Annotated in this window: 52 protein-coding genes and 2 tRNA genes (2 of these 54 only partly in view); 33 read left to right on the plus strand and 21 right to left on the minus strand. The window is 71.7% G+C overall.

Translation table 11 applies throughout. From position 1 onward, the window contains the following. Positions 1–197: the final stretch of a response regulator transcription factor gene (locus DEI97_RS05145; protein ID WP_111075961.1), read on the plus strand. Its footprint begins 481 nt before the window's first position; the window shows 197 of its 678 coding nt (coding positions 482–678); its start codon lies beyond the left edge, outside the window; its stop codon occupies positions 195–197. After that, positions 194–1,045, plus strand: a complete 852-nt coding sequence (locus DEI97_RS05150) for an EamA family transporter (RefSeq protein WP_111075962.1) — start codon at positions 194–196, stop codon at positions 1,043–1,045. The genes DEI97_RS05145 and DEI97_RS05150 overlap by 4 nt, the downstream gene beginning before the upstream one ends. A 51-nt stretch (positions 1,046–1,096) precedes the next feature. Here DEI97_RS05150 and DEI97_RS05155 read toward each other — a convergent pair whose 3' ends face one another. The 3 genes from DEI97_RS05155 to DEI97_RS05165 all read right to left on the minus strand — a co-directional run bounded on the left by DEI97_RS05155 (position 1,097) and on the right by DEI97_RS05165 (position 2,848). After that, positions 1,097–1,249, minus strand: a complete 153-nt coding sequence (locus DEI97_RS05155; protein WP_181439339.1) for a hypothetical protein — start codon at positions 1,247–1,249, stop codon at positions 1,097–1,099. 108 nt (positions 1,250–1,357) lie between these two features. Further along, positions 1,358–1,729, minus strand: a complete 372-nt coding sequence (locus DEI97_RS05160) for a hypothetical protein (RefSeq protein WP_146248227.1) — start codon at positions 1,727–1,729, stop codon at positions 1,358–1,360. An 81-nt stretch (positions 1,730–1,810) separates the two neighbouring features. Further along, on the minus strand, positions 1,811–2,848 hold the full coding sequence (locus DEI97_RS05165; RefSeq protein ID WP_111075964.1) for a LacI family DNA-binding transcriptional regulator: 1,038 nt from the start codon (positions 2,846–2,848) through the stop codon (positions 1,811–1,813). Positions 2,849–2,950: 102 nt separating this feature from the next. On the opposite strand from DEI97_RS05165, the gene DEI97_RS05170 reads away from it, so the two are divergent. From DEI97_RS05170 to DEI97_RS05210, 9 genes are all read left to right on the plus strand, one after another. After that, positions 2,951–4,246, plus strand: coding sequence for an ABC transporter substrate-binding protein (locus DEI97_RS05170; RefSeq protein ID WP_111075965.1), 1,296 nt, complete (start codon positions 2,951–2,953; stop codon positions 4,244–4,246). A 37-nt stretch (positions 4,247–4,283) separates the two neighbouring features. Then, entirely contained in the window at positions 4,284–5,162 is an 879-nt protein-coding gene (locus DEI97_RS05175; RefSeq protein ID WP_110904020.1) for a carbohydrate ABC transporter permease, read from the plus strand. Next, on the plus strand, positions 5,159–6,127 hold the full coding sequence (locus DEI97_RS05180; RefSeq protein WP_220039238.1) for a carbohydrate ABC transporter permease: 969 nt from the start codon (positions 5,159–5,161) through the stop codon (positions 6,125–6,127). Before DEI97_RS05175 ends, DEI97_RS05180 begins: the two co-directional genes overlap by 4 nt. Beyond that, positions 6,127–7,491, plus strand: coding sequence for a glycoside hydrolase 5 family protein (locus DEI97_RS05185; RefSeq protein WP_111075966.1), 1,365 nt, complete (start codon positions 6,127–6,129; stop codon positions 7,489–7,491). The genes DEI97_RS05180 and DEI97_RS05185 overlap by 1 nt, the downstream gene beginning before the upstream one ends. Positions 7,492–7,528: 37 nt before the next feature. Continuing rightward, complete coding sequence (locus DEI97_RS05190) at positions 7,529–10,558, plus strand: alpha-mannosidase (RefSeq protein ID WP_111075967.1); 3,030 nt, start codon at positions 7,529–7,531, stop codon at positions 10,556–10,558. A gap of 124 nt (positions 10,559–10,682) precedes the next feature. Further along, complete coding sequence (locus DEI97_RS05195) at positions 10,683–11,642, plus strand: endo-beta-N-acetylglucosaminidase H (RefSeq protein ID WP_284158329.1); 960 nt, start codon at positions 10,683–10,685, stop codon at positions 11,640–11,642. 13 nt (positions 11,643–11,655) lie between these two features. Continuing rightward, on the plus strand, positions 11,656–15,006 hold the full coding sequence (locus tag DEI97_RS05200) for a GH92 family glycosyl hydrolase (protein ID WP_111075969.1): 3,351 nt from the start codon (positions 11,656–11,658) through the stop codon (positions 15,004–15,006). Between the two features lie 66 nt (positions 15,007–15,072). Then, on the plus strand, positions 15,073–15,933 hold the full coding sequence (locus tag DEI97_RS05205) for an alpha/beta fold hydrolase (RefSeq protein WP_111075970.1): 861 nt from the start codon (positions 15,073–15,075) through the stop codon (positions 15,931–15,933). Beyond that, entirely contained in the window at positions 15,926–16,552 is a 627-nt protein-coding gene (locus DEI97_RS05210) for a TetR-like C-terminal domain-containing protein (protein ID WP_111075971.1), read from the plus strand. The genes DEI97_RS05205 and DEI97_RS05210 overlap by 8 nt, the downstream gene beginning before the upstream one ends. On the opposite strand, the gene DEI97_RS05215 is transcribed toward DEI97_RS05210, so the two are convergent. Then, complete coding sequence (locus DEI97_RS05215; protein ID WP_111075972.1) at positions 16,527–17,840, minus strand: nucleotide disphospho-sugar-binding domain-containing protein; 1,314 nt, start codon at positions 17,838–17,840, stop codon at positions 16,527–16,529. The genes DEI97_RS05210 and DEI97_RS05215 overlap by 26 nt on opposite strands. Before the next feature lie 169 nt (positions 17,841–18,009). Here DEI97_RS05215 and DEI97_RS05220 point away from each other — a divergent pair, with 169 nt between their 5' ends. Next, entirely contained in the window at positions 18,010–18,591 is a 582-nt protein-coding gene (locus tag DEI97_RS05220) for a GNAT family N-acetyltransferase (protein WP_258376775.1), read from the plus strand. 89 nt (positions 18,592–18,680) lie between these two features. Here the strand turns inward: DEI97_RS05220 and catA are convergent, their stop codons facing one another. Then, positions 18,681–19,346, minus strand: coding sequence for a type A chloramphenicol O-acetyltransferase (catA, locus tag DEI97_RS05225; RefSeq protein WP_111075973.1), 666 nt, complete (start codon positions 19,344–19,346; stop codon positions 18,681–18,683). A 27-nt stretch (positions 19,347–19,373) separates the two neighbouring features. After that, the gene (locus DEI97_RS05230; RefSeq protein ID WP_111075974.1) at positions 19,374–20,000 is read right to left on the minus strand and encodes an HAD family hydrolase; all 627 of its coding nucleotides are present in this window, start codon (positions 19,998–20,000) and stop codon (positions 19,374–19,376) included. A 53-nt stretch (positions 20,001–20,053) separates the two neighbouring features. On the opposite strand from DEI97_RS05230, the gene DEI97_RS05235 reads away from it, so the two are divergent. Genes DEI97_RS05235 through DEI97_RS05250 form a run of 4 tightly spaced genes read left to right on the plus strand, consistent with a single transcriptional unit; the run spans position 20,054 to position 21,953 of the window. Next, complete coding sequence (locus DEI97_RS05235) at positions 20,054–20,581, plus strand: GNAT family N-acetyltransferase (protein ID WP_111075975.1); 528 nt, start codon at positions 20,054–20,056, stop codon at positions 20,579–20,581. Then, positions 20,578–21,117: a GNAT family N-acetyltransferase gene (locus DEI97_RS05240; RefSeq protein ID WP_111075976.1), complete on the plus strand. Its 540-nt coding sequence runs from the start codon at positions 20,578–20,580 to the stop codon at positions 21,115–21,117. Before DEI97_RS05235 ends, DEI97_RS05240 begins: the two co-directional genes overlap by 4 nt. Positions 21,118–21,150: 33 nt before the next feature. After that, entirely contained in the window at positions 21,151–21,639 is a 489-nt protein-coding gene (locus tag DEI97_RS05245) for a hypothetical protein (RefSeq protein WP_111075977.1), read from the plus strand. Next, positions 21,636–21,953 carry a transcriptional regulator gene (locus DEI97_RS05250; RefSeq protein WP_111075978.1) on the plus strand — a complete coding sequence of 106 codons (318 nt, stop codon included), beginning with the start codon at positions 21,636–21,638 and terminating at the stop codon, positions 21,951–21,953. The genes DEI97_RS05245 and DEI97_RS05250 overlap by 4 nt, the downstream gene beginning before the upstream one ends. Before the next feature lie 31 nt (positions 21,954–21,984). Here DEI97_RS05250 and DEI97_RS05255 read toward each other — a convergent pair whose 3' ends face one another. Together DEI97_RS05255 and DEI97_RS05260 are read right to left on the minus strand one after the other, a co-directional pair. Beyond that, positions 21,985–23,073 carry a sensor histidine kinase gene (locus DEI97_RS05255; RefSeq protein WP_111075979.1) on the minus strand — a complete coding sequence of 363 codons (1,089 nt, stop codon included), beginning with the start codon at positions 23,071–23,073 and terminating at the stop codon, positions 21,985–21,987. Positions 23,074–23,087: 14 nt separating this feature from the next. Continuing rightward, positions 23,088–23,762 carry a response regulator transcription factor gene (locus tag DEI97_RS05260; RefSeq protein WP_111075980.1) on the minus strand — a complete coding sequence of 225 codons (675 nt, stop codon included), beginning with the start codon at positions 23,760–23,762 and terminating at the stop codon, positions 23,088–23,090. 87 nt (positions 23,763–23,849) lie between these two features. On the opposite strand from DEI97_RS05260, the gene DEI97_RS05265 reads away from it, so the two are divergent. Genes DEI97_RS05265 through DEI97_RS05275 form a run of 3 tightly spaced genes read left to right on the plus strand, consistent with a single transcriptional unit; the run spans position 23,850 to position 26,634 of the window. Further along, complete coding sequence (locus DEI97_RS05265) at positions 23,850–24,485, plus strand: M15 family metallopeptidase (RefSeq protein ID WP_111075981.1); 636 nt, start codon at positions 23,850–23,852, stop codon at positions 24,483–24,485. Beyond that, the gene (gene alr / locus DEI97_RS05270; protein ID WP_111075982.1) at positions 24,482–25,627 is read left to right on the plus strand and encodes an alanine racemase; all 1,146 of its coding nucleotides are present in this window, start codon (positions 24,482–24,484) and stop codon (positions 25,625–25,627) included. Before DEI97_RS05265 ends, alr begins: the two co-directional genes overlap by 4 nt. Continuing rightward, entirely contained in the window at positions 25,615–26,634 is a 1,020-nt protein-coding gene (locus DEI97_RS05275) for a D-alanine--D-alanine ligase family protein (RefSeq protein WP_111075983.1), read from the plus strand. The genes alr and DEI97_RS05275 overlap by 13 nt, the downstream gene beginning before the upstream one ends. Before the next feature lie 93 nt (positions 26,635–26,727). Here DEI97_RS05275 and DEI97_RS05280 read toward each other — a convergent pair. Continuing rightward, a tRNA-Gly gene (locus DEI97_RS05280) sits at positions 26,728–26,801 on the minus strand. 53 nt (positions 26,802–26,854) lie between these two features. Here DEI97_RS05280 and DEI97_RS05285 point away from each other — a divergent pair. The 5 genes from DEI97_RS05285 to DEI97_RS05305 all read left to right on the plus strand — a co-directional run bounded on the left by DEI97_RS05285 (position 26,855) and on the right by DEI97_RS05305 (position 30,198). Then, positions 26,855–27,118, plus strand: a complete 264-nt coding sequence (locus DEI97_RS05285; RefSeq protein WP_111075984.1) for a hypothetical protein — start codon at positions 26,855–26,857, stop codon at positions 27,116–27,118. Positions 27,119–27,245: 127 nt separating this feature from the next. Beyond that, positions 27,246–27,322, plus strand: a tRNA-Pro gene (locus DEI97_RS05290). A 36-nt stretch (positions 27,323–27,358) separates the two neighbouring features. After that, a complete protein-coding gene (tig, locus tag DEI97_RS05295) occupies positions 27,359–28,702 on the plus strand; it encodes a trigger factor (protein WP_111075985.1) in 1,344 nt (447 codons plus the stop codon). 180 nt (positions 28,703–28,882) lie between these two features. After that, a complete protein-coding gene (locus DEI97_RS05300) occupies positions 28,883–29,512 on the plus strand; it encodes an ATP-dependent Clp protease proteolytic subunit (protein WP_111075986.1) in 630 nt (209 codons plus the stop codon). Positions 29,513–29,538: 26 nt separating this feature from the next. Continuing rightward, a complete protein-coding gene (locus DEI97_RS05305; RefSeq protein ID WP_111075987.1) occupies positions 29,539–30,198 on the plus strand; it encodes an ATP-dependent Clp protease proteolytic subunit in 660 nt (219 codons plus the stop codon). Between the two features lie 232 nt (positions 30,199–30,430). On the opposite strand, the gene DEI97_RS05310 is transcribed toward DEI97_RS05305, so the two are convergent. After that, a complete protein-coding gene (locus DEI97_RS05310; protein ID WP_111075988.1) occupies positions 30,431–31,108 on the minus strand; it encodes a copper resistance CopC family protein in 678 nt (225 codons plus the stop codon). Continuing rightward, a complete protein-coding gene (locus tag DEI97_RS05315; protein ID WP_111075989.1) occupies positions 31,105–31,857 on the minus strand; it encodes a YcnI family copper-binding membrane protein in 753 nt (250 codons plus the stop codon). Before DEI97_RS05315 ends, DEI97_RS05310 begins: the two co-directional genes overlap by 4 nt. A 185-nt stretch (positions 31,858–32,042) precedes the next feature. On the opposite strand from DEI97_RS05315, the gene clpX reads away from it, so the two are divergent. Further along, the gene (clpX, locus tag DEI97_RS05320) at positions 32,043–33,323 is read left to right on the plus strand and encodes an ATP-dependent Clp protease ATP-binding subunit ClpX (protein WP_110903996.1); all 1,281 of its coding nucleotides are present in this window, start codon (positions 32,043–32,045) and stop codon (positions 33,321–33,323) included. Between the two features lie 99 nt (positions 33,324–33,422). Here the strand turns inward: clpX and DEI97_RS05325 are convergent, their stop codons facing one another. Next, positions 33,423–35,450, minus strand: a complete 2,028-nt coding sequence (locus tag DEI97_RS05325) for a M3 family metallopeptidase (protein ID WP_111075990.1) — start codon at positions 35,448–35,450, stop codon at positions 33,423–33,425. Between the two features lie 101 nt (positions 35,451–35,551). Then, positions 35,552–36,133: a TetR/AcrR family transcriptional regulator gene (locus tag DEI97_RS05330; protein ID WP_111076004.1), complete on the minus strand. Its 582-nt coding sequence runs from the start codon at positions 36,131–36,133 to the stop codon at positions 35,552–35,554. 133 nt (positions 36,134–36,266) lie between these two features. Between DEI97_RS05330 and DEI97_RS05335 the strand changes: the two genes are divergently transcribed. Beyond that, on the plus strand, positions 36,267–37,106 hold the full coding sequence (locus DEI97_RS05335) for an alpha/beta fold hydrolase (protein WP_111075991.1): 840 nt from the start codon (positions 36,267–36,269) through the stop codon (positions 37,104–37,106). Between the two features lie 173 nt (positions 37,107–37,279). Here DEI97_RS05335 and DEI97_RS05340 read toward each other — a convergent pair whose 3' ends face one another. Further along, positions 37,280–38,308, minus strand: a complete 1,029-nt coding sequence (locus tag DEI97_RS05340) for a fibronectin type III domain-containing protein (RefSeq protein ID WP_181439340.1) — start codon at positions 38,306–38,308, stop codon at positions 37,280–37,282. A 147-nt stretch (positions 38,309–38,455) separates the two neighbouring features. On the opposite strand from DEI97_RS05340, the gene DEI97_RS05345 reads away from it, so the two are divergent. The 3 genes from DEI97_RS05345 (at position 38,456) to DEI97_RS05355 (ending at position 43,169) form a co-directional block, all read left to right on the plus strand. Beyond that, positions 38,456–39,712 carry a sensor histidine kinase gene (locus DEI97_RS05345; RefSeq protein ID WP_146248228.1) on the plus strand — a complete coding sequence of 419 codons (1,257 nt, stop codon included), beginning with the start codon at positions 38,456–38,458 and terminating at the stop codon, positions 39,710–39,712. Further along, positions 39,709–40,356, plus strand: coding sequence for a response regulator (locus DEI97_RS05350; RefSeq protein WP_111075994.1), 648 nt, complete (start codon positions 39,709–39,711; stop codon positions 40,354–40,356). The genes DEI97_RS05345 and DEI97_RS05350 overlap by 4 nt, the downstream gene beginning before the upstream one ends. Positions 40,357–40,445: 89 nt before the next feature. Further along, positions 40,446–43,169 (plus strand): M60 family metallopeptidase, encoded by a 2,724-nt coding sequence (locus DEI97_RS05355; protein ID WP_111075995.1) that lies wholly within the window; start codon positions 40,446–40,448, stop codon positions 43,167–43,169. A 106-nt stretch (positions 43,170–43,275) separates the two neighbouring features. Here the strand turns inward: DEI97_RS05355 and DEI97_RS05360 are convergent, their stop codons facing one another. After that, on the minus strand, positions 43,276–43,503 hold the full coding sequence (locus DEI97_RS05360; protein WP_284158330.1) for a hypothetical protein: 228 nt from the start codon (positions 43,501–43,503) through the stop codon (positions 43,276–43,278). Positions 43,504–43,642: 139 nt separating this feature from the next. Further along, complete coding sequence (gene valS / locus DEI97_RS05365; protein WP_258376776.1) at positions 43,643–46,240, minus strand: valine--tRNA ligase; 2,598 nt, start codon at positions 46,238–46,240, stop codon at positions 43,643–43,645. 239 nt (positions 46,241–46,479) lie between these two features. Here valS and proP point away from each other — a divergent pair, with 239 nt between their 5' ends. Beyond that, entirely contained in the window at positions 46,480–48,066 is a 1,587-nt protein-coding gene (gene proP, locus DEI97_RS05370; protein ID WP_258376777.1) for a glycine betaine/L-proline transporter ProP, read from the plus strand. Between the two features lie 256 nt (positions 48,067–48,322). On the opposite strand, the gene DEI97_RS05375 is transcribed toward proP, so the two are convergent. From DEI97_RS05375 to DEI97_RS05390, 4 genes are read right to left on the minus strand one after another with little or no spacing between them, the layout of a single operon-like run. Beyond that, positions 48,323–49,945 carry an ATP-binding cassette domain-containing protein gene (locus DEI97_RS05375; protein WP_111075997.1) on the minus strand — a complete coding sequence of 541 codons (1,623 nt, stop codon included), beginning with the start codon at positions 49,943–49,945 and terminating at the stop codon, positions 48,323–48,325. Further along, complete coding sequence (locus DEI97_RS05380; protein ID WP_258376778.1) at positions 49,942–50,868, minus strand: ABC transporter permease; 927 nt, start codon at positions 50,866–50,868, stop codon at positions 49,942–49,944. Before DEI97_RS05380 ends, DEI97_RS05375 begins: the two co-directional genes overlap by 4 nt. Next, positions 50,865–51,989: an ABC transporter permease gene (locus DEI97_RS05385; RefSeq protein ID WP_349814969.1), complete on the minus strand. Its 1,125-nt coding sequence runs from the start codon at positions 51,987–51,989 to the stop codon at positions 50,865–50,867. The genes DEI97_RS05380 and DEI97_RS05385 overlap by 4 nt, the downstream gene beginning before the upstream one ends. A gap of 10 nt (positions 51,990–51,999) precedes the next feature. Continuing rightward, positions 52,000–53,649 carry an ABC transporter substrate-binding protein gene (locus DEI97_RS05390; protein WP_111076199.1) on the minus strand — a complete coding sequence of 550 codons (1,650 nt, stop codon included), beginning with the start codon at positions 53,647–53,649 and terminating at the stop codon, positions 52,000–52,002. Positions 53,650–53,681: 32 nt separating this feature from the next. Between DEI97_RS05390 and DEI97_RS05395 the strand changes: the two genes are divergently transcribed. Continuing rightward, positions 53,682–54,281 (plus strand): TetR/AcrR family transcriptional regulator, encoded by a 600-nt coding sequence (locus DEI97_RS05395; protein WP_181439361.1) that lies wholly within the window; start codon positions 53,682–53,684, stop codon positions 54,279–54,281. A 72-nt stretch (positions 54,282–54,353) separates the two neighbouring features. After that, positions 54,354–55,247 carry a hypothetical protein gene (locus DEI97_RS05400; protein ID WP_111076200.1) on the plus strand — a complete coding sequence of 298 codons (894 nt, stop codon included), beginning with the start codon at positions 54,354–54,356 and terminating at the stop codon, positions 55,245–55,247. 18 nt (positions 55,248–55,265) lie between these two features. Here DEI97_RS05400 and DEI97_RS05405 read toward each other — a convergent pair whose 3' ends face one another. Further along, on the minus strand, positions 55,266–56,339 hold the full coding sequence (locus DEI97_RS05405) for a cation diffusion facilitator family transporter (RefSeq protein WP_111076201.1): 1,074 nt from the start codon (positions 56,337–56,339) through the stop codon (positions 55,266–55,268). A 254-nt stretch (positions 56,340–56,593) separates the two neighbouring features. On the opposite strand from DEI97_RS05405, the gene ileS reads away from it, so the two are divergent. Beyond that, positions 56,594–57,671: the beginning of an isoleucine--tRNA ligase gene (gene ileS, locus DEI97_RS05410; protein WP_181439362.1), read on the plus strand. Its footprint extends 2,204 nt past the window's final position; only the first 1,078 of its 3,282 coding nucleotides appear in the window; the start codon lies at positions 56,594–56,596; the stop codon falls past the right edge of the window.

Consider the following 57,671-nt stretch of genomic DNA (forward strand, 5'->3'; position numbering starts at 1 on the left):
CGGCGCTGACACCCCGCGAGCGCGAGGTGCTCGGCCTGATGGCGGAGGGCCGCACCAACGCCGCCATCGCGCGGGCACTCGTGATCGGCACCGGTGCGGTCGAGAAGCACGTCACGAGCATCTTCGGCAAGCTCGCGCTCGAGGACACCGGTGAGGACCACCGCCGTGTCCTGGCGGTCCTGGCCTACCTCGGATGAACCGGGTCCCCGCACCGCTGCTGGCCCTCACCGCGATGCTGTCCGTGCAGATCGGCGCCGCGGTCGCGAAGACCCGCTTCGACGAGGTCGGCTCGGTCGGGGCCGCCACACTCCGGCTCGTCATCGGTGCGGTCGTCCTGGCGCTCGTCGTCCGCCCGCGCGTCCGACACTGGACGCGTGCCCAGTGGCTCGCTGCGGTCCTGCTCGGTCTCGCCCTCGGTGGCATGAACCTGTTCATCTACGTGGCCTTCGCGACGATCCCGATCGGCGTCGCCGTGACGATCGAGTTCCTCGGCCCGCTGACCCTGTCCCTCGCCCACACCCGGCGCTGGCGCGACGCGGTCTGGGCGGTACTGGCGCTCGCCGGCGTGGTGCTGCTCGGCGTCGGACCGTCCGCGATCGGTGACGTCGGGGGAGTCCTGGCCGCCGTCCTCGCCGCCGGGTGCTGGGCCGCCTACATCGTGATGAACCGCCGGGTCGGCGCGGCGATCCCCGGCATCGACGGGCTGGCGGTGTCGATGCTCGTCGCGATGGTGGTGGCGCTGCCGTTCGGACTGCGGTCAGCCGTCGCCGGGGTCGCCGGTGACCCGACGCTGCTCGTCGTGTTCGCCGTCGTCGGACTGCTGTCGAGCGTGCTGCCCTACGCCCTCGAGATGTCCGCGCTCCGCCGGATGCCGACGCGGGTGTTCGGCGTGCTGCAGAGCCTCGGCCCGGCGATCGCGGCGCTCGCCGGCCTGGTGGTCCTGCGGGAGGCCCTGTCGGTGCTCGAGGTCGTCGCCCTGGTCTGTGTCACCGCGGCGAGCGCCGGGGTCACGCTGACGGCACGACGAGGCGTCGCGGCGGTCTGACGGGGCATCGCGTCGACCTGACCGGGCGTCGCGGTACCGGTGACTCGGCGCCTACTCGGCGCGGAGGAAGTCCGCGTACGTGGGCTCCGCCTGCACGCCGGACAGCAGCGACGGGTCGTTGACCCGGCGGTCGACGTAGGCGGCGATGACCTCGGGCGGGGTGAGCACGTGGGCGACCCAGGAGGGCACGTCGGTCTTCTTCACGGCGCCTCCTTCCTGCGGTCCGACCGGATGTCTCGATGATCGAGTAGTTCCACGAACCGGCGTGTCACGAACGATCCTCGTCGGCGGTCGGGAAGTCAACGCAGTGCGTCATGCGGACTCCGGAGAACGCGATCGCACGGGCCGTGGGTCGGACCGGCTGCCGTTCGTGGGCGCGTGCCCGGTCCGGGGATCGACCGGGCGCAGGGTGCGGTGCTTGACCGCCGAGCGCCAGATCCACGCGTCCGCCTGCTGCCCGAACTGCGCCCACTCGACCAGGACGGCGTCGCGGGTCCAGCTGCGGGCGAAGGCCTTCACGCGGACGTGGAAGGTCGGGAACTGCACCCACGCCCAGACCGGGATCGGGGTGACCGCGTGGCAGACGTCGCCACCCCGGGCCTCCTCCGACAGGGTGAAGGCGCTCGGGCGTTCCACCTCCGGGTGTTCCGGGGGCTGCCACCGGTTCTCGCGACGCCTTCCCACCGTCGTATTCGAACATGTGTTCGAACGCGGCATCAAGTCCCGCCTGCGCTCCGGCGTGTCCGGGACGACCCGGCGACCAGATCAGGGGGTGCTGCGTGCGGTGGACTCGCGGACGCTCAGGGTCAGTTCGGGGCCCGGGCGCGACGGCAGGGGAGCGTCGGACTCGATCTGCTCCCGGAGCAGGACGGCGGCCCGCTGCCCGAGCTCGACGGTGTCACGCGTCAGCGAGGTGATCGCGGGTCGGACGAGCCGGATCATCGCCGAGTCGTCGAACGACACGATCGAGACGTCCTGCGGCACCCGCACGCCCATCTCGCTGGCGACGCCGAGCCCGGCGACGGCGAGCACGTCGTTGTCGAACACGATCGCGGTCGGTCGGGTCGCCGCCGAGAGCAGGCGTCGGGTGGCTGCGGCGCCGGCTTCGGCGGAGTAGTCGGTCGGCACGGACTCGGTCCGGTCGTCGGGGTCGTCGCCCGCGTCGGCGAACGCCCGCACCCGGTCGATCCGCAGAGCGGTGTGCTCGAACTCGGGTGGCCCGGATACGTGCGCGATCCGCCGGTGTCCGAGGGCACGCAGGTAGCGCAGGACCGTGTCGGTGGCGTCGGAGTCGTCGATCCAGACGCTCGGGGCCGCGCCGGCGGGCGAGGGGTGGGAGCCGACGACGACCGACGGCATGCCGAGTTCGGCGAGCAGGCGCAGCCGGTCGTCGTCCCGTCGCGGGTCGATCACGATCACGCCGTCGACACGGTGTCCGCGCCACCAGTCGCGGTAGGTCTCGAGTTCTTCCTCGGCATCACGGGCGACGAGCAGCGTCATGCCGATGTGGGTGCCGGTCAGACCGAGCTGGATGCCGGAGATCAGGTCGCCGAAGAACGACTCGGTGCCCAGGGTGCGGGCCGGCCGGTTGAGGACGAAGCCGATCGACCCGGCCTTCGCGCCGCCCAGGGCCCGCGCGGCGGTGTGCGGCTGCCAGTCGAGGTCCCGGGCCACCTGGCGCACCCGTTCCCGTGTCGCCTCGGAGACGCCAGGGCGCCCGTTCAGTGCGAACGAGACGGCGCTGATGGACACGCCAGCCCGGGCTGCGATGTCCGCGATCGTCGTTCGACGTCCTGTGGCCACGGGGTTGACTATAGCGCTTTAGTCAGGCATCGTCGCCGTCACGCAGGGGTTCGGCGCACATCGCTGAACCGGTTCAGCAGCTCGACGAAGGAGTCAGCAACGATGAGAAGCACCCACCGCACCACGTCGGGCCGAGTGGCCGCGATCCTGGCAGGCGCCGCAGCGACCGCCCTCGTCCTCACCGGCTGCTCGAGCGGCGGCACCGCCAGCACCGGCGGCGGTGACGGGAAGGTCAGCGGGTCGATCACCCTGCAGACCTGGGCCCTCACGCCGACCTACACGGACTACCTCAACGGGGTCGTGAAGGCGTTCGAGAAGAAGTACCCGGACGCGCAGGTCAAGCTCGTCGACCAGCCCGGCGACGGGTACGCCGACAAGGTGCTCAGCCAGGCCTCGTCGAACTCGTTGCCCGACGTCATCAACCTGCCGCCGGACATCGCCCTGCCCCTCGCCAAGCGCGGGTTCCTGCAGGACGTCGCGAAGGACGACACCACACTCTCGAGCACCTACGTGAAGGGCTCGCTCACCGCTTACAACTACAAGGGCGTCGACGGCACCTTCGGCTACCCCTGGTACCTCAACACCGACATCGACTACTGGAACAAGACGATGTTCACGAAGTGCGGTCTCGACCCGGCCAGCCCGCCGAAGACCACCGACGAGCTGTTCTCGCAGGCCGAGACCATGCACCAGAAGTGCCCGGACGACTACCTGATGAGCCGCAAGCCCGGCCTGAGCGACTTCTCGCTCGCCGGCGTCAAGATCCTCAACGCCGACGGCACGAAGTTCACCTTCGCGAACTCGTCGAAGGCCGCCGACCTCATCACGAAGTACGCGAAGGCCTACAAGGAGGGCCTGATGCCGTCGTCGGTCCTCAACACCGACTACCTCGGCAACTCCACTCTGTTCACCCAGGGCAAGGTCGCCTGGACCACCGGTGGCGCGACCGCGATCAGCGACTTCGAGAAGAACAACCCGTCGCTCAAGGGCAACATCATCGTCTCCCCGGCGCTGGACAACCCGCCGCTCTACGTCCAGGGCCTCAGCGTCTCGGCGAAGAGCAAGCACATCGCCACCGCCGAAGCGCTTGCCAAGTTCATGACGAACGCGGAGAACCAGGAGGCGTTCGCGCACCTGGTGAACATCTTCCCCTCGACGAAGTCGTCGCAGTCCGACCCGTTCTTCTCGAAGGACGACGGCACCGTGCAGGCCAAGGCGCGTGTGCTCGCGAACGAGGCGCTGAAGACCGCGAAGAACCTCAACCCGGTCGAGGCCAACTCGGCCATGACCGACTTCCTCGACCAGCAGATCGCGCTGGCGATGAAGGGCGGCGTGAGCCCCGAGAAGGCGCTGCAGACCGCCCAGGACAAGATGAACACCCTGCTCGCCAACGGCTGATCCAGCCCCGTCACGTCAAGGAAGAGGGAGGATCGTCATGCGTGCGAACCGCTGGTTCACGCCCTGGCTGCTGGTGCTGCCCGCACTGGTCTGGCTGCTCGCGTTCAGTCTCTGGCCGTCGATCAACACCGTGCGGCTGTCGTTCACGAACGCCAGCCCACTCGGCGGGGTCAGCGCCTGGGTCGGGACGGCGAACTTCCGGACCCTGCTCGCGGACCCGCAGGTGTGGGAGGCGCTGCTCAACAGCGTCATCTACATGGCGGTGTGCCTGCCGCTGCTGACGGTCCTCCCGCTCCTGATGGCGGTGCTCGTCCAGCACAAGATGCCCGGCATCGCGTTCTTCCGCACCGCGTACTACACGCCGGTGATCGCGAGCGCGGTCGTCGTCGGGCTGATCTGGAACTGGATCCTCGACGACCGTGGCGTCGTCAACGAGATGGCCCAGTCGCTCGGCATCGTGCAGGGGGCGATCCCGTTCCTCACCGACCGGTGGCTCCTGCTGTTCAGCGCCATCAGCCTGACCGTGTGGAAGGGCCTCGGCTACTACATGATCATCTTCCTGGCGGCCCTCGGGAACGTCGGCAAGGACCTGCACGAGGCCGCCGCCCTCGACGGCGCCGGCTCGGTCCGACGCTTCTGGTCGGTCACCATGCCCGGCGTCCGCGGCACGATGACCCTCGTCGGCATCCTGGTCTGCGTCTCCGCACTCCGGGTGTTCAGCGAGCTCTACATCCTGACGAACGGGACGGGTGGCCCCGGCGGCCAGGACAACTCCCTCGTCATGCTCATCCAGCAGTACGCCCGCGGCTTCACCGGCAACCTCGGCTACGCGTCCGCCCTGAGCCTCCTGCTCTTCGCCGTGACGCTCATCCCGATGCTCGCCCTCGCCCGGATGAACAGCAAGGCGGACAAGTGACGAACACGACCGACACCAGCGAACCCGTCATCGGCGGCAACGCCGGCCTGGCCGCACCGACGCCCGACGTGGCCGGCGCGACGGGCGGGAGGGGAGCCTCCAGGCCGCCCGGCAAGCGGCGCCGCCGCGCCGTGTGGGGCGTGATGTCCACCCGCGAGAAGGTGGTCCGCTACGTCCTGCTCGTCGTCGTGCTGTTCATCACGATCGGCCCGTTCGTCTGGCAGCTCTCGACGTCGCTCAAGGGCACCGGCGAGGACATCTACACCGCGAACCCGTCGTTCATCCCGTCGCAGCCGACGATCGGCAACTACCTGCGGGTGGCCGACGCGATCCCGGTCTTCGGGTACATCGGCAACTCGCTCATCGTCGCCGCGATCGACGTGCTCGGGAACATCGTCTTCGCGACCCTCGCCGGCTTCGCCCTGGCACGGCTGCAGTGGCGGTTCCGCAAGCTCGTCCTCGGCCTGTTCCTCGCCACCCTGGTGCTGCCCGGCGAGGCGACGATCATCTCCCAGTTCGTCACCGTCAAGGACCTCGGCCTCGCCGACTCCCTGGTCGGGGTCGCGCTGCCCGGCATGATCGCGGCGCTCAACGTGCTGCTCATGTTCAACGCGTTCCGGCAGGTGCCCGAGGAGATCGACCAGGCCGCCGTGATGGACGGCGCGAACGCCCTGCAGCGGCTCCGGTACATCTCGTTCCCGGCCGTGCAGGGGACCATCGCCGTCATCGCGATCTTCTCGTTCATCGGCGCCTGGGACGACTTCCTCTGGCCGCTCATCGTCCTGCAGTCGCCGGACAAGCTCACCCTGACCGTCGGCCTGCAGTACCTGCAGGGCACGTTCGCCACCGACCAGCGGATGATCGCCGCCGGCACGATGATCGCCTTCATCCCGATCGCGGTGATCTTCGCGCTCCTGCAGCGCTTCTTCTTCAAGGGCGTGGAAGAGGGCGGGGTGAAGGGCTGATGCGCTTCGGCGTCAACCACACCCCGTCGAACGGGTGGTTCCACTCGTGGCTGGACTTCTCACCCTCGGACACCGCGCGGGACCTCGAGGCCATCGCCGGCCTCGGCGCCGACCACGTGCGGATCTTCCCGCTCTGGCCGGTCGTGCAGCCGAACCGGACGCTGATCCGGCCCGCGGCGCTGCAGGACATCGCCACCGTCGTCGACATCGCCGGCTCGTTCGGACTCGACGTCAACGTCGACGCGCTGCAGGGGCACCTGTCGAGCTTCGACTTCGTGCCGTCGTGGCTGGACAGCTGGCACCGCCGGAACATGTTCACCGACCCCGACGTCGTCGCGTCGACCGCCGACTACGTCCGGGCGCTCGCCGACGCGGTGGCCGACCGGCCGAACCTGCTCGGGGTCACCATCGGCAACGAGGTGAACCAGTTCGCGCACGCCCCGCACCCGGCACCGTTCCCGACGACGCCGGCCCAGGGGCACGCGTGGGCCGGGGCGATGGTCGACGCGGCACGCGCGGGGCTGGTCAGCAGCACCGGCGCCGCTGCGTCCGGCACCGGCCGGGAGGCCCGTGGCACGTCCGCCCCGCCGCCCCGGCGACCGCTGGTCACCCTGGCCCAGTACGACGCCGCCTGGTACGACGACGCTCAGCCGTTCGGCCCCGAGCACGCCGCCGAGCACGGCGACGCCACCGTCACGCACTCGTGGGTGTTCAACGGCGCCGCCCGCCTGCACGGAGCCATGGGCGCCGGGTCCGTCCGACACGGCGAGTACCTGCTCCAGCTCGCCGCCGCCTGGAACGACCGCGCCGACCGGCCGAACTGGTTGCAGGAGGTCGGCGCACCGACCAACGTGGTGGAGGTGGCCGACGCCCCGGACTTCACCGAGCAGACGATCCGGCACGCCCTCGACGTGCAGCACCTCGCCGGCATCACGTGGTGGTGCTCGCACGACGTGTCCCGGTCGCTCGCGGACTTCCCGGAGCTCGAGTACGACCTCGGGCTCCTGACGAACGACGGCCGGGTGAAGCCGACGGGGGAGCGGTTCCGCGAGATGGCGCTGGCGTTCGGCGACGGTCGCTCCGAGGCACCCACCCCGCCGTCGACCGCACTCGTGCTCGACGACGTCGCACCCGACGGAGCGCCGCGCTCCGGCACCCGCGCCGACTCGGCCCCCGGCGGCCGGTTCGCCGCCGCCTGGCTCAGCCTCGCCGAGCAGGACGGACGCGGCCCGCAGGTGGTCCTGCGCTCCCGCCTCGGCGACACCGCGCTGCTGGCCGCGCGCGGCATCCGCACCTGCGTCGACGTCCCCGCCGACACCACGACGACCACGCTGTCGGTCGCGCACCCCGCGACCATGCCCTGACCGAACCGCACGACCACCGCCGTCCCCGGAAGGACCCATGCACGACGACATCCCGCTCACCATCGGCCGCGCCCGCCGCGTGCTCGACGAGCGCATCCTGCCCGAGGTGCACGCCACCGCCGTCCCGCTCGACACCGCCTGGCACGAACTGCCCGGCGAGCCGATCGCCCCCGCCGAGGGGCTCGCGCTCACCTTCGAGCCGTACGAGGTCGGCACCCCCTGGGGCGCCGCGTGGGGCACCACCTGGTTCCGGCTGAGCGGCACCGTCCCCACCGAGTGGGCCGGGCAGCGCGTCGAGGCCATCGTCGACCTCGGGTTCGACAAGAACATGCCGGGCTTCCAGTGCGAAGGACTCGTGTACCTGTCCGACGGCACCCCGGTGAAGTCGATCAACCCCCGCAACCAGTGGGTGCTCCTCGCCGAAGAGGCCGTCGGTGGCGAGACCGTCGAGTTCTTCGTCGAGGCAGCGTCCAACCCGGTCTTGCTCGACTACCACCCCTTCCTCGTGACGCAGGAGGGCGACATCCGGACCTCGTCCCCGAAGCGGCTGTACACGTCGCGTCGGATGGACCTGGCCGTGTTCGCGTCCGAGGTGCACGAACTCGCGCTCGACATCGACGTCCTGCTCGAACTGCAGGAGGAACTGCCGCAGGGCCCGCGCCGGATGCGGATCCTGCAGGCGCTCGACGACGCCCTGGACGCCCTCGACCTGCAGCACATCCCGGAGACGGCGTCCGATGCCCGCGCCGCGCTCGCCGAGGTGCTCGCCGCCCCCGCCGAGGCCTCCGCGCACCGGATCTCGGCCGTCGGCCACGCGCACATCGACTCCGCCTGGCTCTGGCCCGTGCGCGAGACGATCCGGAAGGTCGCCCGCACCACGTCGAGCATGACGGAGCTGATCGGGCAGACCGACGACTTCCTCTACGGCATGTCCAGCGCCCAGCAGTACGCCTGGATCAAGGAGCACCGCCCCGAGGTCTACGCGAAGGTCAAGGAGGCCGTCGCCGCCGGCCGGTTCCTGCCGCTCGGCGGGATGTGGGTCGAGTCCGACACGGTGATGCCGACCGGCGAGAGCATCGTCCGGCAGTTCTCGCAGGGCCAGCGGTTCTTCGAGCGCGAGTTCGGCATCCGGCCGAAGGGCGTGTGGCTGCCGGACAGCTTCGGGTACTCGCCGGCGCTGCCGCAGCTGATGCGCCGCGCGGGGTTCGAGTGGTTCTTCACGCAGAAGATCTCGTGGAACCAGGTCAACAAGTTCCCGCACCACACGTTCCTCTGGGAGGGCATCGACGGCTCGCGGGTGTTCTCGCACTTCCCGTCGATGGACACGTACAACTCGCGCCTGTCCGGGTCCGAGGTGGCGAAGGCCTCGCGCCAGTTCCGTGAGAACCGCCTGGCCTCCGGCTCGATCGCCCCCGTCGGCTGGGGCGACGGCGGCGGTGGCACCACCCGCGAGATGACCGGCACCGCCGCACGGCTGGCGGACCTGGAGGGCAGCGCCCGCGTCACGTGGGAACACCCCGACGCGTTCTTCGACCGTGCGAAGTCCGAGCTCGAGAACCCGCCGGTGTGGGTCGGCGAGCTCTACCTCGAGCTGCACCGCGCGACCCTGACCAGCCAGCACCAGACCAAGCAGGGCAACCGTCGCAGCGAGCACCTGCTCGTCGAGGCGGAGCTGTGGTGCGCGACGGCCGCCGCCCGCACCGACTTCGCGTACCCGTACGACGAACTCGACGCGCTGTGGCAGCAGGTCCTGCTCCAGCAGTTCCACGACATCCTGCCGGGCACCTCGATCGCGTGGGTGCACCGCGAGGCCGTCGAGCGGTACGCCGAGATCGCGGACCGTCTGGAGGCCCTCATCGCCGCCGCCCTGTCGGCCCTCGCCGGGAGCGGGGACCGGACGGTCGTCGTCAACCCGGCCCCGGTCCTCCAGGCCGGCACCGGAGCGCTCAGCGCGGTCGTCGCGACCGACGTCCCGGCGACCACCGCCGTGTCGCTCACCGAGGCCGACGGCGGGTTCGTGCTCACCAACGAGCTGGTCCGCGTCGTCGTCGACGGCCGGGGACTCGTCACGAGTGCCGTCGACCTGACCACCGGACGCGACGCGATCGCCCCCGGGCAGGTCGCGAACCTGCTGCAGCTGCACCAGGACTTCCCGAACATGTGGGACGCGTGGGACGTCGACCGGTACTACCGGAACCGGGTCGACGACCTGGTCGACGTCACCGCCCTGCGCGGCTCGGTCGACGCGGACGGCGCCGCACGCGTCACCGTCTCGCGGGCGTTCAGCGAGTCGACCGTGACGCAGGAGATCACCCTCGCACCGGACACCCGCACCCTGGAGTTCGCGCAGGTCACGGACTGGCACGAGACCGAGAAGTTCCTCAAGGTGGCGTTCCCGCTCGACGTCCGCGCCGAGCACACCATCGCGGAGACCCAGTTCGGCGCGCAGAAGCGGGTGACCCACACGAACACCTCGTGGGAGGCGGCGAAGTTCGAGACGTCGATGCACCGCTACGTGCTCGCCGAGGAGCCCGGGTTCGGCGTCGCGCTGGTGAACGACTCGATCCACGGGTTCGACGTCACCCGCGACGCGGTCGCCGGGCACGTCACGACGACGCTCCGGCTCTCGCTGTTGCGGGCGCCGCGGTTCCCGGACCCGGAGACCGACCAGGGCGTCCAGACCCACCGGTACGGCCTGGTCATCGGCACCGACGTGATCGGGGCGACCGCGGCCGGCACGGCGATGAACAGCGCCGCCCGGACCGTCACCGGCGACCACGGCTTCGGGCCGCTCGTCCAGGCTTCCGGTGACGTGGTGGTGTCGGCCGTGAAGCTCGCCGACGACCGCTCCGGCGACCTGGTCGTCCGCGTGTACGAGCCGGCGGGACGACGGGGCATCGGCGGACTGGGCGTCGACGGGCCCTTCGGGGAGCCGGTCGAGGTCACGCTGCTCGAAGAGGTCGACCCGGCACTGCCCGGCGTCGCGGCGGTCACCGACGGTGTGGCGGCCTTCGCGGTCGACGCCTTCGAGGTCCGCACCTTCCGCTTCCCGCGGAGCGGCCGCTGACCGGCGCCTGCTGAGACCCCCGCCGTCGGGACTTCGGGTGTCCCGGCGGCGGGTCCCACGGCCGGTCGGTCGTGGACCCGCGGCGGCACCTCGTCGCCGCGGACACCACTCGAAGAGGAGTGTCATGCAGAAGTCCATGAAGATCGGGATCGTGGCGGCGCTGGTCGCCATGGTGGCGGCGCCGATGGTGCCCGCCGCCGCATCGGCAGCACCGGGCGGGCCGGCAGCGGCATCGCACGGGCACGGCCAGGGGCAGGGGCACGGGCGGCCGGGCCACGGCGCCCCGACGAAGACCGGGCCGACGAGCATCGCGTACGTCGAGGTGAACAACGACGAACTGCGGAACGTCGGGCGGTACACGCTCGAGAACGGGGCGAACGCGTTCGACGTGGCGATCATCTTCGCCGCGAACATCAACCGCGACGCCGACGGCGATGCGGTGCTCTACGCCAACGAGAACGTGCAGCGCACCCTCGACCAGGCGGCGACGCAGATCCGTCCGCTGCAGGCCAAGGGCATCAAGGTGACGCTCTCGGTGCTCGGGAACCACCAGGGCACGGGGCTCGCGAACTTCACCTCGAAGGCCGAGGCGCGGGACTTCGCCGCGCAGGTCGCCGCCACCGTGAAGCAGTACGGCCTGGACGGCGTCGACCTGGACGACGAGTACTCGGACTACGGCGTGGACGGCACCCCGCAGCCGAACGAGCAGTCGATCGGGTGGTTGATCTCGGCGCTCCGGGCGGACATGCCGGGCAAGATCATCTCGTTCTACGACATCGGCCCGTCGTCCGACGCCCTGAAGACCGCGAACCCGTCCATCGGCAAGAAGCTCGACTACGCCTGGAACCCCTACTACGGCACCTACACGGCGCCGACGATCCCCGGGGTCGGGAAGTCGAAGCTGTCCGCCGCCGCGATCGACATCCAGAACACCCCGGCAGCGACCGCAGTGAGCCTGGCGCAGCGCAGCAAGGCCGACGGGTACGGCGTCTTCATGACGTACAACCTGCCGGACGGCGACGTCAGCCCGTACGTGTCCGGGTTCACGAAGGTGCTGTACGGCCAGTCGGCCGTCTACAAGTAGGGACGACTGATCGATGAGTGTTGAACGCCGTGGCGGCTCGGCTGCCAGCCTGACGACCGCTGGCCCGTCGACCGCCGTCGCGGCCCGGAACGGGGTCGGGTTCGTCTCGCACGAGGCGACCCTGGTCGAACGGACCGGCCCGGGGACGACCGTCGTGGTCGTCCCCGGGCTCGACGGTCACGAGGTCGGGCCCACCGACGTCCTGACCTGGGTCTGGTTCCCGGAACGGTCCCTGCCCGCGGGGCAGACCGAACCGGCCGAACGGGACCTGGACGGGTTCTGGGCCGCCACGGCGTTCGCACTCGACATCGTCTTCACCGACGGCACCCGGCTGAGCGACGGAGCGTCGGGCGCGCACCCCTTCGACCAGACGGGCGCCGTCGACCAGGCTCGCGCCGTCGACCAGTACGGCGACGCGGTCACCCCCGAGGCGCAGGACGACGCCCGCAAGCAGTGGGTCGACCAGTGGAACCGGCGGACCGTCGACCTGTCGGCGCACGTCGGCCGGGTGGTGGACCGCCTGGAGGCCCGCCTCGGCCGCGCAGACCAGCCCGCCCCCGCCACCGGCGTGGCTTCCACCGGCATGGTCTCCGCCGGCGCGGTCGCCACCGGTACGGACGACGGCGCCGCTGCCGCGGACCGCCCGGTCCGCGGCTGGCTCGACGACGTCCGCATCGAGCCCGCTGGCCGGGCGGCCGGCGCCCTGCCCGCCGACGCCCGCCCCCTCGACCACGTCCGCACCACCCGCGGCACGCACTCGTCCGGCACGTTCTCGCGCGGCAACAACGCCCCGCTCGTCGGCCTGCCGCACGGTGGGGTGTTCGGGCTGCCGATGACGAACGCCGCCGACAGCCGGTGGCCGTACGCCTACCAGGAGCACAACCGGCCGAGCGACAACCGGCCGACGATCCAGGCCTTCGCGACGAGTCACCTGCCTTCGCCGTGGATGGCCGACCGCGGGGTGTTCCAGGTGATGCCGTCCCCGCTCACCGACCCCGACGTCGACCGCACCGCCCGCGCGCTCGGGTTCGACCACGTCGACGAACTCGACGGCCCGCACCGCTACCGGGTCGCCCTCGACCAGGACGTCACCGCCGAGATGACCGCCGGGGAGTTCGCCCTGGCGTGGCGCTTCACCGGCGTCCGGAGCATCGTCCTCGACCACCACGGCGTCCTCCGCTCGTGCACCGTCCGGCTCGAGGACGGCACGGCGGTCGTCGACGCCCTGCTCGACGACCGGGCCGAGACGCCGCCACACCACGTGCACCTCCGGATCGCCGACGCCGTCGCCGACCACACCACGTTCGTCGACGGGCTGCTCCGCGGCCGGGTCGAGGTCTCCGGCGACACCGACGTCCTGCTCGGCATCTCGACCGTCTCCGCCGAGGACGCGGCCGCGAACCTCCGCGCCGCGGGGGACTTCGACGCGATGCGCCACCACGCCGAGCGCCGCTGGACCGCCGAACTCGACACGCTGCAGGTCCAGGGCGCCACCCCGGACCAGCTCGTCTCGCTGTACTCCGGGCTGTACCGGGCGTTCCTCTACCCGACCCGGGCGGGGGAGACCGCCCTCGTCCGCGAGACCGACCCCGCCGGACGCCCTCGACACCGGTCCCCGTACGGCGACGTCCTGTCCGAGCCGATCCGCGACGAGCCCGGCCCCGAGGTCGTCGACGGACCGCTCACCACCACGAACGGGTTCTGGGACACCTACCGGACCGCCTGGCCGCTGCTCGCGCTCCTCACCCCGGACACCGCGGCCGACCTGGCCGAGGGTGTCGTCGGACACTTCACCGACGGCGGCTGGACCCCGCGCTGGAGTGCCCCCGGCGCCGAGGACGTGATGACCGGCACCACGAGCGACACCGTGTTCGCCGACCTCGTCGCGAAGGGCGTCGACGGGTTCGACGTCGCGCAGGCGTACCGGTCCGCGGTGCGCAACGCGACCGTCCCGGCACGGGACCGGCGGGTCGGGCGGAAGGGGAGCCTCCCGGGCCTGTTCCGCGGGTACGTCGACACGGCGACCGGCGAGGGCATGTCGTGGACGCTCGACGCGGCCATCAACGACTGGGGTGTCGCGGTGCTGGCGAACGCGATGGCGGACCGGGCCGTCGCGGCCGGCGATGACAGCGGCGCTGCCCGGTACCGGGCCGAACACGAGTGGTTCGCACGGCGGTCGCTGCAGTACCGGAACGTCTTCGACCGTGAGCGCGGGTTCTTCATCGGCCGGACGCCCGACGGCGGCTGGCGTGGCGCCGGTCCCGACGGCGGTGTCGGCCCGGACGGCGGCTTCGACCCCGACGTGTGGGGGAGCGACTACACCGAGACGAACGCGTGGGGCACGATGTTCACCGCCCCGCACGACGGCGCCGGGGTCGTCGACCTGCACGGCGGACCGGCCGCCTTCGACCAGGCGTTCGCCCGCTTCTGGGCGCGCCGCGAGACCGGCGGCACCGACCGCTCCGGCTCCTACGGCTTCGCGATCCACGAGATGACCGAGGCCCGCGACATCAGGATGGGCATGCTCGGGCTGTCCAACCAGCCGGCGCACCACATCCCCTTCTTCCCGATGTCCACCGGCCGCCACGACGACGCCCACCGTGTCGTCCGCGCGTGCCTGGAGCGGCTGTTCGTCGGCTCCGACCTCGGCCAGGGGTACCCGGGCGACGAGGACAACGGCGAGATGAGCGCGTGGTACGTCTTCGCCACGATCGGGCTCTACCCGCTGGCACCGTCGACCGGCACCTACGTGATCGTGCCGCCGTCGGTCCGCCGGACGGTGCTGCACCGGGCGGGAGGCGCGTCCACCGTCATCGAGACCACCGGCAGCGGGGCGTACATCGCCTCGGTCACGGTCGACGGCGAGCCCTGGGAGTCGGTGAGCATCCCGCACGCGGTCGTGGTCGGCGCCTCGCACGTCGAGGTGGCTCTCGCCGAGACGCCCCAGGGCTGGGCGGCGGACACTCGCCCCGCGTCGGCCTCCGCGCTGCACGGGTACCGGGACACACCCGACGACGTGCTGCCGGTCGGGGTGTCGCCACTCACCGACGACACCGGTGTGAGCGTCGTGTCGCTCGGGGCCGGTGAGTCGGTCGTCGTGCCGGTCACGGTGCCGGCGGCCTCGCTCGTCACGGTGACCGTCGCCGCAGCGGGGACCGGGTCGTGGCGGATCGTGCTGCGGGACGCCGACGGTGCGGCGGTGCACGTGCTCGACGGACCGGACGAGGTGTTCGAGTGGGACGGCCAGACCCGGGTGTTCCCGTTCGCCGGCGGGGTCGACGGCGGGACGCTGACGTTCGAGGCGCTGACGCCGATCGCGCTGACGCAGCTGCAGCTCGTCGCGGCGGACGGGTCTGCTCCCTGACCGGGTGTTGACGCCCCTGGCTATGGGTGTTAGCTTTTGGCTAACACTCGTAGCCAGGAGGCACCCATGCTCGAACACATCGAACGCGACGGCGGCACGATCGCCGTCGACCTCAGCGGCACCGGACCCCTCGTCGTCCTCGCCCACGGCATGGGGGACAGCCGACACTCGTACCGGTTCCTCGTGCCGGAACTCGTCGCCGCCGGGTACCGGGTCGCGAACGTCGACATCCGCGGCTGCGGCGACTCGAGCACCGGGTGGGCCGGGTACTCCCGCACCGACATCGCCGGAGACCTCGTCGCCGTCGTCCGACACCTCGGCGGTCCGGCCGTCGTCGTCGGCCAGTCCATCAGCGGCGGGGCCGCGACCATCGCCGCCGCCGACGCTCCGGACGTCATCACCGGCGTCGTCGAACTCGCTCCCTTCACCCGGGCGCAGTCGTTCGACATCGGCGGGTTCCTCCGCAACCGGAACCACCACCGCTCCGGCACGGTCCAACTCCTCCGCGTCATGGCCGCCGGCAGCCTGCCCGGCTGGCTCGCCTACCTCGACCTCGCCGTCCCCACCAAGCCCGCCGACTGGGCCGTCGAACGCAGCCGCATCGAGGACGCACTGCGACGACCCGGACGGATGGCGGTCCTCCAGGCCATGACCAAGACGACCCCCGCCGACGCCGGAGCCCGACTGGCCGACGTCCGCTGCCCCGTCCTCGTCGTCCAGGGTGGCGCCGACCCGGACTGGGCTGACCCCGCCGCCGAGGGCCGCCGCATCCTCGCCGACCTGCCGACCGGACTCGGCGACCTCGCCGTCATCGACAGTGCCGGCCACTACCCGCACACCGAGACGCCCGCCGAGGTCCTGGCGCTCGTGCTGCCGTTCCTCGGCCGCACCCTCACCGCGACCACCACCGGCGGCGACCGTGCCTAGGGCCGGACTCGACGCAGCGGTCGTCACCGCGGCCGCCGCCGGCCTGGCCGACGAGAACGGCCTCGCGCAGCTGAGCATGAGCACCGTCGCGGACCGGCTCGGCGTGAAGCCGCCGTCCCTCTACAAGCACGTGGCGGGCCTCCCGGACCTGACCCGGCGGATCGCCGCGCTCGCCGCCGCCGAGCTGACCGAGGAACTGGCCGACGCGACGCGCGGACACACCGGACGGGAGGCCCTGGTCGCCGCCGCGCGCACCGTCCGCCGGTACGTGCAACGGCACCCCGGCCGCTACGCGGCCACCACCGGCAGCCGGCCGGCGGACGCCGACGACCCGCTCGCCACTGCCCTCGACCGGTCACTGTCGGCGTTCGTCACCGTCCTGCGGGACTACGGACTGGATCCGGCCGACGAGGTGCACGCGCTCCGGATGCTCCGCAGCATGCTGCACGGGTTCGCCACGCTCGAGGTGTCCGGCGGGTTCCAGCTCGGCACCGACGTGGACGAGAGCTTCACGTGGATGATCGACTTCCTCGACCAGGGGCTTCGGGCGCGGGCGTCGGGCGGGGGCGACGCCGGCGTCCCACACCGCGGTGTCAGCGGTGCGCGACCGCCGCGGTGAGGGCGGCCTCGATGACGTCCACCGGATCGGGCAGTCGGGCGATGGCCGCTGCGAGCTCCCGGCTCCGCGCCGCGAACGTCGGTGACGTCAGCACCTCGGTGACCGCACGGCCGACGGCCTGTTCCCGGGGCGTGCCGGTCCGAAGATCGCGCCCGCAGCCGGCCCAGGCGACCCGGGCGGCGACCTCGGGCTTGTCCTCGGTCGAGCCCGCGACCACGAGGGGGACGCCGTGGGCCAGGGCTCGCTGCACCCCGCCGAACCCGCCGTTCGTCACGACGACGTCGCACAGCGGCAGCAGGCGGTCGTAGGGCAGGTGGGTCGCGACCCGTGCGTTCCCGGGCAACGCGCCGCCGAACGCACGTTCCACCTCGTCGACCGGCCGTCCGCCGGTGCTCACGACGACCAGCACGTGTTCCGCGGCGAGGGCGCGCAGGGTGGGGACCACCAGTCGACCGAAGTCGACGTTGTCGATCGTGCCCTGCGTCACGTGCACGACGGGGCGGCCGAGGCGGAGGTCCGACCACCAGTCCGGCAGGTCCTCGGCCTGCCGCGGGTCGTCGGTCGAGCGCAGCGGTCCGACGAAGTGCACGGAGGTGGGCAGCTCGCGCCGCGGGTACTCGAGTTCCGCCACACCCAGCTGGAACAGCTGGTCGAAGCACCGGTAGGCGAAGTCGAAGGTGTCGATCGGAGACGGAGGCGCGCCCACCTGCGCCAGCATCGTGTCGGCCGCGCGACGGAGCGGCTGGGTGAGCGCCGGTCGCAGCGCAGCGGTGAGCAGCCGGTTGCGCAGGGCGCCGATCGGTCCCCGTCCGGGCTGCAGGCCGGCGCCGAACGGAGCCGTGTCGACGCTCCCCATCGTCACCGGTGTCGTCCCCACGCCGAGGACGGGCAGGCGGTCCTCCGGCGGCAGGGCGAGGTACGGCGCGAGGCCGGTGAAGGCCGCCTCGCCGAGGACCGCATCGAACCCACCCCGGTCCAGCAGTGCACGCATCGCCCGGTACTGGCCCGGGATGACTCGGACGAAGACGGCGAGCATGCCCTCGCGGACACGGGCGATGCCACGGGCGCTGCCGGCGTCGGCGAGCACCTCCTCCAGGTGTCCGTCGTCGAAGTCGACGCTCGCGGGCAGCGGCACGTGTCGGATCCCCGCCGCCGTGACGAGGTCGCGGTACTTCGCGCCCGTCAGCATCGTGACCTCGTGTCCTCGGACGACGAGACCCCGTCCGACGGCGACGAGCGGTGCCAGGTGACCGTAGACGGGTGGGGCGCAGAGCAGGTACGACGACATGGTCCTCGGTCGGTTCGGGGGCGGGTGCAGGAGAGCGGCCGATGGCGTCGACCACCCCGGCCGTCGTCGGGCAGGACGGCGTTCGACAGACGATCGTATGGCGGAGCCGCGGGTCGACTCCATGAGCATGACCACAGTCCCGGCGTCGCCCGCATGCGACCATCGAGTCATGGGGGAGACCATCGTGCTGCCGGCGCAATCACCGCGGCGAACAGAACTCGAAGCGCTCGGCTGGGCCGTCATCGCCCGATCGTTCGGCGCCCAACTGGATGCGGAACGGATCGACGAGCAGCGGTTGCGGGCGCTCGTCGTCGGCGCTCCCGGATCGGTACGGGCTCTGGCGGCCGCCGACGTCGACGCCGTGCTCGCGCTCGACCGGGCGACGATCGGGGACTACCCGGGGAGCGTCGCGACGCAGCACGAGCCGCTCGACCGCGACGGTGCGACGCCGTCGGCTGCTCGCCGGGCGTTCGGCGCCTTCCGGACGGACGCCGGACTCGTCGCGATGACGTTCGTCAGCGTCGACGGAGCCGAGGCCGAGACGGACTTCACGGTCGTCGACCGTGCGCAACGTGGGCGTGGCCTCGGTGTCGCCGTCAAGGCCGCGTCGGTCCTCGAGCTGTCTGCGGCGGGTGTCACGCGCTTCCGCACCGGCGGGTCGGCGGACAACGCCGCGATCCAGCGGGCGAACGACGCGCTCGGCTACGTCCGTGACGAGGAGTGGGTCACGCTCGGGCGGGTCGGGGGCTGACGGTCTGCACGGCGGGTCAGGGGCCCTGTCGTCCTGTTCGTCCTGCACACCGAGGAGTGTCCGGTCACGGCTCCGGCGTTACAAACTCGTCAGGGTCGAGCAGCCAGCGCCCACTCCGGCGCCGCCAGCAACTCCTGCAGCTCGTTCACGAGTCGTGCCGTGTGGAACCCGTCCGCTGCCGCGTGGTGCACCTGGACCGCGACGGGCATCAGCGTCCGGTCCGCTGACTGGCGGTAGCGACCGAGCGTGATGATCGGGAGCAGGTGGTCCCACCCGTCCCCGATCTGCAGCGTGAACCCCGTGAACGACGCCCACGGGATGCTCGACACGTCGAAGGTGTTCGCCGGGGTGTCGGCCTGCGGGAAGAGCGTCGTCGCCGTGCGGTAGCGGTCGACGACCTCGGCCGCCTCGTCGTGGAAGGTCGCGAAGTCGTCCCGGTGCGGCGTCCAGACGCCCGCGAACGTCTCCCGCTCGGGGTTGAACACGGTGAAGGCCGGGTGCACGACGTCCCAGACCGCGGCAGCGCCGCTCGTATCGAGCGCCATCCGGAACTCCTGGTGCCGGTTCACGATCGTCGACAGGGCCCAGATGACCGCGATCGAGCTCTTCACCGCGGTTCCGCTGAGGGCCAACCGGAGTTCGGTGACATCGACGTCGATCGTCATCGCGTAGGTGCAGGGGACGCGGTCCCGGTAGTGCGCGAAGTGCTCACGCCGCGGCCAGGTGGACAGGTCGATCGGTCGAAGGGTCCCCATGGTCTCGAGCGTAGAGCCGTGGCGTCATCAGGGGAGCGCGCGGACCAGGTCGTCCAGGGAGTCCAGGCGCAGGTCGGCCCGGCCGGCCTCGGCTCGCTCGGCGTGCACGTGCCCCCACGGTCCGCGACGGAGGAACGCGGTCCGCATCCCGGCCGCCTGCGCCGGCAGTACGTCGTTGTCCAGGCGGTCACCGACGTACAGCACCTCGCCGGCCCGGCAGCCGGACGCCGCGACGACGCGGTCGAAGAACTCTGGCGACGGCTTCGCCACGCCCCAGGACGTCGACGACGCGATGAAGTCCGGCGCGCAACCGGCCGCGCGCAGCTGTTGCTCGACCCCGGCCGGCTGGTTCCCCGCGATGCCGACCAGGAGGCCGTGGGCTCGCACCGCCTCCAGCGTCGCGACCGCGTCCGGGTAAAGGTCGACCGACTCGATCGGCGGCGCAACGGGCGGGTGCGGGACCCCGAGGATACGCCACACCTCGCGGTGGTCCTCGCCCCGCTCGATCAGCGCGCCGAGGAGCGCCATCAGCGTGAACGGTGGGACGCCCGCGAGCTCGGCGGTGCGCCACCAGATCCGGGACTCGTCCACGAGCGTCTCGCCCACGTCGAAGACGACCGCCCGGAGGCCCGCGGGGACTCGTCCGTTCTGCACACGCCGATCCTCGCACCCCGGCCGTGAGCGCACAGCCCGGTACGGTCGCTGACATGGCCGTCTCGTTCTCCGTCCGCCGAACCGTCGAGGACGACTGGCCGCTGGTGCGTGGCCTGCGGATCGAGAACGCGACCGACAACCCGATCTCCTACGGGGCGACGCTCGAGACGACGCTCGCGATGACCGAGGACGACTGGCGGCTCCGAGCCCGGCGTGGCCAGGCCGAGGACGCGACCAGCCTCGCTGCCGTCGAGACCGACACCGGCCGGTGGATCGGCATGATGAGCGCGCAGAGCCACGACGACGACGGCCCCGACCCGGTCCTCACCGGCGTCTTCGTGTCCCCGGACCGCCGCGGGCGCGAGAACGGGGTGGCTGACGCGCTGCTGGACGGCATCCTCCGGTGGGCGCACGGACGAGGTGCCACGCGCCTCCGGTTGTACGTGGACGAGCACGCCGAGCCCGCGCGCCGCTTCTACACGCGGCACGGGTTCGTCCCCACCGGGCGGACACGGCCCATCGGGTTCACGGCGGGCGACACGCTCGAACTCGTCCGGGTGCTCGACGGACGCTCGCGATGACCGTGATCCGTCTGGTCGAACCGGACGACGGCGCGGCGCTCGCCGACCTGCTCGTCCGCAATCGGGAGTTCCTCGCCCCCTGGAGCCCGATCCGCGCCGACGACCACGAGACCATCGACGGGCAACGGCGGGACATCGACCTGGTCCTGGAGCGCCACCGTCGTGGCGAGAGCGTCCCGTTCGTGGTCCTCGACGCCGCCGGTGAGGTGGCCGGACGTCTGACGCTCAGCGGCGTCGTGCGCGGTCCGTTCCGGTCGTGCGCGATGGGGTACTGGCTGTCAGAGGACCGCACCGGCCGCGGTCTCGCCACCCGGGCGGTCGCCGCTGCGCTCGGGCACGCGTTCGACGACCTCGGCCTGCACCGGGTCCAGGCGGAGACCCTCGTCCACAACACCGCGTCCCAGCGGGTCCTGGCCCGGAACGGCTTCCTCCAGTACGGGCTTGCTCCGCGGTACCTGGAGATCGCGGGCCGGTGGCAGGACCACCGCATGTTCCAGCGGCTGCGCGACGACCCCCCGGTGTCATCCGGCCATTGACTTTCCGCAACGGCAAGTGATTGACTTGCCGACATGGAAAACGAATCGGCGCACGTCGACCACGAGGACCCGACCGACGCCCGACAGGCGCTCGCCGCGGTCGACGCGACCCGGGCCTCCGTCGCCGATCGTCTGGTGACACCGTGGTGGTACCACCCCGTCCTCGGCCTGCTCGGAGGCGGGTACCTGGTCGGCTACGTTCTCGGCGACGCCCTCGTCCGCGTGGTCGTGCTCCTCGTCTTCTTCGCCGGGATCATCACGCTCGTCTCGGCCTACCGACGACTCACCGGTGTGTGGGTCTCCGGGCTCCGCGCCGGGTCCGCGACGTGGTGGGCTGTGGCCGTGGGGGTCTTCGACATGGTCGCCGTGCTCGCCGCCTTCGTCCTGCACGAGTCCACGGGCCTCCGGTGGCCGGTGTGGGTCCTGGCCGTGGTCGTCGCCCTGGCGATGGTCGTGGCCGGCAGCCGGTTCGACCGTCGGCTCCGGTCCGAGCTGCGTCGCGGCCGGGTCCGGGTCTCGTGACCACCACGCCGACGACGGGCCGGGGGAGCGGCGGGGGCGGGGCGTTCGACGAGGTCGTCCACGCGCCGAACCGCCTGCAGATCTGCGCGTTCCTCGAGCCGCTCGACCAGGCCGAGTTCTCGGTCGTGCGCGACGTGCTCGGCGCGAGCGACTCAGTGACGAGCAAGCACGTCAAGGTGCTGCAGGACGCCGGGTACCTGACGGTGCGCAAGCCGACCGGCAAGGGGCGCGTCAAGACGTGGCTGGCACTCACCCCGGAGGGACGAACCGCCTACCGCGGACACGTCGCGGCCCTGCGCGCACTGCTGGGCTGACGCCCGCCAGTCGCGGTCTGGTCAGGAGCGGTCAGTCCGCCGCGCGCGGCAGCGTCACAGTCACGACGAGGCCACCGCCTGCGCGGGGTCGGAGGTGCAGGACGCCTTCGTGGGCGCGGACGACTGCCTCGACGATGGCGAGTCCGAGGCCGACACCGGCCGCGTCCTGGTGGATCCGGGTGACGCCGCGTTGGAACGGCTCGGTGAGGACGGCGACCAGCTCGGGGCTCAGCTGCGGGCCGGTGTTCTCGACCACCAGGCAGGCGTGGGCCCCGGCAGCCTCGACCACCTCGGACGTCGAGACGCGGACGAACCGGTCCTCGCTCCGGGGATCGTGGTCGTTGTGGACGACGGCGTTGTGCACGAGGTTGACGACGAGCTGGAGCAGGAGCGCCGGGACTCCGGGGACGACGACGGGAGCGCCGCCGACGTCGAGCCTGATGCCGCCCGCCTCGGCGAGCGGGAGCAGCGTCTCGGTCGCCTCCTCGGCTGCGAGCGACAGGTCCACCGGCACGAGCGCGGCCGGCCGCTGACCCGCGCGGCTCAGGAGCAGCAACGCCTCGGTCAGGTCGACCGCCCGTTCGTTCACGACCAGCAGCCGGCGGACGAGAGCGGCCTGGTCGTGCTCGGGGTCGTCACGCGCGACCTCGAGCATCGTGCGCGTGATGGCGAGCGGTGTCCGGAGTTCGTGGGAGGCGTTGGCGGCGAACCGCTCCTGCTGCGCGACGTGCTCGGCCAACTGGTCGAGCATCGCGTCGAACGAGTCGGCCAGCTGCCGGAACTCGTCGTCGCGGCCGGGCAGGCGGACGCGGTACGAGAAGGACCCCCTCCCGACGAGCCCGGTTGCGGCCTGCAGGCGCCTGAGCGGCGCGAGCACCCGCCCGGCCAGCAACCAGCCGCCGCCCAGGCCCGCCGCCAGCAGCACGACGAGGGCTCCGACGGTCGGCGGGACGAACGCCCGCACCAGATCGTGTCGGTTCGGCACCGAACCGTTCTGCAGCGAGATCTGCTCCGTCGGCACGTACCGGAGCAGGAAGAGCCACACGACGCTGAGGAGCAGCGCACCGGTCACCAGGACGACGCCCGCGTAGCTCAGTGTGAGACGGAGGCGCACGCTCACGCCCGGCGGCCTGCTCACGTTGGTCGCGCCTCCTGGCCGATCCGGTACCCGACGCCGGGGACCGTCACGATGACCTCCGGCTCTCCGAGCCGTTTCCGGAGGGTCGACACCGTGATGCGGACGGCGTTCGTGAACGGATCCGCGTTCTCGTCCCAGGCGCGTTCGAGCAGTTCCTCGGCGCTCACGACACCGCCGGCGGCGGCGACCAGGACCTCCAGCACGGCGAACTGCTTGCGCGTGAGGGCGACGTAGCGGCCGTCACGGTGCACCTCGCGACGGAAAGGGTCGATGCGGAGTCCGCCGTACTCCAGGAGCGGCGGCCGGTGGTGCGCGCGCCGGCGGGCGAGCGCGCGGAGGCGCAGGACGAGCTCGCGGAGCTCGAACGGCTTCGTCAGGTAGTCGTCCGCTCCTGCGCCGAACCCGGACGCCAGGTCGTCGAGCCGGTCCGCCGCGGTCAGCATGAGGACCGGGGTACCGACGCCTGAGGCGACCAGGTGAGCGGCGACCTCGTCACCGGACGGCCCGGGGACGTCACGGTCGAGCACGGCGACGTCGTACTGCGTGAGCCGCAGCAGCTCGATGGCGGTGTCGCCGTCGAGCGCGACGTCGCTCGCGATCGCCTCGAGCCGGAGACCGTCACGGAGCGCCTCGGCCAGCAACGGCTCGTCCTCCAAGATCAACACCCGCACACGCCGATGGTACGAGCCGGGACATGTCGGGAGCGTATGCGGGAACGCATACGCTCCCACAACACGCCGCCCCGGAGCATCGTCGTCATGACCGTCCACGACCAGCAGCCGCGTCCACCTCGACCACACCGCCCCCGTTCCCGCGTCCTGGTCCCCGCGGTGACCCTCGTCGTCCTGCTCGTGTCGACCGTGCTGCTGGCCGGGTGCGCGGTCCGGTCCACGGCGCACGGTGGGATCGACCGCGGGGGGAGGACGGCGGCGTCGGCGACGGGACGGGCCGGCGGCGAGACCCCGCGCGACGCATCGGTGTTCGACGACTCCCTGCCCGCCGTGAACCGACTCGACCCCGGCCTCCTGTCCGCCGTGCGCCACGCTGCCGAGGACGCCGCCGACGACGACGTCGACTTCGTGCTCAACAGTGGCTGGCGGTCGGCCGCGTACCAGGACCAGCTGCTGCGTGACGCCGTCGACGAGTACGGCTCGATCGGCGAGGCCGCCCGGTGGGTGGCGACGTCGGAGACCTCGGCCCACGTCCGCGGAGACGCGGTCGACATCGGCTCGTGGGACGCGGCGACCTGGCTCTCGGACAACGGGGCCGCCTACGGGCTCTGCCAGGTCTACGGCAACGAGGGCTGGCACTTCGAGCTGCGACCGGAGGCCGTCGACGAGGGTTGTCCCCGGATGTTCGTGGACCCGACGCAGGACCCGAGGATGCAGCGGTGACCGCTCGCTCGGTGTCGGAACTCGTGGTCCACGACGACGCGGTCCGTGCGAACACCGCGTTCTTCGCCGAACACATCAGCGGGCGCCTCATGGCGGTGCTCAAGGCCGATGCGTTCGGGCACGGGGCCGTCGCCCGGACGGTCGTCGCGGCCGGCGCCCGGTCGATCGGGGTCACGTCGATCGCCGAGGCGCTCGCGGTCCGCGCCGAGGGCGTCGTGGTCCCGGTGTTGAGTTGGCTGAACCCCGTCGACGCCGACTTCGGCGCCGCTGTACTCGCGGACGTCGACCTGGCCGTGCCGAGCACGGCGGTCCTTGCCGCGGTCGCGCACGCCGGTCGTGTCGTCGGTCGTCGGGCGCGGGTGCACCTGCACGTCGACGTGGGCATGGCGCGCGACGGTTGTCCTCCCGGGGCCTGGGCAGCGCTGTGTGCCCTGGCGTGTGAGTTCGAGGCCGCCGGGGACATCCGCGTGGTCGGCGTCATGGGGCACATGTCGAGCGCCGACCTGCCCGAGGACCCGCAGAACGACCGGGAGCGCCTGGTCTTCCGGAACGCCGTCCGGACTGCACGGCGACGGTCGCTGCGGCCCGCCGTCACCCACCTGGCCGCGACCGCCGCCACCCTGACTGGCGTCGGCGACGGCCACGACCTGCACCGCATCGGTGCCGGGCTCTTCGGCATCGACCCTTCCGGGACCACCGACGTCCTCCGCCCCGCCCTGACCCTGCGCACGCGGGTCGTCGCGACCCGCACCGTCCCTGCCGGTACCGGAGTCGGCTACGGACACGACCACACGGCAGCCGACTGCACGACCCTCGCGCTGTTGCCGCTCGGGTACGGCGACGGGTTGCCTCGCGCGGCCGCGCACCGTGCGGAGGTGCTGCTCGCAGGGCGCCGACGCCCGGTCGTCGGCCGCTTCTCGATGGACATGCTCGTCGTCGACACGGGCGGGGACGACGTCCTGCCGGGCTCCGTCGCCACCGTGTTCGGTCCTGGCGGCGACGGTGAACCCACCGTGGCCGAATGGGCTGGCTGGGCCTCGACGATCCCGCACGAGATCGTCGTCGCTGTCGGTGCCCGCAGCGCTCGGGTGCTCCGGACCACGACCACCACGACGACAGGAGGCACGGCATGGACGGCGTGAACGAGGACCACCGGCGGCGGATCGCGGTCATCGGCGGTGGTCGGAGCGACGAACACGAGGTGTCGCTGGCGTCGGCCGCGTCGGCCGTCGGTGTGATCCGTCAGCGTGGGGAGGAGGTGCTGGAGCTGCGGATCGACCGCGACGGCACCTGGCGCGACGCGGCGGGGACGCGACTCACCGCGGCAGAGGCGGTCACCCGGATGGCCACCTGCGACGTCGCCTTCCCCCTGCTGCACGGGGTGCACGGCGAGGACGGCGCCATCGCCGGACTGCTCACCCTGATCGGCATGCCGTTCGTGGGCTCCCCGGTCCGGGCGGGTGCCCTGGCGATGGACAAGTGGGCGACGAAGCTGCTCGCCGAGGCCGCGGGCATCGCCACCGCTCCGGCGGTGCTGGTCCGGCCCGGCGACCGTGTGGACACGTTGCCCCTCCCGGTGCCGCTGGTCGTGAAGCCGACGACCGGTGGTTCGAGCAACGGGGTGTCACGAGTGACCACCGCCGACACCTACCGCCAGGCCGTGGCGAAGGCCCGGGCGGCGGGCGAAGACGTGCTCGTCGAGTCGTTCGTCGCCGGACGCGAGGTCGACATCGCGCTCTTCCGGGACGGCAACGGTGTCCTCCGCGCGGGCGCCTCGCTCGAGGTCGGCGTCGAGCGAGGCGGCCTGTTCGACCGGCACCGGAAGTACGACGGCACCGCCGAGTTCACCCTGCCCGCGCGGATCACGCCTGTCGAGCACGCCACGGTCGATCGGGCAGCGCGGGACCTCTACGCGGTGCTCGGTTGCTCAGGGGTAGTCCGGTTCGACTTCTTCGTCACGGACACCACTGTCGTCCTCAACGAGGTGAACACCACGCCCGGGTTCACCGAGCGGTCACAGGTCCCGATGATGTACGCGGCGGTCGGCCTGCCCTACGCGGACCTGGTGGGGGAGTTGGTCGAGGAGGCGCTGGCCACCGCACACGGACGAGGCCACCCGCCGGATCCGCGATCGGCGACCTCTGCATGAGCCGGCGGAGTGCCCGCTCGGCGATGGAGGGGAAGGCGGGGATCGTGGATCGGCGCGATGCCAGATCGACAGCTGGCAGCGCAGTTCAGAACGTGGAGGGGATGACGGGAATCGAACCCGCGTAGCCAGTTTGGAAGACTGGGGCTCTACCATTGAGCTACATCCCCGCGCCTGCGCACGTGTCGCAGCCCCACCACCATACCGGACGATCGACACCCCCATGATCCTGCCGCCGCCGGACGAGTCGTCGCAGCGCACGATCAAGCGTTCCCGGGTGCTGTCCTACGTGCTGGTGGCCCTGGCAGCGGTGGTGCTCTCGCTGCGCCCGGACCTGTTCGGCGACCCGCAGACCCAGCCCTGGCACGCACTGCTGCACGTGTGGCGCATCGTCGCCGGGCTGCTCCTCGGGGTGGCTGCCCTGGCGGTCCAGGTCGTCGTCGGGGTGCAGTGGCGACGGGGTCTGCGACGGGCCGCGGACGACTGACTTCCCACAACCGGGAGTCCTACCGGGGATCGTGCACCTGGAGCCCGCTAGACTCGTCGAGGTCGCTGGGCTGGACTCGTCCTGCCCGCGCGCTGAACGGCGCACGCGACGATCCTGGCCCTCGTACCGGGGCGTAGCTCAGCTTGGTAGAGCGCCCGCTTTGGGAGCGGGAGGTCGCAGGTTCAAATCCTGTCGCCCCGACCAGGTCACATCGAACGTCAACCAACAGGAGAACATCCCTTGGCCACCAGCACCGTCGACAAGGTGAGCGACACCCGCGTCAAGCTCACCGTGAACGTGACGCCGGACGATCTCAAGCCGAGCATCGACCACGCGTACAAGCACATCGCAGAGCAGATCAACATCCCCGGCTTCCGCAAGGGCAAGGTCCCGCCGGCGATCGTCGACCAGCGCGTCGGTCGTGGCGAGGTCCTGAACCACGCCGTCGGCGACGCCATCGACACCTTCTACCGCCAGGCGGTGGACGAGCAGGAACTGCGCATCCTCGGCCGTGCCGAGGCGGACGTCGCCGAGCTCCCGAACGTCAAGGACTTCTCCGGCGACCTCGTCCTCACCTTCGAGGTCGACGTCCGTCCGGAGTTCGACCTGCCCGACTACAGCTCGTTCGAGCTGACGGTCGACGCGGTCGAGGTCTCCGACGACGAGATCGACGAAGAGCTGCAGAACCTCCGCACGCGCTTCGGCACCCTCGTCACCGTGGACCGTCCGGCCACCTCGGGCGACTTCGCCCAGCTCGACCTGACCGCCACCATCGGTGACGACGAGGTCGACTCGGCCACCGGCGTCTCCTACGAGATCGGTTCGGGCGACCTGCTCGAGGGCATCGACGAGGCGCTCGAGTCCCTCACCGCCGGCGAGTCCACCACCTTCGAGTCGAAGCTCGTCGGTGGCGACCGCGAGGGCGAGACCGCCCAGATCGCCGTGACCGTCACCGCCGTCAAGGAGCGCGAGCTCCCCGAGGCCGACGACGAGTTCGCCCAGATCGCGAGCCAGTTCGACACGCTCGACGAGCTCAAGGCGGACCTCAAGGAGCAGATCGCCAAGTCGAAGACCTTCGGCCAGGGCGCTGCCGCTCGCGACAAGCTCGTCGAGCAGCTCCTCGAGTCGGTGGAGATCCCGATCTCCGAGAAGCTCATCGAGGACGAGGTCCACCGTCACCTCGAGCAGGAGAACCGTCTGGAGGACGACGAGCACCGCAAGGAGGTCGCCGAGTCCAGCGAGAAGGCCTTCCGCTCGCAGATCCTCCTCGACTCCATCGCCGAGAAGGAGCAGATCCAGGTCTCGCAGGAAGAGCTCACGCAGTACCTGATCCAGGCCGCTGCGCAGTACGGCATGGAGCCGGCCGAGTTCATCAAGGTCATCGACCAGAACGGCCAGATCCCCGGCATGGTCGGCGAGGTCGCTCGCTCGAAGGCCGTCGCCACGGTCCTGTCGAAGGTCACCGTGAAGGACACCGACGGCAAGCCGGTCGACCTCTCCGCGTTCACCGCGGGTGTCGCCGAGGACGCCGACGACGAGTCGACCGACACGGACGACGAGTCGGCCGAGGCCGACGCGAAGTAGTCGCGACCATCCGCACGAACGGGAGGCACGGTGCCAGCTGGCACCGTGCCTCCCGTTCGTTCCCCCGCACGTCTCGACCGCGTTCCCTGACCTGCTGACCGCCGACAGCGAACACACGCGACCACGTGCGTTGCAACCGATAAGTTCGACAACAAGCGACAACTGAACGGGAGCTTTTCCATGGCCGAAGCAACACTGAACCCCAGTGTTTTTGACCGCCTTCTGAGAGACCGGATCGTGTGGCTCGGCTCCGAGGTCCGCGACGACAACTCGAACGAGATCGCAGCCAAGCTGCTGCTGCTCGCCGCCGAGGACCCTGAGAAGGACATCTACCTCTACATCAACTCGCCCGGTGGCTCGATCACCGCCGGCATGGCGATCTACGACACGATGCAGTTCGTGCCGAACGACATCGTCACGGTGGGCATCGGCCTCGCCGCCTCGATGGGGCAGTTCCTGCTCTCGTCCGGCACGCCCGGCAAGCGCTACATCACGCCGAACGCACGCGTGCTCCTGCACCAGCCGTCCGGTGGGTTCGGTGGCACCGCTGCCGACATCCAGACGCAGGCGAAGGTCATCCTCGACATGAAGCAGCGCATGGCGGAGCTGACTGCCGAGCAGACCGGCAAGTCCATCGAGCAGGTCCTCAAGGACAACGACCGCGACAACTGGTTCTCGGCGCAGGAAGCCCTGGAGTACGGCTTCGTCGACCACCTCCGCGCCTCGTCCGCCGAGGTCGTCGGTGGTGGCGGAACCGTCAACGACGGCGAGACGCAGACCCCTGCGGCCGAGCCCGACGCCCAGTCCTGATCACCACCGAAGAAAAGGAAACGAGAATGCATCTCCCCATGCTCGGTGGCGCGCAGAACGTCCCGGCCCCCTCTGATCGGTACATCCTCCCGAGCTTCGAAGAGCGCACGGCCTACGGCTACAAGCGTCAGGACCCGTACGCGAAGCTCTTCGAGGACCGCATCGTGTTCCTCGGCGTGCAGGTCGACGACGCGTCCGCGGACGACGTCATGGCCCAGCTGCTCGTGCTCGAGTCGATGGACCCCGACCGCGACATCGTGATGTACATCAACTCGCCCGGTGGCTCGTTCACCGCGATGACGGCGATCTACGACACGATGCAGTACATCCGTCCGCAGATCCAGACGGTCTGCCTCGGTCAGGCGGCCTCGGCCGCGTCGGTGCTCCTGGCCGGCGGCACGCCGGGCAAGCGCCTGGCGCTCCCGAACGCCCGTGTGCTCATCCACCAGCCTGCCGTCCAGCAGGGTGGTGGCCAGGCGTCCGACATCGAGATCCAGGCAGCGGAGATCCTCCGTATGCGCACCTGGCTCGAGGAGACGCTGTCGAAGCACTCGAACAAGACGCCGGCCGAGATCAACCACGACATCGAGCGCGACAAGATCATGTCCGCGCAGGAAGCCGTGGAGTACGGCCTGATCGACCAGGTCCTCACCAGCCGCAAGAACCTCCCCGCGCTCGTCAAGTAGCGCTCGGTACGACGACGGCCCCGCACCTCATCGGTGCGGGGCCGTCGTCGTTCCGGGGCTCGGGGTCGTCATCGGGGAGCGGACCCGCCACGCCCGCATGCGTCTCGCCGAGTGGTCACGAACGGTCGCTCTGGCGAGGCCAGTCCGACGATTCGTGACCGCTCGGCGGAGGTGAGCGGGGTGTCCCGACCGGTCGGGACGACGCCGGCGGACGTGTCGGCGCGCGTGCCGGTCAGTCCTCGTCGGCGTCGTCAGCGGCGGGCGCCGGGCGACGACGGACGAGCAGCAGGACCGCGACGACGGCGGCCACGACGACGAGCCCGCCGGCACCGATCCACAGTGCGTCGGACGTCGTCGACGCCGAGGTGCCGGACTCCGTGCCCGTCGTGCTCGCCGCGGCGGTCGAACCGTTGCCCGCGGTGGCACAGGTCGGCGGCTTGGTGGTGCCGGTGGCGGGGGTGAAGCCCGCCGGGGCCTTCCACGTGAAGTCGTACGAGTCCGAGACGGTGTGCCCGTCGGCCGAGATGATCTGCCACTCGGCCTGGTACTTGCCGGACTTGCCGAGCGCGGCCGCGGTGGACATCGTCGGGCCCTCGACGTCGACGCAGCCGTTCTCGAAGTACCGGCCGTCCGGACCCACGATGCGGAACGCGAACCCGGAGTCGGTGTCGCCGATGTCGAGCAGGCGGTCGTTCGTGGTGATCGCGAACGTCTTGGGCAGTTCGGTCAGCGTGCTGTTCGACGCCGGGGTGGCCGCGATGACGTAGTTGTGCGCGCTGGCCGGGGCCGCGAGGCCGAGCACCGCACCACCCACGAGCGCGAGGGCGGCGAGCGTCCGGGCACCGAGCCTCCCGGCCCGGACCCGGCGGCGCACCGCCGGACGCGTGCCCGGCCGCTCGCCCGTCGTCACTTGCTGGTGCCGCGTCGGCGCGTGGCGGCGACCGAGACGACCAGCGCGACGGCGCCCAGGAGCAGACCGCCGAGGCCGAGGAAGCGGCCGACCAGGTCCGGGTCCGCCGGGACGGAGGTGGACGAGCTGGAGGCCGTGGTCGCGGTGGCCTCGTCGGACTCGGTCGACGCGGTGGTGCCGTGCTCGTCGTCGCCTGCGGCCGCGGCGGTCAGCGTGATGGTCGGCGCAGGGTGCTCCGGCTCGGCCTGCCCGGCCTTGGTGGCCTGGTCCCACTCGGTGGAGCCCTTCTCGCAGGTCTGCGTGACGGGCATCGACACCGTGTCGCCGGCCTTGCCGTCGGGCAGGGAGAACGAGAGCGAGAAGGTGTCGCGCTCGTCGGCGGGGAGCGGGGTCTTCGCGGTGTACGTGACGCTGGTGACGCGCTCGGCGGCGGCTTCGGCCTCGTCCTCGTCGGAACCGGCGGCGGAGCTCGGGGCCGTGTAGGGCTCGGTGGCCTTCGTGATGGTCCAGTTCGGGTTCACGGTCGGCGTGACCTCGATCACGGACTCGGGAACGTGGAACTGGAGCTTCGTGGTGGGGGAGCCGTCGCAGCCGTGCGGCACGGAGAACGTGACGGTGGTGTACGAGTTGACGGCGGTCGACGACGCTTCGGCCTCGACGTGGGCGCTGGCCGAGGCCGCGGTGCCGAGGACGATGGCGGCGGCGACGCCGAGGGTCACGACACCGCCGGTGGCGAGGCGCTTCTGCATGGTTCCTCCAGGAGCCGTTCTCTACAACTTGTAGAGAAACGCCCCTCACGCTACCAGGCCGACCACGCCCTGGGCGAACGCGGCCGGGGGTCCCCGACTGTGTCCCTGGTTGCGGTTAGGCTCGGTCCCACGACGACCTCGTGGACCGCACTGGCGGTGCACGTCGACCAGGGAAGGCCGAGAGCATGGCACGCATCGGAGAGAGCGCCGACCTCCTGAAGTGCTCCTTCTGTGGGAAGAGCCAGAAGCAGGTACAGCAGCTGATCGCCGGACCCGGCGTCTACATCTGCGACGAATGCGTCGAGCTCTGCAACGAGATCATCGAAGAGCGCCTTGCCGAAGCGGGCGAAGACACCGGCAGCGGCGAGTTCGACCTGCCGAAGCCGCGCGAGATCTTCGACTTCCTGCAGGAGTACGTCATCGGGCAGGACCCGGCCAAGCGCGCACTCGCGGTCGCCGTCTACAACCACTACAAGCGCATCCGGGCGCAGGGGCAGATCACCGCCGCCGAGGACCGCGACGACGTCGAGATCGCCAAGTCGAACATCCTGCTCATCGGCCCGACCGGCTGTGGCAAGACCTACCTGGCGCAGACCCTGGCCAAGCGACTCAACGTGCCGTTCGCCGTCGCGGACGCCACCGCCCTGACCGAGGCCGGGTACGTCGGTGAAGACGTCGAGAACATCCTGCTCAAGCTGATCCAGGCGGCCGACTACGACGTCAAGCGCGCCGAGACCGGCATCATCTACATCGACGAGGTCGACAAGATCGCGCGGAAGGCCGAGAACCCCTCGATCACCCGCGACGTCTCCGGCGAAGGCGTGCAGCAGGCGCTGCTCAAGATCCTCGAGGGCACGGTCGCCTCGGTCCCGCCGCAGGGCGGTCGGAAGCACCCGCACCAGGAGTTCATCCAGATCGACACGACGAACGTGCTGTTCATCGTCGCCGGGGCGTTCGCCGGGCTGGAAGAGATCGTCTCGTCGCGCGTCGGCAAGCACGGCATCGGCTTCGGTGCCCAGCTGCACAGCCCGACCGACCACCAGGACCTCTACTCCGAGGTCCTGCCGGAGGACCTGCACAAGTTCGGCCTGATCCCCGAGTTCATCGGTCGTCTGCCCGTCGTCACCACGGTGTCGAAGCTCGACCAGGCCGCGCTCATGCAGATCCTGACCGAGCCGAAGAACGCCCTGGTGCGCCAGTACCAGCGGATGTTCCAGATCGACGGCGTCGAGCTCGAGTTCGACCACGCGGCGCTCGAGGCGATCGCCGACCTGGCGGTGCTCCGCCAGACCGGTGCCCGCGGCCTCCGCGCGATCATGGAAGAGGTCCTCGGGCCGATCATGTTCGACGTCCCCTCGGACGACGACGTCGCCCGTGTGGTCGTCACCCGGGCGTCGGTGCTCGAGAACGCGGCGCCGACGATCGTGCCGCGGTCCGCACCGAAGCGCGTCGAGAAGTCCGCGTAGTCGAACGCACCCCGAACGCACAGCGCAACCCGAACGAACGAGCGCGCCCCGTCCTCGACGGGGCGCGCTGTTGCGTTCGGGGTCGTGGGGCCCGGGCGGCTACTCCAGGCCGCGGCGACGCAGCAGCGGTCCGACCTCGGCGTCGCGGCCGCGGAACTCACGGTAGGCCTCGAGCGGGTCCTTCGCGCCGCCGACGCCGAGCACCAGCCGCGCGAAGCGTCCACCGGCCTCGCGGGACAGTCCGCCGTGCTCGCGGAACCACTCCACGGTGTCGGCGTCGAGCACCTCGCTCCAGATGTACCCGTAGTAGCCGGCGTCGTACCCGCCGGAGAACGTGTGCGCGAAGTACGTCGACGAGTAGCGGGGCGGGACGGCCGGGGCGTCGATGCCGGCGGCGACCAGGGCCTCCCGTTCGAACGCCTCGACGTCGGTGACCGCAGCGGCCTCGGCGGCGGTGAGTCGGTGCCAGGCCTGGTCGAGCAGCGCGGCGGCGAGGTACTCGGTCGTGCCGAACCCCTCGTTGAACCCCTCGGAGTCGCTGAGCCCCAGGACGAGCTCGGGCGGCATCGACGCACCGGTCTCGTGGTGCTTGGCGTAGTTCGCCAGGACCGACGGCCACGTGACCCACATCTCGTTCACCTGCGACGGGAACTCGACGAAGTCGCGCTCGACGTTCGTGCCGGAGAACCGCGGGTACGTCGTCCGGGCGATCAGCCCGTGCAGGGCGTGGCCGAACTCGTGGAACAGGGTCTCGACCTCGTCCTGCGTCAGCAGGGTGGGCGAGCCGGCCGCGGGCTTCGGGACGTTGAGGTTGTTCACGACGACGGGCAGTGTGCCGAGCAGGTGCGACTGCTCGACGACGGGGTTCATCCACGCGCCACCGCGCTTGCCGTCGCGCGTGTACAGGTCGAGCAGGTAGAGCCCGACCGGGGCTTCCTGCTCGTCGACGACCTCGAAGACGCGGACCTCGTCGTTGTAGCCGTGCAGGTCCGGGCGCTCGGTGAACCGCAGGCCGTAGAGGGCGCCCGCCGCGTGGAAGACGCCGTCGCGCAGGACCCGGTCGGCCTCCAGGTACGGGCGGAGCGCGCTGCTGTCCGCGGCGAACTGTGATCCGCGGAGGACCTCGGTGGCGTACGCCCAGTCCCAGGACTCGACCTCGTACCCGACGGTGCGGGAGCGTGCCTCGCGTTCGTCGCGGGCGTTCCCGACGGCGGCGGTGACCAGGGAGGACAGGAGGCCCGCCACGGCTTCCGGGGTCCGTGCGGTCTCGTCCGCGGTGACGACCGACGCGTGGTCGCGGAAGCCCAGCAGTTCGGCACGCTCGGCGCGGAGGCGGACGATGCGCAGCAGGACGTTCCGGTTGTCGAAGGCGTTGCCACGACGGCCGCGCGAGAGCGAGGCTTCCATGATCCGCTGGCGCAGGCCACGGTCGGTGAGCGTCGCGAGCCACGGGTGTCCGGTGTAGAGCGGCAGGGTGACGAGCCAGCCGTCGAGACCACGGTCGGCGGCTGCACCAGCGGCGGCGGACTTCGCGCCGTCGTCGAGGCCGGCGAGTTCGGACACGTCGGTGACGTGCACCGCGGCGTCGTTGGTGTCCTCGAGCAGGTTCCGCTCGAAGGTCGTCGTGAGGGTCGACAGCTCCTGGTTGATCGCGGTCAGGCGTTCCTTGCCCGCGTCGTCGAGTCCGGCGCCGGCGAGGGTCATCTCGGTCAGCGTGCGTTCGGCGAGGCGGCGGTCCTCCTCCGAGCGGCCGGCGGTCGCATCGAGGGCGTCGTGCACGGCACGGACCCGTGCGTACAGGCGCCCGTCCAGGACGATGGCGTCGCGGTGGGCGGCGAGGAGCGGGGACAGCTCGGCCTCGAGGTCGCGCAGCTCGTCGGTGGAGTCGGCCGAGGTGACGGTGGAGAAGACCATCTCGACCCGCTGGAGCAGCTGCCCGGCACGTTCGAGCGCGACCAGGGTGTTCTCGAAGGTCGGCGGTTCCGGGTCGGTGGCGATCGCCTCGACCTCGGCACGGTGTTCGGCCATGCCCGCGTCGAAGGCCGGCCGGTAGTGCTCGGTCCGGACGTCGTCGAACGGGGGGAGGGCGTAGGGGAGGGTGCTCGGTCCATCGAACGGAGTGGCCATCGCCCCAACCTAGCGATGCGAGCGGCGGGCGGGTGACCGGACCGGCAGCGGGCGGGTGCCCGAACCGGTGCCGGGTCCGCCGGGCGCCGGGTCCGCCGGCCTCAGTGCGTCGCGGCGTCGATCAGCACGGCAGCCGCTCGGCGGGCGTGCACGGCCGCCTCGGTCGTCCCCGCGATGGCCGCGGTGGTCTGGGCCCCTTCGGCCAGCAGCGCGAGCTGTGCTGCGAGCTCCTCGGCGCGTTCGGCGTCCGGGACGGCCTGCGCCGTGATCCCGGCGACGAAGCGCTGGAACGAGTCCTTGTGCGCGCGGGCGATCTCGGCGATGGCGGGGGAGGTCGCGCCGAGCTCCCCGAACGCGTTGATGAAGCCGCAGCCGCGGAAGGTCTCGTCCCCGAACCAGGACTCGAGGAAGTCGTAGACGGCGAGCAGTTGCGCACGAGGGCCGTCGGCGGCGTCGACCGCGGCCCGGATGCCCTGCTCCCAGAAGTCGTGACGGCCGGCGAGGACGGCGGCGATGAGCTGCTCCTTGCCGGGGAACGCGGCGTAGAGCTTCTTCAGCGAGACTCCGGCGGTGGAGCGGATCTCGTCCATGCCGACCGCCTGGATGCCGCGCGTGTAGAAGAGCGCGTCCGCGGTCTCGACGATCCGTGCTGCCGTCTCGGGTTCGACCGTGCTCGTCGCCATGTCCATGCTCCGTCCACTCGGTGTCCACGACGACGGGGTTGCGTCGGGAACGATCGTTCTCTAGTGTAGGCGACACCACCGGAGAACGACCGTTCTCTGGACGGCCTCAGTGCACTTCACCAGGAGGAACACCATGGGATCCATCACCGTCGGGACCGAGAACAGCGTCGACATCGCGCTCCACTACGAGGACAAGGGCCAGGGTCAGCCCGTCGTCCTGATCCACGGCTTCCCCCTGGACGGCAACTCGTGGGAGGGCCAGGTGCCCCCGCTCCTCGACGCCGGGTACCGCGTCATCACCTACGACCGCCGCGGTTTCGGTCAGTCGTCGCAGCCCTCGACCGGCTACGACTACGACACCTTCGCCGACGACCTGCACACCGTCCTGACGACCCTCGACCTGCAGGACGTGATCCTGGTCGGCTTCTCGATGGGCACCGGCGAGATCGCCCGCTACATCGGTCGCCACGGTCAGGACCGGATCGCCAAGGTCGCGTTCCTGGCCTCGCTCGAGCCGTACCTGGCCGTCACCGACGACAACCCCGACGGTGCCGCCCCGATGTCCTTCTTCGAGGGTGTCTCCGCCGACGTCGCGAAGGACCGCTACGCGTACTTCACGTCCTTCTACGAGGGCTTCTTCAACCTCGACGAGAACCTCGGCCGCCGGATCTCCGAGGAGCAGGTGCGGAACGCCTGGAACGTCGCTGCCGGCTCCGGTGCGATCGCGTCCGTTGCCGCTCCGCTGACCTGGCCGACGGACTTCCGTCAGGACATCCCGAAGGTCACCGTGCCCGCGCTCATCGTGCACGGCACCGCGGACAACGTCCTGCCCATCGAGGCCACCGGGCGTCGCTTCACGAAGGCCCTGCCCGCCGCCCGCTACGTCGAGATCGAGGGCGCCCCTCACGGCCTCCTCACCACACACACCGCCGAGGTCAACGCGGTGCTGCTCTCCTGGCTCGCCGAGTCCTGATCCCTCGGCGATCCCGGTCCGGCGTCCGCGCCTGACCGGCTCCGGAACCGGCCTGGTGCCGCGGTGGTCCCGCGACGCCAGGCCGGTTCCGTCCGTTGATCTCCGGACGGGAGGCCCGGGTCGGCCCCGCCAGGTTGCCCGGCTCGCGCGGTCCGCGCGCCCGGCTCGCGCGGTCAGCGCGCGGTGGTGAACGCGACCCGGTCGGAGGTCGTCTCGTGACCGGACCGGTCGTACGCCAGGACGGCGACCTCGTAGTCGGTACCTGCGGTGAGGCGGTCGACGATGACCGACGCCTGGCGCGGGTTGCCGATGACGTGGGCGCGGATGAGCTCGCCGTCCTGGAAGAGCAGGACCTGGTGGCCGAGCAACTCGGGCGTGACCGGCGAGTTCCAGTTGACGATGACGCGGTCGGACTGCTCGGTGTTCACGTGGACGTCCGCCGGGGTGGCGGGCCCGGCGACCGACGGGTCGGCGGCCGTGGTGAACGAGACGGCTTCGGCGGCGCTGACGTTGTCGTCCGAGTCCCGAGCGGTGACGACGATCTCGTAGTCGCGGTCCGGGTCGAGGCGGTCGACGACCTGGCTCGTGCGGTGGGCGCCGGGTACGGGGTACTCGCGGATCACGTCGCCGTCGCGCAGGAGCGTCACGGTGTACAGGATGCCGGGGCCGTCGTCGGTGCTCGGGGTCCAGTTGACGGTCACCCGGTCGTGTGCGACGTCGGTGACGTGGACGTCGCCCGGCGTGGTCGGTGCCTGACCCTGGTCCTCGGCCGCCGAGCAGCCGCCGACCGCGGCGCCACCGAGGTCGCAGCCCTGGACGGTGAGGGCGCTCGACCCGTCACCGGCGATGCCGAACGAGACGTACTCGCTCATGCCCGCTGCCAGTGCGCCGTTCTTCGGCGTGAGCGTCACGCGGTCGCCGTCGACCTGTGCGTCCACGTTCCAGTCGGAGTGGTTCTCGAACGACCCGTTCGGCACCGAGAACGTCAGCTCCCAGTCCGACGCACCCGCGGTCGGGTTCGTGATGACGAACTGACCGCTGCTGTAGTGCTGGCTGCCGTCCCACATCTGGAGCTGGCCTGCGGTGCCGGTCGCGGCCTCCTGGGTCGGTGCGGCCGAGGCGACGGACGGGGCGAGCAGCGTGCACCCGATCATCGCGGCGGTCATCGCGGCGGTGGCGAGGGTGGAGGAGCGGAGGGACATCAGGATGCCTTTCGGAGGGGAACGTCCGCCGGAGCGGATCGTGTCCGCCGGTGCGGACGTCGACCATCGTGCAGCGTGCCCGGGCCGGCGGGGCGTCTCCGGAAGTCGACAGGAAACCATCGCTGCTGCTTGGTCTACACTCGATACGTGATATCCAACATGTCGACTGATGCGACGATCGATCGTCCGTTCCGCCCGCTCGAACGACTCGTCGAGACGCCGTCGGACCGCCTCCGTCGGATCGCGCGCATCGGCGCCGTCGTCCTGCCGGTGGCCGTCACCGGCTACAGCGTCTGGTACGACGCCCTCGCGGCTCAGGCTGCGCCGGACCTCCTGCAGGTGCTCGTGTTCGTCATCGGCGGGCTGTCGCTGTACGCCGTGCACCGCTGGCCGCTGCTGCCGACGGCAGTGGCCCCGATCGTCTGGGCGATGACGGGCTCGTGCTCGTTCGTCGTCGTCATGAGCGCCGTGGTCGCCGCGCGCCGGGGACGCGGCTGGTGGGTCGTCCTCGGCGTCTTCACCGTCCTGCACCCCCTCGGGCTGGTGCCGGACCCGTGCATGTTCCGGGCCGGCCACGTCGCGGTCCCCGCCGAGTCCGCGCCCCTCGTCGCCGTCGTGCTCCCCGCCCTGGTGGGTGGCGCCGTCGGTGAGGCGCGTCGGGTGGTCGGCGCCCGGGAGGAACGGCTCCGGCTGCAGGCCGCCGCCGCAGCCGCGCGGGCGGCCGACGTCGTTGCGCAGGAGCGGCTCCGCCTCAGCCGCGACCTGCACGACGTCGTGGGACAGGGGGTGAGCCGGATGACGCTCCACGCCACGGCGCTCGCTGCCCAGAGCGATGACGAAGCGACCCGTCGTCTCGCCACCCGCATCGCCGACAGCGGCGCCGGTCTGCTCGAGGACCTGCACTTCGTCGTCGGTCTGCTCCGGAACACCGAGGCGCAGTCAGGCACCCGCCAGCCCGCGGTGCCTGATGCCGCCACCCTCGCGACACCGTCCTGGCAGGAGTCCTTCGACGCGGCGCTCGAGGACGGTCAGGACGTCGTCCGCCGGGGACCCGCCGCCGGACCGCTCGCCCGGACCGCGGGGCTCGACACCCGGTGCGCCGCGGTCCTCGACGCGGTCGCCGCCGAGGCCCTGCACAACGCACGGAAGCACGCTCCGGGCAGCATGGTCGAGGTCACCGCAGCCCTGCTGCCGGACCGCCTGGAGGTGACCTTCCGGAACGCCGTCCCGTCGCGCTCCGATGCGGCCGGCGTCGCAGCGCGCGGCGGGCTCCCCGACGCCCGCCGGACCGGGGGCCACGGGCTGGCGGTCGCCGCCGAACGCGCGGCCGAGGTCGGCGGTCTCCTCCGACACATCCGGACGCCGGACGGCCGCTTCCGTCTCGACCTCGAGCTGCCCCGATGACCCGCGTGCTGCTGGTGGACGACGACGACGACATCCGGTCGAGCCTCCGGATCGTCATCGAGTCCGAGCCCGGGCTCGTCGTGGTGGCGCAGTGCAGCGACGGCGAGCGTGCCGTGGCCACAGCCCGGCGCCTCCGGTGCGACGTGGCCGTGGTCGACCTGCGGATGCCCGGCATGGACGGGATCGAGACGACCCGGCGGTTGCGCGAGTGTCCGGCAGCTCCGGCCGTCCTCGTCCTGACCGCGTTCGACGACGGCGACGACGTGCTCCGCGCCCTCGCGGCCGGCGCCTCCGGGTTCCTGCTCAAGGGCACACGCCCGCACGAACTTCCCGCCGCGATCGTGGACGTCGCCGCCGGACGGTGTGTGCTGGCACCCGCGGTCGCCGACGCCGTCGTCCGTCGTGCCGTGGCCCGCGACCACGAGGAGCAGCCGCTGCCGTTCGACGACCTTGGGGACCTCACCGACCGGGAACGCGAGCTCGTCGTCGCCGTGGGGGAGGGGCTGACGAACGCGCAGATCGCCGGGCGGCTCGGCGTCACCGCGACGTCGGCGAAGACCTACGTCTCCCGCGTCCTCGACAAGCTCGGCCTGCAGAACCGCACGCAGCTCGCCATCGCCGCACATCGCGCCGGTCTCGTCTGAGCCCGGCCGTCACCATTCGGAGACGTGGCTCGTGCCGGGGACGCCCGGACCATGGGAGGACCGTCCCGTCACACCGAGGAGTCCTGCCGATGTCGTCCCGTCCCCACCGCCGACCCCGTCCGCGCGCGCTGCCCGCACTGGCCTGCCTGCTCGCCGGGTCCGTCCTGTTCGCCGACCCGGCCGTCGCGCTGGACCGGGCAGCGCCCACGACCGCCGGCTCCGGCTCGGGCTCGGTCTCCGCCTCGCTCGAGCTGTCGGACGCGACCGCGTGGTACGCCGGCGGACAGTTCGTCGTCCGGAACACCGGTGAGACACCGGCCGGCTGGCAACTCCGGTTCCGGGTCACCGGTGGTGCCTTCGACAGCTGGGCGAGCTGGATGGCGGACACCGAGCAGCACGGCGACGAGGTCACCATCTCGGCGAAGCGCGGCCAGGAGCTCGCGCCCGGCGCCACCGCGAACCTGTCCTTCGGCATGACCGGCGACGGCTCGGTCGTCCCGGCGGTGCAGGCGTGCAGCATCGACGGCACCGACGTGGCCGGCTGCGCCCCGGACGACGACAGCGACGACGGCGAGGGCGGCAGCGGTCCGGAGGTCCCCGCCGAGGACACCGTCGCGCCGAGCACCGTGCCCGACTTCGCCGGCGACCCCGTCGACGCGCACACCGCTCGCCTCCGGTGGGCCGCGGCCACCGACGACCGCGGCGTCGACGGGTACGTCGTGACCCGTGCGGGTGCCGCCCCGACGCACCTGCCGGCGGACGCGCGGGAGGCCCGGATCGCCGACCTGCCCGACGGCACCGCCGTGCGGTTCACCATCAGCGCGGTCGACGCCGCCGGCAACACCGGTCCGGCGGCCACCACCACGGTCACGACCCCGGAGGCACCGACGCCCCCGCAGCACCTCGTCGTCGCGCCGTCCCACTCGGTGGTCCCGGTCCGTGCCCTCGGGGACGCCGAGGCCGCACGTCGTGCCGAGGGACGCTCGTACCGTCACTCGGCACACGAGCCCACCGGTCGTTCCGTCACCGCCGGCGACACCGTCACGATCACGGTCCCGGCGGGCGTCTCCGGGCTCTCCGCACGCTTCGGTCTGTACGGCGTGTACGCGGGCCTCAACGGCGGGAAGGACGTCGGCGTGCAGACGGTCCCGCTGCAGCCGGGCGTGAACCGCCTGACCGTGCCGAAGAGCGGGCCGGTCCACCTCCTCGACACCGCTGCCGAGGGCTCCCGGACCACGACCGTGCGCGTGGACGGCGGAGCCCCGATGGCGACCTTCGTCGAGGGCGAGACGACCGAGGCGCAGTTCGCCGAGCGGATGGCGTCGTCGACCGCGCCGATCGTCGAGCTCATCGGCGACGACGTCCTCGTGCAGGTGCAGAAGCCGATCGCCCAGCGTTGGCTGCTCGACCGGGGCATCCAGGTCGGCCCCCGCGTCCGGATGCTGGAGCGGTTCGTCGCGAAGACCGACGCCGTGTTCGGGCTCGACCGGGCCGCGACCGGGGCAGCACACCGGGCACCGCAGCGTGTCCTCGTCACCAACCCCGACACCGGGGGTGGCTACGCGAGCGCGTCCCACGACTGGATCCGCTTCCAGAACGACACCGGCGCGATGCGGGACCTGCTGTCGAAGGCGCCGGCCGACCAGTGGGCGTTCTGGCACGAGGTCGGGCACACGTACCAGCCCGACTGGATGAACTGGGCCGGCCTGGGCGAGGTGTCCGTCAACGTCTCCGCCCTGGCGAACCAGGAGCACCTCACCCCGGGTGTGAACCGGCTCGACGACGCGGCCACCCGGAAGAAGGCGGCCACGTTCTTCGCACTGCCCCAGGCCGAGCGGCACTTCGACCGTCAGGACATCTGGCTGCGCGTGCTGATGTTCGACCAGCTCCGCCGGGCCTTCGGGGACGACGTGTACGGCCGGATCGCCCAGCAGTTCCGCGTCGACCGGGCGCTCGGTGCGACGGTGCCGAGCACCTCGGACACCGCGGCGCGCAAGCAGCAGTTCGCCCTGGTCGCCTCCGAGGTCACCGACCGGGACCTCACCGCCTTCTTCGACGCCTGGGGGCTGGGACTCACCGACCAGACGCGCGCCGCGATGGCCGAGCGCCCCGACCCGGCGTTCGACCTCACCACCAACCACGACCGCCGGACCGACCGTCTGGACCACGTCGTCCGGCACACCGTCCCGACGGGCGCGGTGCAGGTGACGGGGACCGCGACCTACGGGCAGCGGACCGCGGGCGGAGCGCTCGAACTCACGACCATCCCCGGCCCCGACGTCACGGTCGGACGGACCCGGCTGCAGACCCTGGCCGTCGGGACGGGCGCCGGGTCGGCCCACGTCGAGTTCCTCGCCGCGGACGGTACCCCCGACGTCGTCCGCGTCCCGGTCGACGTCCGGCGCGGCACCATGGTGCAGTACCGCGGTCTCGGTGACACCGTGATCGCCGAGCTCGTCCTCGACCCGGCGAGCGGCACCCTCTGGCTGCACAAGGCCGGCGGTGGCACGACCGCCCACGGGAACTTCTCCACCCGGTACGCCGGTGCCCGCGTGGTCGAGGCCGACGGCACCACCGTCACCGACGGCTGGCTCCGGGGTGTCGAGACCGCGGGTGCCTTCGCGGCGCGCTTCGGCGAGGTCGCGGTCCACGACGGGCAGTTCCTGGTGCTCGACCACCTCGAACCGGGGAACCGTCTGCTCCGCTGGAGTGCGGACACCGCCCTCGGGCGGGACACCGCCACGCGGCAGGCGTACCGGATCGAGGGCGGTGCGCTCGTCCCGGTGCCGGTCGAGTCGGTGCCGAAGCGCTGACCGCGCAGCGCTGACCGCGCAGCGCTGACCGCGCAGGACGGACGCCGGACGGCCGGGATGACCATCACGTCACCCCGGCCGTCCGGCGTCTGCGCAGTCCGACGACTCAGTCCTCGGACCCCGCGTCGTCCGGGTCGGTCACCTGCGCGTGCCCGAGCGGGTCAAGGTGGATCGACGTCCCGTCGTCCAGCTCGACCATCGGCTTGCCCTCCAGGAACGTCAGCGTCCACCGCCAGGTCGATGCGTCGACCGACTGCGCCGCCAGGTCGTCCTCGACACCGCGCACGGCGACGACCATCGTCTCGGGCAGTCGCGCGGGCGGTTCCGCGCCCACGTTCCATCGCGTTCCCAACTGCATCCGTGCCTCCAGTCCGTGTCGGCGGAGCCGCGTCGACGGCGGAGTCCGCCGCGACGACGGACGCCCCGCCCGTGTCTCCACGGTAACGGGGCGTCCGGTGTCCGGTCCGTCAGGATCAGGCCGGGGGCTGTTCCGCCAGCTCGATCTCGACGACGGCGAACTCGTCACCGTCGACGAAGGCCAGGTCCTGGATCCGGCCGACGGCCGCCAGGTCCACGGCCGCGCGCTCGACCAGCTCGCGGACGGCGGCGGGTGCCTGCACGACGGCGCGTGTCACCGGCGTCTTCTGGGACGCCTTCGCCGCGGTCTTCGCCCCGCGGATGCCGATCAGCGCCTGGCCGACGGCCGCGAGCAGCCCGGTCTCGGCCTGGTCGACCGGCAGGTCGGCACGGACCGGCCAGGAGGCCCGGTGCACGCTGGTGTCGTGGGTCCAGGCCCACACTTCCTCCGTCGCGTACGGGAGGAACGGTGCCAGCAGGCGGAGCAGGACGTCGATCGCACCGCGGAGCGCGAGGACCGCACTCGCCTGCGTCTCGTGGCCGGCGTCCGGGGCGGTGCCGTACGCACGCTCCTTGACGAGCTCGAGGTAGTCGTCGCAGAAGGTCCAGAAGAACCGTTCGGTGACCTCGAGCGCCCGGGCGTGGTCGTACGCGTCGAACGCGGCGGTGGCCTGGTCGACGACGGTGCCGAGCGCGGCGAGCATGTCGATGTCGAGCGCCTCGGTCACCTGGTGGGCGCCGGTGGGCAGCTCGAAGCCGTAGACGAACTTCGCCGCGTTGAGGACCTTGATCGCCAGACGGCGGCCGACCTTGATCTGCTTCGGGTTCTGCGGGTCGAAGGCCGCGTCGGTACCGAGCTTCGACGAGGCCGCCCAGTAGCGGACGGCGTCGGCGCCATGTGCCTCGAGCACGGACAGCGGCGTGACGACGTTGCCCTTCGACTTCGACATCTTCTTGCGGTCGGGGTCGACGATGAAGCCGGAGATCGAGGCGTTCTTCCAGGGCACCACGTCGGCCTCGAGCTGGCTGCGGAGGACTGTCGTGAACAGCCAGGTCCGGATGATGTCCTGCGCCTGCGGGCGGACGTCGTACGGGTACACCAGGTCGTAGAGCGCCGGGTCGGTCTCCCACTTGCCGGCGAGCTGCGGGGTGAGGGACGAGGTCGCCCAGGTGTCCATCACGTCGAGCTCGCCCTGGAACCCACCGGCGACACCACGCTGCGACTCGTCGAACCCGGGGGCCGGGTCGGACGACGGGTCGACGGGCAGCTGCGCCTCGGTCGGGACGATCGGCTGGTCGAACACCGGGTTGCCGTCCGCGTCGAGGGGGTACCAGACCGGGATCGGCACACCGAAGAAGCGCTGGCGCGAGATCAGCCAGTCGCCGGACAGGCCGCCGACCCAGTTCTCGTAGCGGACCTTCATGAAGTCGGGGTGGAACGCGATCTGGTCGCCGCGCTCGAGCAGCGTCTGCTTGAGCTTCTCGTCACGGGCGCCGTTGACGATGTACCACTGGCGGGTGGAGACGATCTCGAGGGGCTTGTCGCCCTTCTCGAAGAACTTCACCGGGTGGTTGATGGTCTTCACGTCGCCGACCAGCTCGCCGGACTCGGTCAGGGCGTCCACGACGACCTTCTTGGCGGAGAACACGGTCTTGCCCGCCATCTCGGCGTAGAGCGCACGACCCTCGGCGGACTCGATCCAGGCCGGCTCGTCGGACCGGATGCGGCCGTCGAAGCCGATCACCGAGCGGTTCGGCAGCTGCAGTTCGCGCCACCAGACGACGTCGGTGGTGTCACCGAACGTGCAGATCATCGCGATGCCGGCGCCCTTGTCCTTCTGCGCCAGGTGGTGTGCGAGCACCGGGACCTCGACGTCGAAGAGCGGGGAGCGCACGGTCGTGCCGAAGAGGTCCTGGAACCGCTCGTCGTCGGGGTGTGCGACGAGGGCGACGCAGGCCGGCAGGAGTTCCGGGCGGGTGGTCTGGATGACGACGTCGCCGCTGCCGTCGCTCTTGTGGAAGGCGAGCCCGTGGTAGGCGCCGGGCATCTCCTTGTCCTCGAGCTCGGCCTGCGCGACCGCGGTGCGGAAGGTCACGTCCCACAGCGTCGGGGCGTCGGCCTGGTAGGCCTCGCCACGCTCGAGGTTGCGGAGGAAGGCACGCTGGGCGCTGGCACGGGAGGTCGCGTCGATCGTGCGGTACGACTGCGTCCAGTCGACGGACAGGCCGAGCGTGCGGAAGAGCTCCTCGAACTGCTGCTCGTCCTGCACGGTCAGCTCGTCGCACAGCTCGATGAAGTTGCGGCGCGAGATCGGCAGCTGGTCGGCGGCCTTGCTCGACTTGCCGTCACCACCGGCGAACGGCGGGGTGAAGTCGGGGTCGTAGGGGAGCGACGGGTCGCAGCGGACGCCGTAGTAGTTCTGCACGCGACGCTCGGTGGGGAGACCGTTGTCGTCCCAGCCCATCGGGTAGAAGACGTGCTTGCCCCGCATGCGCTCGAACCGGGCCTTGAGGTCGGTGTGCGTGTACGAGAACACGTGCCCGATGTGCAGCGAGCCGGAGGCGGTCGGCGGCGGGGTGTCGATCGAGTAGACGGCGGACCGGTCGCCGGCGGCGTCGCGGTCGAAGCGGTAGGTGCCGTCCTGCTCCCACTGCGGCCCCCAGACCTGCTCGAGTCCGTCCACCGATGGCTTGTCGGGCATGGGCTTGGTCATGGCTGCGCCTTCCGTTCGTATGTGCGGCACCGAGTCCGTGATGAGGTGCCTGAGTGTCCCCGCGTGGTGCGGGTGCGGTCCTCAGCGTACCGGTCGGCCGTGCCGGACAGGCCACCTGCTAGGCTTCCTGGGTTTGTCCGGCGAGCGCGGTTCGCAGGACGCCAGTGTCGCTGTCTCGCCGGATGCCCGGCCGTCCCGCCGGGAGCCCGAAGGACGCCACAGCACACCGGAGGAACACCTTGCCAGCCAACGACACACCCCAGCAGCAGCACGGCGATCGCCCGCTGCGGACGAAGGGCGCCGTGAAGCGTGCTCGACGGAAGCTGACCGAGGACGACGTCACCGTCGTCGAGGAGTCGATGCTCAAGCGTGCCGTCGCCGCAGCGGCCCTCGGCAACGCGATGGAGTGGTTCGACTTCGGCATCTTTGCCTACCTGACGGTGACGATCTCGCAGGTGTTCCTGCCGGCGGGCGACCCGGCGTCGAACATCGTCGCCACCTTCGGGTTCTTCGCCGCCGCGTTCATCGTCCGCCCGATCGGTGGTGCGGTCTTCGGCCCGATCGGCGACAAGATCGGCCGCCAGAAGGTCCTCGCGCTGACGATGATCCTGATGGCCGCCGGCACGCTGATGATCGGCCTGATCCCGTCGTACGACACGATCGGCGTCTGGGCACCGATCCTGCTGCTCGTCGCCCGCTTCGTGCAGGGCTTCTCGACCGGTGGTGAGTACGGCGGCGCCGCGACCTTCATCGCCGAGTACTCCCCGGACAAGCGCCGCGGGTTCATGGGCTCGTGGCTCGAGTTCGGCACGCTCGCCGGGTACGTGCTCGGTGCCTCGATCGTCACCGGCCTGCAGTTCGGCCTGTCCGAGGACGCCCTGCTCAGCTGGGGCTGGCGCATCCCGTTCATGATCGCCGGTCCGCTCGGCCTGATCGGGCTCTACCTGCGGCTGAAGCTCGAGGAGACCCCGGCCTTCCAGAAGCAGCAGGAGCAGGCCGCCGAGCGCGAGTCGCAGAAGACGCCGTTCCTCAAGCTCTTCGCCGAGAACTGGCGCTCGCTGATCATCTGCATCGGGCTGGTCCTGGTCTTCAACGTGACCGACTACATGCTGCTGTCGTACATGCCGACCTACCTGGAGCAGAACCTCGGACAGAACGCGACGTTCGGGCTCATCCTGATCGTCGTCGTGATGCTGCTGATGATGGTCGTCATCACCTTCGGTGGTCGGCTGTCGGATCGCTTCGGCCGCCGTCCGGTGCTCGCCGCGGGCTGCATCGGCTTCATCGTGCTGTCCTGGCCGGCGCTCAAGCTCGTCCAGTCGGGCACCGGGGTCGGGGTGTTCTCCGGCCTGCTCATCCTCGGCGTGGTCCTGGTGACCTTCACGTCGACGATGCCGTCCACGCTGCCGGCGCTGTTCCCGACGATCATCCGCTACGGCGCCCTGGCCATCGCGTTCAACGTGTCGGTGTCGCTGTTCGGGGGGACCACCCCGCTCGCCACCGCCGGGCTCATCAAGTGGGCGCAGGACGCCGGCTACGGCTGGGCCGAGGACATCCCCGCGTTCTACCTGATGCTGGCCGCCGTGATCGGGCTCGTGGCGGTGTACTTCACGAAGGAGACCGCCGCGTCGCCGCTGATGGGCTCCGGGCCGACGGTCGGGTCCGAGGACGAGGTCGCCGGGGTCATCGACGACTACAACGACCCGACGTCGGAGCTCGCGCAGTCCGACTGGGCGAAGGAGTTCTCGACCAGCCAGATCCCGATCGTGACCGCCGACGGTCCTGTCGGCGACGGTGCCCAGGACAAGGCAGCCGCCGGTTCCTGACCCGCACCACACGCCCTGGAGGCCCGACCCGCGTCACGCGGGTCGGGCCTCCGTCGTGTGGGTGGCCGGTCCGGCACCCCGTCCCGCTCGCCCTGCCCCGCGCACCCCACCCCACCCCGCGCCGAGCCTCGCCTGGGCGGACAAGTTTCGCCGTCGCGACGGCGAAACATGTCCGCCAGGCCGAGGCTCGGCGGCCGGACGGCGGCCGGCGGCGCGGACGGCGGCCGGGCGGCCGCAGGGCCGGCGGCCGACGCCGTCAGGCGGCCGGGCCGGCGGCCAGCCGCTCGGCGGCACGCACGAGCCGCTGCGTCACCGCGTGCTCAGGGCGGCCGAAGACGGCCTCGGCCGGACCGTGCTCGACCACGGCACCCTCGTGGACGACGAGCACCTCGTCCGCCAGGCGCCGGACGGCCCGCAGGTCGTGCGACACGAACACCATCGCCACACCCGTGTGGTCGCGCAGCCGTTCGAGCAGGCCGAGCACCGCGTCCTGCACGGTCGCATCGAGTGCGGTGACCGGTTCGTCGAGCACCAGGACCTCGGGTTCGGTGGCCAGCGCCCGGGCGATCGCCAGCCGCTGCCGCTGCCCGCCGGACAGCGTGCGGGGCGAGCGGGTCCGGAGGCCCGGGTCCAGGTCGACCTGTCGCAGTGCGGCGTCGACACGGTCACCCAGCGCACCGGTCGCCCGCCGTGCGCGCCCGCCGCTCAGGGCGTCGGCGAGGACACGGTCCACGTCCCACCGCTCGTCGAACGTCGCGCCGGGGTCCTGGACGACCGCGGCCATCCGGTGTCGGCGTGCACGACGGTCGCGCTCGGGGAGTGGTGCCCACGCCTCGCTGTCGAGCGTGACCGTGCCGACGTCGGGCGTCTCGAGTCCGAGGAGCATCCGCGCCACCGTGGTCTTGCCGGAGCCCGATGCCCCGACGACCCCGAGCACCCGGCCGGCCGCGACCCGGAGCGAGACGTCGGCGACGGCTGCGACGCCCGGGTAGGACCGCTGGAGTCCCGTGGCGGCGAGCACCGGCAGCGCCGAGCGACCGGCCGCCGACGACGCGCCCGCAGCGCCGGCGGCACCGGCCACCGGCGTCGACCGGCCCACGGGCGTCGACCGGGCTGCACGCACCAGGGCCTGCGTGGCGGGGTGGACCGGGGCCTCCAGGACGGACGCGGTCGGACCCTCCTCGACGATGCGGCCGGCGTCCATCACGGCGACCCGGTCCGCCCACCCCACGACCAGGCCGAGGTCGTGCGTGACGACGAGCAGCCCGGTACCCCGCTGTTGCGCCGCCCGTAGCTGCTCCATCACGCGGAGGGCGATTCCGGCGTCGAGGGCCGTGGTCGGTTCGTCCGCCACGAGCAGCCCGGGGCGACCGATCGTCGCGGCGGCGATGAGGGCACGCTGTCGCATCCCGCCGGACAGGGTGCCCGCGGTACGGCCGTCGGCGGCGAGTGCAGGGTCGAGTCCGACGGCCTCCAGTTCGGCGCGCACCGCCTCGACGCGCTCGCGTGCCGACAGGTCGGTGTGCAGGCGGAGGGCGTCGGCGACCTCGCGCCCGACGCGACGCAGCGGGTCCAGGGCGCCCAGGGCCTCCTGGCCGACGTAGCCGACGTGACGTCCGCGGACCGCGCGCCACCGGCGTTCCGACAGGCCGCGGACGTCCTGGTCCCCGACGGTCAGTCGGTCGGCTGTGACCCCGGCACCGGTGGCGGACAGGCCGAGCGCGGCCCGGACCGTGACGGACTTGCCGGAGCCGGAGGCGCCGACGAGGGCGACGCACTCGCCCGGCGCGACCCGGAGGGAGACGTCCGTGACGACGGGGACGCCGTCGATCGTGACCGAGAGGCCGACGACGTCGAGGGCGCCAGCCTGGCCGCTCACCGTGCCGCTCCGGCACGGCGGAGAGCCCGGCCGAGCACCGTGACGGCGGTCGCCAGGACCACGATCGCCAGGCCCGGGAACGTGCTCATCCACGGTGCGGTCGCCAGGTAGGTGCGGCCGTCGGCGAGCATCGCACCCCACTCCGGAGCCGGCGGCGGTGTGCCGACGCCGAGGTAGCTGAGCGCCGACGCCCACACCACGGCCTGGCCGATGCCGAGCGTACCGACGGCGACGACCGGCCAGAGCGCCGCCGGCAGCACGTGCCGGACCACGACGGTGGCGGGGGAGCGGCCGAGCAGGACCGCGGTCTCGACGACCTGCGACGAACGAGCGGTCCGGACCAGTCCGCGGACGATCCGGGCGTACCCGGGGGCCGTGGCGAACCCGACCGCGAGCATCGCCGGCACCGGTCCGGGCCCGGTGACCGCGATGACGACGAGTGCGACCAGGAGCAGCGGGAGGGCGAAGGCGACCTCGGTCACACGCCCCACGACGGCGTCGACGACCCGGCCGCCGAGTCCGGCGAGGACCCCGAGGACAACCCCGGTCCCACCGCCGACCAGGGTCGCGACGACGCCGACCAGCAGCGACGCCCGCGTCCCCGCGACCACCCGTGCCAGGACGTCACGTCCGGACTCGTCGGTGCCGAAGAGGTGGCCGGCGCCGGGCGGCAGGAGCGCCTGGGACGGGTGCACCGCGAGCGGGTCGGCGCCGCCGAGCAGCGCCGGCCACAGGGCCGCCACGACGGCGACCGCCACCACCACCGCGGCGACGGTCCCTGCCGGGCCGAGCGTCCCCCCACGGAACCGCTCGGATCGGCGTCCGGCGCGGACGCCGGGGCCCGGGGACGGCGTGCTGCCGGGCACACCGTCGATGCTGCTGCGGCGTCCGGCCGGGAGGCCCGGGTCGACGATCCCGCTCACCGCGCCACCGCCTCGTCGGACGTCGCGCCGCCGCGGTCCGGTCCGGTGCCGCGGTCCGGTCCGGCGTCGCGGTCCGATCCGGTGCCGCGGGCCTGGCCGGCACCGCGGGCCTGGTCGCCGCGGCGGTCGCCCCGGTCGCTGCCGCGCGGGTCGACCGCCCGCTCGACGAGGTCCGCCACCGCGAGCACCACCACGTAGGCAGCCGCCGACACGAGGGCGATCCCGGCGACGAGGGGCATGTCCCGCTGCGTCACGGCGGTGACGAGTGCACGCCCGATGCCGGGCAGCGCGAACACCGACTCGACGACCACGGCCCCGGACACCAGCGACCCGAAGGCCCAGGCCGACAGCGCGATGCCGGGCAGGGCCGCGTGCCGGAGCAGGTGGCGGCCGAACAGCCCCGCGCGGGACTCGCCGCGACCCCGGGCCGCGAGTGCGAACGCCGAGCGCTGCGCGTCCACGACGCCGTCACGGATCGTCTCGGCCAGGTACCCGGCGACCGGCACCGCCACGACGAGCACCGGCAGCACCCAGCCGCGGACGGTCCCGTCGCTGACCGCGGGCACCCATCCCAGGCTGCTGGCGAAGACGACGATGAGCACGCTGCCGAGCCAGAAGTGCGGCATCACGCTGGCGGTCACCGACAGCCCGGTGGTCAGCAGCGCCGCGACCCGACCGCGCTGCGTCGACCACCACGCGGCGACGACCGCGAGCAGCCAGGCGACGACGAGCCCGGCGACCGCCAGGGTCAGCGTCACCGGCAGCTCCTGCGCCAACAGCGTCGACACCGGCGTCCGGAACGCGTACGAGTCGCCGAGCTGCCCGGTCGCCAGCCGTCCGAGGAACACCGCGTACTGCACGAGCACCGGTCGGTCCAGGCCGTACTCGTGGCGGACCTGCGCCACCGCCTCGGCCGAGGCCTGCGACCCCGGACCGCCGAGGATCGCGAGTGCCGGGTCACCGGGGATCAGGCGGATGGCGACGAACACGATCGTCGCGACCGCCCAGAGGACGCCGACGCCGCCGAGGAGCCGGCGCACCGCCCAACGCGCCCACCCGGCGGCGGGGGAGCTGCGGGGCGGGCGGGCACCGGGCCTCCCGGCCGTCACCGGACCGTGCACCACCGGAGGGTCAGCGGGCGAGCCAGGCGGTCCCGAACCACGGCGTCGAGACCGACGTGGTCGAGATGCCGTGCACGGCCGAGCGGTACAGGAAGTGGTTCTGCTGGTCGTAGAGCGGCAGGACGGTCCGGCTCTCGAGGATCGTCTGCTGTGCCTGCTCGACCAGGTCGGCGCGCTCGGCGGAGTCCGCGGTCTGCGCGGCTCGCTCGAGCAGCCGGTCGAGTGCCGGGTCGTCGAGCTGGGCGAGGTTCGCGAAGTAGCCCGACGGCGCCGGCGTGATCGACGCGGAGTCGTAGAGGATGCGGAGGACGTCCGGGCCGACCTTCGTGTAGGGCGCGCTGACGACGTCGTACTGGTTCTTCGCCAGCGCGGCGTACCAGCTGGACAGGTCGAGTTCTTCGAGCTTGACCGAGATCCCGACCTTCGCCTCGGACGCCTGGATCTGCTGGAACAGGCTGCGCTCGGCCGGGACCGACTGGTTCGTCGAGACCGGGAAGGTGACGGTGAGGGGCTTGCCGTCCTTCTCGCGCACGCCGTCGCCGTTCTCCTTCCACCCGGCGGCGTCGAGCAGGCGCTCGGCTTCCGACGGGTCGTACCCGAAGAGCGCCTTGTCCGAGTACGAGGTCGGTTCGACGCTCGACAGCACGGAGTACGAGCGCTTCGCGGTGCCGAGGAACAGCGACTTCAGTCCGGGGTCGATCTCGGCCGCGGCGATGAAGGCCTTGCGGACGGACTCGTCCTGGAACACCCCGTGACCGGAGTTCAGCTCGAGCCGGTTCGACGCACCGGGGCGGGGCGCGTCGAGGTCGCGGATCGCGGCCTTCGACGACGCCGCCTTGAGCTGGTCGGGCTGTGCGTTGTCGATGACGTCGACCTGCCCGGACTGCAGCGCCGCGTAGCGGGAGGTCGAGTCCGGCAGGAAGCGCCAGGTCAGCCCGTCGAGGCGGGGCTTCGTGGTCGAGCCGCCGAGCGGCGTGTAGTCGGCGTTCTTCGTCAGGGTGACGCGGTCGCCGTGCTTCCAGTCGGTGACCCGGAACGGGCCGGTGCCGACGGGGGACTCGCAGTTCGTGGCCTGCTTGCGCTGCAGCGCCTTCGGTGACTCCATGCCGACCCAGGGCTGCGAGAACGACTCGAGCAACGCGGCGTCGGGGCGGCTCAGCGACAGGGTGACCGTCCGGTCGTCGGTGGCCGTGGCCTTCGCGATCGACTGCAGGGCGAGGTAGCCGGTGCTGGACGCGGTCGCCGGGTCCTGCACGTGCTCGATGTTCGCCACGACCGCCGCGGCATCGAAGGGGGTGCCGTCGGTGAAGGTCACGTCGTCACGGAGCGTGAAGGTGAGGGTCTTGCCGTCGTCGCTCGTGGACCACTTCGTGGCGAGTTCCGGCGTCGGCTTGCCGTCGTCGAGCCCGACCAGTTCCTCGATGTACTGGGTCGCGAGCAGCGCCTGCGGGTAGTTGCCGCCGACGTGCGGGTCGAGGCAGGTCGGCTCGGCGTCGCCGGACGCGTAGGTCAGGGTGCCGCCACGCACCGGGGTGCTGCTGTCGCCGGGGGCGCCACCGCCCGAGCACGCCGCGACGGCCAGGAGGATCGTGGCCGCGCTGGCGACGCCGGTCACGATGCGCCGCAGCGCCGGGCTTTTCTGTACTGGGTCCAAGATCATGGCTCGGCTAGCCTAGCGCTTTACTGGGGGGCATGGACGAACCCACCCGCCGAGGCGGTCGACCGCGCCGATCGAGTGCCGAGGTGCTCGCGGACGCCGCCGCCGAGCTCTTCCTCGAGCAGGGCTACACCAAGACGACGGTGGACCACATCGCCGCCCGCGCCGGGGTCAGCCGCGCCACCTTCTTCAACTACTTCGCCGCGAAGTCCGACGTGATGTGGCTCGACCTCGACGCCGCGGTGGCCGACCTGCCGCAGCACCTGGCGACCTCTGCCGAGTCGAGTGTCGTCCGCGCGGTCGAGGACGCCCTGCTCGCCGCGGCCCGCGCCCACGACCCGGACCGGGTGCCGTGGGCGATCGCGCAGGCCGAGGTGATGGACGTCGGCGCCGAACTCGTCGCGAGCGTCGCCACCCGGGTCACCGCGCAGCACCAGGCGGTCGCGTCCTTCGTGGCCGGGCGGACCGGGGAGCACCCGGGGTCGCTCTGGCCGCAGACCGTGGCCGGCGCGATGCTCGGGGCGGCGGCCGCGGCGTTCGGGGTCTGGGTGACGGACGGCGTCGGTCGGCGTCCACTCGTCGAGTACGTCGGTGCCGCGTTGACGCCCGTCGTCGCGGGGCTCGACGCGCGCTGACCCGCTGCCGGTCCGCTGGTAGGTTCTGGGTGCGCCGTCCGAGGGGGACGGCCACCGACTCCAGGGGGAACCGTGCCCGACACACCCGATCAGCAGCAGCCGTCGTCGTCCGGAACGGGTGGGCCGGACCCGGAGCGCCACGAGGGTGATGCCGCCCAGGCCCCGGAGTACCCGGCCCAGGCGCCGCAGGACGCCGCAGCACCGGCACCGGAGTACCCGACACAGGCACCCCAGGACGCCGCTGCGCCAGCACCGGAGTACCCGCAGCAGCAGCAGCCGCAGTACCCGGCCGGCCAGGCACCGCAGTTCCCGGGGCAGCCCGGCGGCCAGCAGGCGCCGCAGGACAGTGGCCAGCCGCCGCAGTTCGGTGGCCAGCAGCCCCAGTTCGGTGGCCAGCAGCCCCAGTTCGGTGGCCAGCCGCCCCAGTTCGGCGGCCAGCCCCCGCAGTACCCCGCCGGCGCGGCCGGCCCCCAGGGTCAGCAGCCCTGGCAGGGCGGCGGTGCACCGATGATGCAGCCCGGCGGTGCCGCCGCGTACGGTGGTCGCCCGCAGCAGCCCCGCGGCCGTCGGGTCCTGGTGGCGGTCGTCGGCATCGTGGCGTTCCTCGTCGCCGGTGCCCTGGTGCGCTGGGGTCTGTCCTCGTTCGGCGGTCCGTCGAAGCAGGAGCTCGTCGACGAGGGCGTCAAGAAGATCACCGAGCAGACGACCTTCCCGAAGCAGGTCGACGCGATCACGACCTGGACCGGGGTCGACGCCGAGGACGACGCGATCCACTACCGCTACAGCGTCGCCGCCGACCCGACCGCGATCTCCGAGCGGGCGATCCGCAGCTCGGTGCTGTCGAACCTCTGCTCGACGACGGCGACGCGGGACATCCTCGAGGAGGACATCGCGATGCGGTACTCCTACGTCTTCCCCGGCTCCGACAAGACGGTCGACCTCGAGTTCACCGAAGCCGACTGCTGATCGACCCCCGCGGCCCGGTCAGGCGCGGAGGGTCCCCGCGCCGCCCGCCGCGACGTCCTCGACGGTCCCGTCCTTGACGACCTCGGGGATCTCGTCCCCGGTCGGCACCAGGACCGCCGCACCCGGCACGGACAACGTGAGCACGGCCTCCTCGACGTACTGGCTGTCCTCGAGCGACTGCTCGATCTTCCGCAGCCGGCCGGCGACGTGCTCCTCGGTGTCGTTGCCGACCAGGTCGACCGCCGCGACCATGTAGACACGCGACGGGCCGACGAACTCCAGGTGCAGGTAGCTGACGCTCTCGACCTGGTCGCGGGCGAGCAGCTCGACGAGCACGGCGTCCTCGAGCTCGGGCGACGTGCTCTCACCGAGCAGGAACCGGCGGTTGCGGTCGATGAGGACGATCGCGACGACGCCGAGCAGCAGGCCGACGGCGATCGACCCGATGGCGTCGAACACGGCGAGGCCCGTGACCTGGTGCAGGAAGACACCGAGGAACGCGATCACCAGGCCGATGAGCGCGGCGGCGTCCTCGGCGAACACCGCTCGGAGCGTCGGGTTCGACGACTGCAGCACGTGGCGGAGGACCGGCACCCGGCGCTTCGTCGCGGCCCCGTGCGCCTGCCGGAAGGCCTGCAGGAAGCTCGTGCCCTCGAGCAGGAACGACACCCCGAGCACGATGTAGTTGAGCAGGACGTCCTCGGCCGGTCCGGTGTCCCCGAGCTCGGTGATGCCGTGGTAGATCGACACGATCGCACCCGCGGTGAAGAGCCCGAACGCGGCGAACATCGACCAGATGTAGGTCTCCCGGCCGTAGCCGAGCGGGTGCCGGGCATCGCGCTTCCGGGCGCCCCGCCGTTCGGCGATGAGCAGGAACACCTCGTTGCCGGTGTCGGCCCACGAGTGCGCGGCCTCGGCCACCATCGAGGCGGACCCGGTGAGCATCGCTGCGACGGACTTCGCGACGGCGACGAGCAGGTTCGCGCCGAACGCGATGAGGACGGTGAGCAGGGACTCCGGCTTCTGTTCCGAGCTGGAGGACGAGGCGTCCGGAGTGGTCTCCGGAGCCTCGGATGACGTCGACGAGGGCATCGCTCCAGCATGCTCTCGTCCGGTAGAGTCGGGTGCACAGGCATCGATCCGGCCATCACCGGGGAGCCATCCGGAAGAACGCGGCACCCGACGGGGGTCGTCAGTAGAACCGGACGGGTTCGGGACCGTCACCATCCCCGACGCAGAGTGGTCACGAACAGGCGGTCGCGCCGGTCCGAGGCAAGCGAGGTGGTACCGCGGAGCGCAGGCTCCGTCCTCGTGGTCCAGTTCCACCGACCTCCAGGAGCCATCCGGTGCGTTACCCCCTGAACCGCGATCCCGCGAACGAGCCGTCGAACGGTGCGGACGGTGTCTCCCCGTCCCCGTCCTTCCCCGCGGTCGAGGACGGCATCCTCGCCTTCTGGAAGGGCGACGACACCTTCCGCGCCTCGATCGCGCAGCGCGAGGGCTCGGACGAGTGGACCTTCTACGACGGCCCGCCGTTCGCCAACGGCCTGCCGCACTACGGGCACCTGCTGACCGGCTACGCCAAGGACGTCTTCCCGCGCTACCAGACCATGCGCGGCAAGCAGGTGCACCGCCGCTTCGGGTGGGACACGCACGGCCTGCCCGCTGAACTCGAGGCGATGCGGCAGCTCGGCATCACCGAGAAGCACGAGATCGACGCCATGGGCATCGACGTGTTCAACGCCGCCGCCAAGAAGTCCGTCCTGCAGTACACCGACGACTGGCAGCGGTACGTCACCCGCCAGGCGCGCTGGGTCGACTTCGAGGACGACTACAAGACCCTCGACGTCACCTTCATGGAGAGCGTCCTCTGGGCGTGGAAGACCCTGTGGGACAAGGGCCTGGCGTACGAGGGCTTCCGGGTCCTGCCGTACTGCTGGAACGACCAGACCCCGCTGTCGAACCACGAGCTGCGGATGGACGACGACGTCTACAAGACGCGTCAGGACCAGTCCGTCACCGTCGCGTTCCCGCTGACGGGCGCCCGGGCAGACGAGCTCGGCCTGGCCGGCGTGCGCGCCCTCGCCTGGACGACGACGCCGTGGACCCTGCCGACGAACGCGGCGCTCGCGGTCGGTCCGGAGATCGCCTACGCGGTCGTGCCGGCCGGGCCGGGAGGCGCGGCGGACGGTGGCAGCGCCGGTTCGGCGCAGTACCTGCTCGCGTCCGACACCGTGGCCGCGCACGCGAAGGACCTCGGGTACGCGTCGGCCGAGGAGGCCGTCGAGGCCGTCACCCGCACGGTCGCGGGCCGGGAGCTCGACGGCGTCACCTACGAGCGCCTGTTCGACTTCTTGGCTGAGACCGAGGGCATGGAGAACGGCTGGAAGCTCCTGGTCGCCGAGTACGTCGAGACCGGCGAGG

Origin of the sequence: Curtobacterium sp. MCLR17_032 (genome assembly GCF_003234795.2) — a bacterium.
GTDB lineage: Bacteria > Actinomycetota > Actinomycetes > Actinomycetales > Microbacteriaceae > Curtobacterium.

Coding starts and splice junctions, on each gene's coding strand:
- valS (WP_258376776.1), bottom strand. CDS start 46,240: ATGACCAAGCCCATGCCCGACAAGCCATCGGTGGACGGACTCGAGCAG.
- catA (WP_111075973.1), bottom strand. CDS start 19,346: ATGGGGACCCTTCGACCGATCGACCTGTCCACCTGGCCGCGGCGTGAG.
- DEI97_RS05315 (WP_111075989.1), bottom strand. CDS start 31,857: ATGCAGAAGCGCCTCGCCACCGGCGGTGTCGTGACCCTCGGCGTCGCC.
- DEI97_RS05305 (WP_111075987.1), top strand. CDS start 29,539: ATGCATCTCCCCATGCTCGGTGGCGCGCAGAACGTCCCGGCCCCCTCT.
- DEI97_RS05215 (WP_111075972.1), bottom strand. CDS start 17,840: ATGTCGTCGTACCTGCTCTGCGCCCCACCCGTCTACGGTCACCTGGCA.
- DEI97_RS05170 (WP_111075965.1), top strand. CDS start 2,951: ATGAGAAGCACCCACCGCACCACGTCGGGCCGAGTGGCCGCGATCCTG.
- DEI97_RS05220 (WP_258376775.1), top strand. CDS start 18,010: ATGGGGGAGACCATCGTGCTGCCGGCGCAATCACCGCGGCGAACAGAA.
- DEI97_RS05275 (WP_111075983.1), top strand. CDS start 25,615: ATGGACGGCGTGAACGAGGACCACCGGCGGCGGATCGCGGTCATCGGC.
- DEI97_RS05190 (WP_111075967.1), top strand. CDS start 7,529: ATGCACGACGACATCCCGCTCACCATCGGCCGCGCCCGCCGCGTGCTC.
- DEI97_RS05390 (WP_111076199.1), bottom strand. CDS start 53,649: ATGATCTTGGACCCAGTACAGAAAAGCCCGGCGCTGCGGCGCATCGTG.
- DEI97_RS05340 (WP_181439340.1), bottom strand. CDS start 38,308: ATGTCCCTCCGCTCCTCCACCCTCGCCACCGCCGCGATGACCGCCGCG.
- DEI97_RS05285 (WP_111075984.1), top strand. CDS start 26,855: ATGATCCTGCCGCCGCCGGACGAGTCGTCGCAGCGCACGATCAAGCGT.
- DEI97_RS05205 (WP_111075970.1), top strand. CDS start 15,073: ATGCTCGAACACATCGAACGCGACGGCGGCACGATCGCCGTCGACCTC.
- DEI97_RS05245 (WP_111075977.1), top strand. CDS start 21,151: ATGGAAAACGAATCGGCGCACGTCGACCACGAGGACCCGACCGACGCC.
- DEI97_RS05200 (WP_111075969.1), top strand. CDS start 11,656: ATGAGTGTTGAACGCCGTGGCGGCTCGGCTGCCAGCCTGACGACCGCT.
- DEI97_RS05350 (WP_111075994.1), top strand. CDS start 39,709: ATGACCCGCGTGCTGCTGGTGGACGACGACGACGACATCCGGTCGAGC.
- DEI97_RS05395 (WP_181439361.1), top strand. CDS start 53,682: ATGGACGAACCCACCCGCCGAGGCGGTCGACCGCGCCGATCGAGTGCC.
- DEI97_RS05240 (WP_111075976.1), top strand. CDS start 20,578: ATGACCGTGATCCGTCTGGTCGAACCGGACGACGGCGCGGCGCTCGCC.
- DEI97_RS05150 (WP_111075962.1), top strand. CDS start 194: ATGAACCGGGTCCCCGCACCGCTGCTGGCCCTCACCGCGATGCTGTCC.
- DEI97_RS05335 (WP_111075991.1), top strand. CDS start 36,267: ATGGGATCCATCACCGTCGGGACCGAGAACAGCGTCGACATCGCGCTC.
- DEI97_RS05185 (WP_111075966.1), top strand. CDS start 6,127: ATGCGCTTCGGCGTCAACCACACCCCGTCGAACGGGTGGTTCCACTCG.
- DEI97_RS05325 (WP_111075990.1), bottom strand. CDS start 35,450: ATGGCCACTCCGTTCGATGGACCGAGCACCCTCCCCTACGCCCTCCCC.
- DEI97_RS05175 (WP_110904020.1), top strand. CDS start 4,284: ATGCGTGCGAACCGCTGGTTCACGCCCTGGCTGCTGGTGCTGCCCGCA.
- DEI97_RS05235 (WP_111075975.1), top strand. CDS start 20,054: ATGGCCGTCTCGTTCTCCGTCCGCCGAACCGTCGAGGACGACTGGCCG.
- DEI97_RS05265 (WP_111075981.1), top strand. CDS start 23,850: ATGACCGTCCACGACCAGCAGCCGCGTCCACCTCGACCACACCGCCCC.
- DEI97_RS05330 (WP_111076004.1), bottom strand. CDS start 36,133: ATGGCGACGAGCACGGTCGAACCCGAGACGGCAGCACGGATCGTCGAG.
- DEI97_RS05355 (WP_111075995.1), top strand. CDS start 40,446: ATGTCGTCCCGTCCCCACCGCCGACCCCGTCCGCGCGCGCTGCCCGCA.
- DEI97_RS05405 (WP_111076201.1), bottom strand. CDS start 56,339: ATGCCCTCGTCGACGTCATCCGAGGCTCCGGAGACCACTCCGGACGCC.
- DEI97_RS05195 (WP_284158329.1), top strand. CDS start 10,683: ATGCAGAAGTCCATGAAGATCGGGATCGTGGCGGCGCTGGTCGCCATG.
- DEI97_RS05300 (WP_111075986.1), top strand. CDS start 28,883: ATGGCCGAAGCAACACTGAACCCCAGTGTTTTTGACCGCCTTCTGAGA.
- clpX (WP_110903996.1), top strand. CDS start 32,043: ATGGCACGCATCGGAGAGAGCGCCGACCTCCTGAAGTGCTCCTTCTGT.